Source organism: Flavobacterium ponti (assembly GCF_042652765.1).
Classification (GTDB): Bacteria; Bacteroidota; Bacteroidia; order Flavobacteriales; family Flavobacteriaceae; genus Flavobacterium; species Flavobacterium ponti.
In genome coordinates this window covers 519,043-576,713 of sequence record NZ_JBHSGW010000025.1, presented here as the reverse complement: position 1 = coordinate 576,713, position 57,671 = coordinate 519,043, and the positions used below count along the sequence as shown (strand labels likewise).

Annotated in this window: 48 protein-coding genes (2 of these 48 only partly in view); 15 read left to right on the top strand and 33 right to left on the bottom strand. The window is 30.1% G+C overall.

Annotation, left to right across the window (positions count from 1 at the left end; translation table 11 throughout):
• Both ACFO3U_RS11010 and ACFO3U_RS11005 read left to right on the top strand, forming a co-directional pair.
• Positions 1–587 carry the final stretch of a sensor histidine kinase gene (locus tag ACFO3U_RS11010; protein WP_379742050.1) on the top strand. Its footprint begins 997 nt before the window's first position, so the window shows 587 of its 1,584 coding nt (coding positions 998–1,584); its start codon lies off the left edge, out of view; its stop codon occupies positions 585–587.
• Between the two features lie 29 nt (positions 588–616).
• Positions 617–1,318, top strand: a complete 702-nt coding sequence (locus tag ACFO3U_RS11005) for a response regulator transcription factor (protein WP_379742047.1) — start codon at positions 617–619, stop codon at positions 1,316–1,318.
• Positions 1,319–1,361: 43 nt separating this feature from the next.
• Here the strand turns inward: ACFO3U_RS11005 and ACFO3U_RS11000 are convergent, their stop codons facing one another.
• The 8 genes from ACFO3U_RS11000 to ACFO3U_RS10965 form a co-directional block, all read right to left on the bottom strand.
• Positions 1,362–2,099 (bottom strand): acyl-[acyl-carrier-protein] thioesterase, encoded by a 738-nt coding sequence (locus ACFO3U_RS11000; protein WP_379742044.1) that lies wholly within the window; start codon positions 2,097–2,099, stop codon positions 1,362–1,364.
• A complete protein-coding gene (miaA, locus tag ACFO3U_RS10995; RefSeq protein ID WP_379742041.1) occupies positions 2,089–3,024 on the bottom strand; it encodes a tRNA (adenosine(37)-N6)-dimethylallyltransferase MiaA in 936 nt (311 codons plus the stop codon). Before miaA ends, ACFO3U_RS11000 begins: the two co-directional genes overlap by 11 nt.
• On the bottom strand, positions 3,017–3,847 hold the full coding sequence (locus tag ACFO3U_RS10990; RefSeq protein ID WP_379742037.1) for an ion transporter: 831 nt from the start codon (positions 3,845–3,847) through the stop codon (positions 3,017–3,019). Before ACFO3U_RS10990 ends, miaA begins: the two co-directional genes overlap by 8 nt.
• A gap of 19 nt (positions 3,848–3,866) precedes the next feature.
• On the bottom strand, positions 3,867–5,228 hold the full coding sequence (locus tag ACFO3U_RS10985) for an exonuclease domain-containing protein (protein WP_379742088.1): 1,362 nt from the start codon (positions 5,226–5,228) through the stop codon (positions 3,867–3,869).
• 73 nt (positions 5,229–5,301) lie between these two features.
• Positions 5,302–5,982: a YggS family pyridoxal phosphate-dependent enzyme gene (locus ACFO3U_RS10980; RefSeq protein WP_379742034.1), complete on the bottom strand. Its 681-nt coding sequence runs from the start codon at positions 5,980–5,982 to the stop codon at positions 5,302–5,304.
• 115 nt (positions 5,983–6,097) lie between these two features.
• On the bottom strand, positions 6,098–7,315 hold the full coding sequence (locus tag ACFO3U_RS10975; RefSeq protein WP_379742031.1) for a DUF1015 domain-containing protein: 1,218 nt from the start codon (positions 7,313–7,315) through the stop codon (positions 6,098–6,100).
• 65 nt (positions 7,316–7,380) lie between these two features.
• Positions 7,381–8,271 (bottom strand): 3-hydroxyacyl-CoA dehydrogenase family protein, encoded by an 891-nt coding sequence (locus tag ACFO3U_RS10970; protein WP_379742028.1) that lies wholly within the window; start codon positions 8,269–8,271, stop codon positions 7,381–7,383.
• A gap of 54 nt (positions 8,272–8,325) precedes the next feature.
• Positions 8,326–9,294, bottom strand: a complete 969-nt coding sequence (locus tag ACFO3U_RS10965; RefSeq protein WP_379742025.1) for a Gfo/Idh/MocA family protein — start codon at positions 9,292–9,294, stop codon at positions 8,326–8,328.
• Positions 9,295–9,438: 144 nt separating this feature from the next.
• Between ACFO3U_RS10965 and ACFO3U_RS10960 the strand changes: the two genes are divergently transcribed.
• On the top strand, positions 9,439–10,080 hold the full coding sequence (locus ACFO3U_RS10960) for a protein-L-isoaspartate(D-aspartate) O-methyltransferase (RefSeq protein WP_379742022.1): 642 nt from the start codon (positions 9,439–9,441) through the stop codon (positions 10,078–10,080).
• A 33-nt stretch (positions 10,081–10,113) separates the two neighbouring features.
• Here the strand turns inward: ACFO3U_RS10960 and ACFO3U_RS10955 are convergent, their stop codons facing one another.
• Entirely contained in the window at positions 10,114–11,163 is a 1,050-nt protein-coding gene (locus ACFO3U_RS10955) for a Fic family protein (protein WP_379742085.1), read from the bottom strand.
• A 56-nt stretch (positions 11,164–11,219) separates the two neighbouring features.
• Complete coding sequence (smpB, locus tag ACFO3U_RS10950; RefSeq protein ID WP_379742019.1) at positions 11,220–11,672, bottom strand: SsrA-binding protein SmpB; 453 nt, start codon at positions 11,670–11,672, stop codon at positions 11,220–11,222.
• A gap of 149 nt (positions 11,673–11,821) precedes the next feature.
• On the opposite strand from smpB, the gene ACFO3U_RS10945 reads away from it, so the two are divergent.
• Positions 11,822–12,418: an outer membrane beta-barrel protein gene (locus ACFO3U_RS10945; protein ID WP_379742016.1), complete on the top strand. Its 597-nt coding sequence runs from the start codon at positions 11,822–11,824 to the stop codon at positions 12,416–12,418.
• A 273-nt stretch (positions 12,419–12,691) separates the two neighbouring features.
• Positions 12,692–12,859 (top strand): hypothetical protein, encoded by a 168-nt coding sequence (locus ACFO3U_RS10940; RefSeq protein WP_379742013.1) that lies wholly within the window; start codon positions 12,692–12,694, stop codon positions 12,857–12,859.
• Between the two features lie 87 nt (positions 12,860–12,946).
• On the opposite strand, the gene ACFO3U_RS10935 is transcribed toward ACFO3U_RS10940, so the two are convergent.
• From ACFO3U_RS10935 to ACFO3U_RS10920, 4 genes are read right to left on the bottom strand one after another with little or no spacing between them, the layout of a single operon-like run.
• The gene (locus ACFO3U_RS10935; protein WP_379742010.1) at positions 12,947–13,795 is read right to left on the bottom strand and encodes an aldose 1-epimerase family protein; all 849 of its coding nucleotides are present in this window, start codon (positions 13,793–13,795) and stop codon (positions 12,947–12,949) included.
• Positions 13,796–15,277 carry a hypothetical protein gene (locus tag ACFO3U_RS10930; protein WP_379742007.1) on the bottom strand — a complete coding sequence of 494 codons (1,482 nt, stop codon included), beginning with the start codon at positions 15,275–15,277 and terminating at the stop codon, positions 13,796–13,798.
• 6 nt (positions 15,278–15,283) lie between these two features.
• A complete protein-coding gene (locus tag ACFO3U_RS10925) occupies positions 15,284–16,426 on the bottom strand; it encodes an ABC transporter ATP-binding protein (protein ID WP_379742004.1) in 1,143 nt (380 codons plus the stop codon).
• A gap of 3 nt (positions 16,427–16,429) precedes the next feature.
• Positions 16,430–16,987, bottom strand: coding sequence for a GNAT family N-acetyltransferase (locus ACFO3U_RS10920; protein WP_379742001.1), 558 nt, complete (start codon positions 16,985–16,987; stop codon positions 16,430–16,432).
• A gap of 107 nt (positions 16,988–17,094) precedes the next feature.
• Between ACFO3U_RS10920 and ACFO3U_RS10915 the strand changes: the two genes are divergently transcribed.
• Positions 17,095–19,299 carry a M1 family metallopeptidase gene (locus tag ACFO3U_RS10915; protein WP_379741998.1) on the top strand — a complete coding sequence of 735 codons (2,205 nt, stop codon included), beginning with the start codon at positions 17,095–17,097 and terminating at the stop codon, positions 19,297–19,299.
• 217 nt (positions 19,300–19,516) lie between these two features.
• Positions 19,517–19,915 carry a glycine zipper family protein gene (locus ACFO3U_RS10910; protein ID WP_379741995.1) on the top strand — a complete coding sequence of 133 codons (399 nt, stop codon included), beginning with the start codon at positions 19,517–19,519 and terminating at the stop codon, positions 19,913–19,915.
• An 88-nt stretch (positions 19,916–20,003) separates the two neighbouring features.
• Here the strand turns inward: ACFO3U_RS10910 and ACFO3U_RS10905 are convergent, their stop codons facing one another.
• From ACFO3U_RS10905 to ACFO3U_RS10895, 3 genes are all read right to left on the bottom strand, one after another.
• Positions 20,004–20,852: a hypothetical protein gene (locus tag ACFO3U_RS10905; protein ID WP_379741992.1), complete on the bottom strand. Its 849-nt coding sequence runs from the start codon at positions 20,850–20,852 to the stop codon at positions 20,004–20,006.
• Between the two features lie 295 nt (positions 20,853–21,147).
• The gene (locus tag ACFO3U_RS10900; RefSeq protein WP_379741989.1) at positions 21,148–21,537 is read right to left on the bottom strand and encodes a VOC family protein; all 390 of its coding nucleotides are present in this window, start codon (positions 21,535–21,537) and stop codon (positions 21,148–21,150) included.
• A 68-nt stretch (positions 21,538–21,605) separates the two neighbouring features.
• The gene (locus ACFO3U_RS10895) at positions 21,606–22,787 is read right to left on the bottom strand and encodes a carboxylesterase family protein (RefSeq protein WP_379741986.1); all 1,182 of its coding nucleotides are present in this window, start codon (positions 22,785–22,787) and stop codon (positions 21,606–21,608) included.
• Between the two features lie 147 nt (positions 22,788–22,934).
• Here ACFO3U_RS10895 and ACFO3U_RS10890 point away from each other — a divergent pair, with 147 nt between their 5' ends.
• Positions 22,935–23,243 (top strand): HPF/RaiA family ribosome-associated protein, encoded by a 309-nt coding sequence (locus tag ACFO3U_RS10890; protein WP_379741983.1) that lies wholly within the window; start codon positions 22,935–22,937, stop codon positions 23,241–23,243.
• An 81-nt stretch (positions 23,244–23,324) separates the two neighbouring features.
• Here ACFO3U_RS10890 and ACFO3U_RS10885 read toward each other — a convergent pair whose 3' ends face one another.
• From ACFO3U_RS10885 to clpB, 3 genes are all read right to left on the bottom strand, one after another.
• Positions 23,325–24,668 carry a hypothetical protein gene (locus tag ACFO3U_RS10885; protein WP_379741980.1) on the bottom strand — a complete coding sequence of 448 codons (1,344 nt, stop codon included), beginning with the start codon at positions 24,666–24,668 and terminating at the stop codon, positions 23,325–23,327.
• A 5-nt stretch (positions 24,669–24,673) separates the two neighbouring features.
• Positions 24,674–25,165, bottom strand: a complete 492-nt coding sequence (locus ACFO3U_RS10880; RefSeq protein WP_379741976.1) for a T9SS type A sorting domain-containing protein — start codon at positions 25,163–25,165, stop codon at positions 24,674–24,676.
• A 229-nt stretch (positions 25,166–25,394) separates the two neighbouring features.
• Positions 25,395–27,983, bottom strand: coding sequence for an ATP-dependent chaperone ClpB (gene clpB / locus ACFO3U_RS10875; protein WP_379741973.1), 2,589 nt, complete (start codon positions 27,981–27,983; stop codon positions 25,395–25,397).
• Positions 27,984–28,141: 158 nt separating this feature from the next.
• Here clpB and ytxJ point away from each other — a divergent pair, with 158 nt between their 5' ends.
• The 3 genes from ytxJ (at position 28,142) to ACFO3U_RS10860 (ending at position 33,488) form a co-directional block, all read left to right on the top strand.
• Positions 28,142–28,531 carry a bacillithiol system redox-active protein YtxJ gene (gene ytxJ, locus ACFO3U_RS10870; protein ID WP_379741970.1) on the top strand — a complete coding sequence of 130 codons (390 nt, stop codon included), beginning with the start codon at positions 28,142–28,144 and terminating at the stop codon, positions 28,529–28,531.
• 117 nt (positions 28,532–28,648) lie between these two features.
• Positions 28,649–30,643, top strand: coding sequence for a BspA family leucine-rich repeat surface protein (locus ACFO3U_RS10865; protein WP_379741966.1), 1,995 nt, complete (start codon positions 28,649–28,651; stop codon positions 30,641–30,643).
• A gap of 199 nt (positions 30,644–30,842) precedes the next feature.
• Positions 30,843–33,488, top strand: coding sequence for a BspA family leucine-rich repeat surface protein (locus ACFO3U_RS10860; RefSeq protein WP_379741963.1), 2,646 nt, complete (start codon positions 30,843–30,845; stop codon positions 33,486–33,488).
• 55 nt (positions 33,489–33,543) lie between these two features.
• Here ACFO3U_RS10860 and ACFO3U_RS10855 read toward each other — a convergent pair whose 3' ends face one another.
• Both ACFO3U_RS10855 and fahA read right to left on the bottom strand, forming a co-directional pair.
• Positions 33,544–34,725 (bottom strand): hypothetical protein, encoded by a 1,182-nt coding sequence (locus ACFO3U_RS10855; RefSeq protein WP_379741960.1) that lies wholly within the window; start codon positions 34,723–34,725, stop codon positions 33,544–33,546.
• Between the two features lie 107 nt (positions 34,726–34,832).
• Positions 34,833–36,116 carry a fumarylacetoacetase gene (fahA, locus tag ACFO3U_RS10850; RefSeq protein ID WP_379741958.1) on the bottom strand — a complete coding sequence of 428 codons (1,284 nt, stop codon included), beginning with the start codon at positions 36,114–36,116 and terminating at the stop codon, positions 34,833–34,835.
• A gap of 113 nt (positions 36,117–36,229) precedes the next feature.
• Here fahA and glyA point away from each other — a divergent pair, with 113 nt between their 5' ends.
• From glyA to ACFO3U_RS10835, 3 genes are all read left to right on the top strand, one after another.
• Complete coding sequence (glyA, locus tag ACFO3U_RS10845; RefSeq protein WP_379741955.1) at positions 36,230–37,504, top strand: serine hydroxymethyltransferase; 1,275 nt, start codon at positions 36,230–36,232, stop codon at positions 37,502–37,504.
• 175 nt (positions 37,505–37,679) lie between these two features.
• The gene (locus ACFO3U_RS10840; RefSeq protein ID WP_379741951.1) at positions 37,680–40,841 is read left to right on the top strand and encodes a cytochrome c biogenesis protein CcsA; all 3,162 of its coding nucleotides are present in this window, start codon (positions 37,680–37,682) and stop codon (positions 40,839–40,841) included.
• Positions 40,842–40,977: 136 nt separating this feature from the next.
• Positions 40,978–41,985: a DNA topoisomerase IB gene (locus ACFO3U_RS10835; RefSeq protein ID WP_379741948.1), complete on the top strand. Its 1,008-nt coding sequence runs from the start codon at positions 40,978–40,980 to the stop codon at positions 41,983–41,985.
• Between the two features lie 7 nt (positions 41,986–41,992).
• Here ACFO3U_RS10835 and ACFO3U_RS10830 read toward each other — a convergent pair whose 3' ends face one another.
• Positions 41,993–42,340 (bottom strand): potassium channel family protein, encoded by a 348-nt coding sequence (locus ACFO3U_RS10830; protein WP_379741945.1) that lies wholly within the window; start codon positions 42,338–42,340, stop codon positions 41,993–41,995.
• A 156-nt stretch (positions 42,341–42,496) separates the two neighbouring features.
• Here ACFO3U_RS10830 and ACFO3U_RS10825 point away from each other — a divergent pair, with 156 nt between their 5' ends.
• Positions 42,497–43,729, top strand: a complete 1,233-nt coding sequence (locus ACFO3U_RS10825) for a cation:proton antiporter (protein ID WP_379741942.1) — start codon at positions 42,497–42,499, stop codon at positions 43,727–43,729.
• Positions 43,730–43,802: 73 nt separating this feature from the next.
• On the opposite strand, the gene ACFO3U_RS10820 is transcribed toward ACFO3U_RS10825, so the two are convergent.
• From ACFO3U_RS10820 to ACFO3U_RS10775, 10 genes are all read right to left on the bottom strand, one after another.
• Positions 43,803–45,593 (bottom strand): acyl-CoA dehydrogenase family protein, encoded by a 1,791-nt coding sequence (locus tag ACFO3U_RS10820; RefSeq protein ID WP_379741939.1) that lies wholly within the window; start codon positions 45,591–45,593, stop codon positions 43,803–43,805.
• Between the two features lie 45 nt (positions 45,594–45,638).
• Positions 45,639–45,989 (bottom strand): four helix bundle protein, encoded by a 351-nt coding sequence (locus ACFO3U_RS10815; protein WP_379741936.1) that lies wholly within the window; start codon positions 45,987–45,989, stop codon positions 45,639–45,641.
• Between the two features lie 49 nt (positions 45,990–46,038).
• Positions 46,039–47,226 carry an acetyl-CoA C-acyltransferase gene (locus tag ACFO3U_RS10810; RefSeq protein ID WP_379741933.1) on the bottom strand — a complete coding sequence of 396 codons (1,188 nt, stop codon included), beginning with the start codon at positions 47,224–47,226 and terminating at the stop codon, positions 46,039–46,041.
• Between the two features lie 100 nt (positions 47,227–47,326).
• On the bottom strand, positions 47,327–49,717 hold the full coding sequence (locus ACFO3U_RS10805) for a 3-hydroxyacyl-CoA dehydrogenase/enoyl-CoA hydratase family protein (protein ID WP_379741930.1): 2,391 nt from the start codon (positions 49,715–49,717) through the stop codon (positions 47,327–47,329).
• Positions 49,718–49,722: 5 nt separating this feature from the next.
• Positions 49,723–50,178, bottom strand: coding sequence for a MarR family winged helix-turn-helix transcriptional regulator (locus tag ACFO3U_RS10800; protein ID WP_379741927.1), 456 nt, complete (start codon positions 50,176–50,178; stop codon positions 49,723–49,725).
• A gap of 98 nt (positions 50,179–50,276) precedes the next feature.
• Entirely contained in the window at positions 50,277–51,050 is a 774-nt protein-coding gene (locus tag ACFO3U_RS10795) for a DUF4382 domain-containing protein (RefSeq protein ID WP_379741924.1), read from the bottom strand.
• A gap of 96 nt (positions 51,051–51,146) precedes the next feature.
• On the bottom strand, positions 51,147–52,922 hold the full coding sequence (locus tag ACFO3U_RS10790) for an AMP-dependent synthetase/ligase (RefSeq protein ID WP_379741922.1): 1,776 nt from the start codon (positions 52,920–52,922) through the stop codon (positions 51,147–51,149).
• A gap of 168 nt (positions 52,923–53,090) precedes the next feature.
• On the bottom strand, positions 53,091–56,729 hold the full coding sequence (purL, locus tag ACFO3U_RS10785) for a phosphoribosylformylglycinamidine synthase (RefSeq protein WP_379741919.1): 3,639 nt from the start codon (positions 56,727–56,729) through the stop codon (positions 53,091–53,093).
• A 152-nt stretch (positions 56,730–56,881) separates the two neighbouring features.
• Positions 56,882–57,529 carry a DUF1579 domain-containing protein gene (locus ACFO3U_RS10780; protein WP_379741916.1) on the bottom strand — a complete coding sequence of 216 codons (648 nt, stop codon included), beginning with the start codon at positions 57,527–57,529 and terminating at the stop codon, positions 56,882–56,884.
• 22 nt (positions 57,530–57,551) lie between these two features.
• Positions 57,552–57,671: the 3' portion of a hypothetical protein gene (locus tag ACFO3U_RS10775; protein WP_379741913.1), read on the bottom strand. 1,440 nt of this gene lie beyond the right edge of the window; 120 of the gene's 1,560 nt are visible here — the last part of the coding sequence; its start codon lies beyond the right edge, outside the window; its stop codon occupies positions 57,552–57,554.

Below are 57,671 nucleotides of genomic sequence, written 5' to 3'. Positions count from 1 at the left end.
TTGATGATAAAGAAAAAGTACAGCGATATCTTCAAATGATAAAGGATGAAAATAAAAGAATGCACGCTCAAGTTGAAAATGTGCTTCGAATTTCAAAATTAGAGAAGAAAGAACTAGATATTAATAAAGAACCACACAATGTTCATGAAATTATTGAAGATGCAGTGGAACACATTGGTTTAATTGTTGAAGATAGAGAAGGAGAAGTTACAACTAACTTTGAAGCAACTAGAACAACTGCTTTATTAAACGATTCACACTTTACAAATGTGATAGTAAATATATTAGACAATGCTATAAAGTATTCTGTTGAACGTCCAATTATAAATATTCATACAGAAAATGTAAGAGATTTTATCTTGATAAAAATAAAAGATAACGGAATAGGAATGAGTAAAGTAGCTCAGAAAAAAGCTTTTGATAAGTTTTTTAGAGAACATACTGGAGACGTTCATAACGTAAAAGGACATGGTTTAGGCTTGTCTTACGTAAAGCAAATTATAGATGACCATAACGGTTATATTTCGGTTGAAAGTGAAAAAGGAAAAGGAAGTACTTTTACCATTAAAATGCCAATTATTAATTAAAAGAAGAATAAGAAAATAAAAAAAATACTATGGAAAATTTAAAGAAAATATTACTAGTAGAAGATGATCCAAATTTTGGAGCAATACTAAAAGATTATTTAATGCTAAATGATTTTGAAGTAACTCATGCTAAAAACGGAATGGAAGGTTTTGAAAAATTCAAAAAAGATACTTTCGATTTGTGTATTTTAGATGTGATGATGCCCTATAAAGATGGATATACTTTAGCAAGAGAAATTCGCGAAAAAAACCAAGATGTGCCAATTGTATTTTTAACAGCTAAATCTATGAAAGAAGATGTGTTAAAAGGCTACAAAGTTGGTGCTGATGATTATTTGAATAAACCTTTTGATAGTGAAGTTCTATTAATGAAAATCAAAGCAATTATTCAAAGAAAAAGTGCTGAAACAAAACCAGATTCTACAGTTTTTGAATTCAATATCGGTAAATTCCACTTAAATTCTAAATTAAGACAATTGTCTTTTGATGGTGGAGAACCAACAAAATTGTCTCCAAAAGAATGCGAATTACTTAAGATGTTAGCGTTACATGAAGATGATGTCATGCCAAGAGAATTAGCACTTACAAAAATATGGAGAGATGATAACTATTTTACTTCAAGAAGTATGGATGTGTATATTGCCAAACTTAGAAAATACTTAAAACCAGATGAAAATGTAGAAATACTTAATATTCATGGTGAAGGATTTAGATTAGTTGTTAAGAAATAAATGATCCTGCAATATCAAAAGCTCTAAGAAATTAGGGCTTTTTTTATGTCCACTCAATTTTCAAAGCATAAGCCACTTTGTCTTTTTTTGAAAGTGTAAAAATACTTTCATTTTCATGTGAATTGCATTTAATTTCAGCTTCATCATTTAAGTTTAATTCTCGCATAAAATTCATATCAAAAGCTTTGACTTTGCTCATTAAAAGATTTTTAGGATTTTCATAATCCAAACACCATTCTAGGTATTTAACATTATTAGCATGATTGACTATATCTAAATCAGAAAAAGCAACAGTTCTATTTCCAATTTTTTCAATAACATCATCAGTATTTATTTTTTCAGTTGGTTTGATGGTTGCATTGGTGTCAAATCTTTCAAAATGTTCATGACTCAACGCTAAGGTATCAGGTCTTCTTGTTTTGGTATTTATGGTAACCCAATACGTTTCACAGCCTACAATTTTTTCATTATTCAAATACATTTCCAAACAACGAGTCGAACGTGAATTTTCTAGTGATTTTATCCAAGTTTTCATTACAATTTTATCTCGCCATTTGGGTAATTTGCTAATTTCAACTCGCATTCTACTCAAAACCCAAGCTTGGTCATGTCTTTGCAAATCCGAATAACTAATTCCTCCTAAATCAGCGTGATTTCCAGCTGTTATTTGAATAAAATTGCATAAATCAGTATATTTTAATAAACCGTTTGAATAACAATTTAAAAAAGTAAGTTCGAATTCTTGTTCGTATATTGAGGTAAAATTGGGATTAATCTGCATGCTGTATTTTTTCTGAAATTGTATTTATAATTGTTGAAGTTTCTGTTTGAAAATCAAACCAAATAGTATCTTCATTTCGTTTGAACCAAGTCAATTGACGCTTGGCAAATCTTCTAGTATTCATTTTTATTTGTTCAATGGCAAAATCTAAAGTTGTTTTCCCATCGAAATAATCAAACAATTCTCTATAACCAACCGTTTGTAAAGCATTCAATTCTTTATTTGGATATACATTTTTTGCTTCTTCAAGTAAACCTTCGCTCATCATGATGTCAACTCTTTGATTGATTCTGTTGTACATGATTTCTCTTTCAGCTTCTAACCCAACAATAATTGGAGTAAAATTTCTTTGATTTTTCTTTTGATTCAAAAACGAAGAATATGGCAAATTAGAAGCCAAACAAACTTCTACAAAGCGCATCATTCGTTGCGGATTTTGTAACGTTTGGGGATTTTCTTTTAAAAGAGTAGAGTAGTAGTTGTTATCTAATGCTTGTAATTTTTCCTGAAGAAATTCAAGACCTTTTTCTTCATATTGATTTCTTACTTTTTCACGAATTTCATTAGGAACTTCAGGAAAATCATCAAAACCTTGTAAAATAGCATTCACATATAATCCAGAACCACCAACTACAATTTGTATGTGATTTTTCTGGAATAATTCGTCTAATTTGGCAATCGCTTCTTTTTCAAAATCTCCAACAGAATAATTCTCAAAAATTGATTTATTTTGTATAAAATGATGTTTTGCAGCAGCTAATTCTTCATCATTGGGAACAGCTGTGCCAATTTTCATTTCTTTAAAAAACTGACGACTATCGCACGAAAGTATCTCACAACCAAAATGTTGAGCTAATTTTATACTCAAAGCTGTTTTTCCAATAGCTGTTGGACCAACGATAAAAATCAAATAGTTTTTAGACATCAGTTAATGTATTTCCGCAATGATAACAAAATTTTGCATTGTCTCTATGATCTTCCGTTCCACAACTCGAACATGGATTTTTAGGATTTGAATTTCTAGCTTTATTGGCAAACTCTGCAGAAACAATTCCGGTTGGAACTGCAATAATTCCATAACCTAAAATCATTACTAAAGTGGCAATAATTTGACCAATAGTAGTTACTGGAGCAATATCTCCATAACCAACAGTTGTAAGGGTTACAATACACCAATAGATACTTCTTGGAATACTGGTGAAGCCACTTTTTGGACCTTCTATAACAAACATCAAAGCTCCAAGTAAAATTGAAATGACAAGTACAAAATAAATAAAAACAATGATTTTTGACTGACTTGCTTTCAAAGCTAATTTTAAATTGGAAGCTTGACCAGTAAAATGAGCTAAATTCAATATTCTGAATAAACGGAGCAATCTTAATGCTCTAACTATTGATAAGATTTTTGTTCGTGGAAAAAAGAACGACAAATACATAGGTAAAATCGAAATTAAATCGATAATTCCATAAAAGCTAAAAATATATTTTAAAGGTTTTTTGATTGAAATGATACGAAGTATGTATTCAATAGTGAAGAAAACCGTAATAATCCATTCAGAATAATAAAGTAAATCGTGGTATTTGTTGTCTAATTCTTTTACAGATTCTAGCATGACTAAAACCACACTCAAAAGAATTAAACCTAATAAAATTAAATCAAAAAGTTTTCCTGCAAATGTGTTAGTACCATAAATGATAACATGAACTTTCTTTTGAAATTTTTCCCAATTTGAGTTAGTTTCTTCCATAAAAGCAAATATACAATAATTAAAATTTTACAATTTTAAGATTTTTGTTTTTTCGCAAATAAGATTGAATAATAGAAATTGTATCTCTATTACTTTGCATAGGAATTATTAAGTTTCGAAGAATTTCGATGTTGTTGATTTGGTAATTTAAATCATAAAAACAATAGCCTTTGTAGATGCCATTTTCAATGAGAACGGCACTTCTTTCAGAATTAGTTCTTCCTTTGTCAATGATGACCATGCTGTTGTTTTCAAACGAATTATTTTGAATAAATTCTTGTACTCTTTTATTGTAGTCTTCAGGATTTTCTTTGCCAATACAAGCACCAAAACATTGTTTGATGTCATATTGAAAACAACTTTTTTTGGTATCATAAATGCCATTTATTTTCTGACATAAATTATACTTTTCAGTGATTTTGAACAAAGCATTTTTTCCTTCTTGAAGTGAAGTAAAGGAAGTTATTTCTTTTTTACGACCATCTGTTTTTTCTACTTTAAGGGCAATATAACCTTCTTTCGTCTTTTCTGAATAAAGTGCCCAATTGAATAACGTTTTTCGTTGAGCTCTATTGAAAATAGGCTTATTGATTTTAATTTCTTCACTTTCTTTTAAAAGAGCAATCAATTCAGAACCTGTTTCTTCATAAGTAACAGCATAAACTTGAGCCTGAATTTTTATAGATTTAGAAACTTTAGACGTAAAATGTTGGCTAATCCTATTCTTGATATTTTTACTTTTTCCAATGTAAATTAAATCACCTTTTTCATTGTGAATGTAATAAATTCCAGTTTTAGAAGGTAAGCTCTCAACAATATCTAGAAGTTTTGGAGCCATTCCTGGTTTTACTTCTGTTTTAATGTATTCTTTTACGATTTCTTTGGTAGTATCTTTTGAAAGCAAAAGTTTGAAAAGTTTCACAGTTGCCAAAGCATCACCACTTGCTCTATGTCTATCAGTAACTGGAATTCCTAACGAACGAACCAATTTTCCTAAACTATACGAAGCTTGTTCTGGAAGTAATTTTTTAGATAATTCAACCGTACAAATTGTTGGACGAATGTATTTATAACCCAAACGGTCAAATTCGGTTCTTAAAATTCTATAATCAAATGAGGAATTGTGAGCTACAACAATGCAACCTTCAGTAATTTCTATGATTCGTTTGGCAACTTCATAAAATTTAGGAGCAGAACGCAACATTGCATTGTTAATTCCAGTCAATTTTACCACAAAAGGCTGAATTGGTTTTTCGGGATTAACAAGACTAATGAATTGATCAATTACTTCGTGTCCATTGTATTTGTAAATAGCAATTTCTGTAATTCCTTCTTCATTAAATTGACCACCAGTAGTTTCTATGTCTATGATTGCGTAAATCTTTCTTTTTCTTTAAAGTTGCAAAGAAACAAAGTTACAAAGTTGGAAGGTATTTTTGCTATCTTTTTACTATTTATTTTGTATAATTTCTATTCCCAAAAATACTACTTCCAATTCTAACCATAGTACTTCCACATTCAACGGCTAGTTTATAGTCACCTGACATTCCCATTGAAATAGTTGTTGGTTGGTAGTTGTTGGTTGTTTGTAAAGTTTGTAATCTATCAAAAATAGATTTTAAATGTAAAAATTCTTTTTTGATTTGAGTTTGATTTTCGGTGAAAGTTGCCATTCCCATTAAACCTGTAATTCTTATATTTTCTAATGATTTTTTGTCATTCTGAACTTGATTCAGAATCTCATCTAATTCATCATTATCCAAACCAAATTTTGTTTCTTCTTCAGCAATATGCATTTGTAATAAAACATCAATGATTCTATTGTGTTTTTTAGCTTGTTTGTTGATTTCTTTTAGCAATTTTAAACTATCAACACCATGAACCAAACTCACATATTCAGCCATATATTTAACCTTATTCGTTTGAACATGACCAATCATGTGCCATTGAATATCTTTGGGCATTTGCTCCCATTTTTCAGTCATTTCTTGGATTTTGTTTTCTCCAAAAATACGTTGGCCAGCTTCATAAGCTTCCATCAAATCACTAACAGGTTTTGTTTTGGAAACAGCAACGAGTGTTACATGATTAGGAAGTTGGGATTTTATGGTTTGTAGGTTGTTAGCTATTGACATTTTTTTGTTTTTTTGGAACACAGATTTAAGAAATTATAAAAATTTTTGAAATTTCTTAAATCTGTGTTCCTTTTTTGGTTTTTCTAAGTCTTAATTCTTCAATCTTAATACTTTATTACAATTCATACACAATCAAACCATTTCTAAACTTTGGTTCAATGTAAGTACTTTTAGGAGGCATAATTAAATTGTTATCAGCAAAGTCTTTAATTTCATTAATGTTCGATGGAAATAGCATAAATCCTACTTCATATTCACCTTCATCAACGACTTGTTTTATAGCTGTAATAGATTGTTTTCCTGAAATATAATCAATTCTTTCGTCATTTCTTAAATCTTCGATTCCTAATATAGGATTTAATACTTTATCATATAGAATTTGGGCATCAAGATTTTCTAAAATACTCGTTTCATCATTACTTTTCTTATAAAATAATGCATAGAAATTCCCGTCTAAATACATTCCAAATTCAAATTTATCTTGAGGCTTCCAAAGTTCTTGGTCCTTGCTTTTGATAATGAAATTCTCTTCTAACTTTTCTAAAAAATCTAATTTTGAATAACCATTTAAATCACGAATAATTCGATTGTATTCATAGATTTTGACATTGCTTTCTGGAATCAAAAAACTCATGAAGTAACTCAAGTTTTTGTTATTCAAATGTTTATCTTGTTCGAATAGTAATTCAGCCGAAGCTGAACGATGATGTCCATCAGCAATATATAAATTAGGAATAGCTTCAAAATGTTCTTGTAACCAATTGATATCATGTTCTGTTTCAATTTTCCAAAGTGTATGTTTTTCTTTAGTGGTTGTGGAAAACTGATACAAAGGTTCGCTTTGTTTTTTTAGTAAAATCCAAGTATTCAACTCAACACTATCAGGATAAGTGATTAAAACAGGTTCAGTATTAAATTGGGTTTGATGCAAATAATCTTTGAACATTTCTACACGATATTGCAAGGTGTCTTCGTGTTTTTTAATCACATCATTTTGATAATCTTCTACTGAAGTTCCTGCAATTATTCCTGTGAATTTTTGCGTTTTCGATTCAATTTCGTACACATAAAAAACAGGTTTTTCTTCTTGTTCAAAAATATGTTCGTTTTTAAAATCTTGATACTTTAGAGCAACACCTTTAAAACGTTTGTCCAAACTAATCTTTTGCACATGAGCAAACGCAGGATTTATAACATGTAAGAAAGAATAAGGATTAAAGTTTAACCAAGCAGCAAGTTCAGCAGCACTATAATCATCATAATTTCTACAAGATACTAGCGCAACTTTATCAGATGCAGGACGAACAGCTTTAAATGGGATTATTTTGCTCATTTTTGAGTGATTAGTAATTAGTGATTAGTAACTAGCTATTCACTAATTACTAATCACTATTCACTTTATTTAGAAAATTGTTTTGAAACTTTCTCTGCTTTTCTACTTTCTGCATAATCATAGAAACCTTCACCAGATTTTGCACCTAATTTTCCAGCCATTACCATATTTACTAATAATGGGCAAGGAGCGTATTTTGGATTTTTGAAACCATCATACATTACGTTTAAGATTGAAAGACATACATCTAATCCAATAAAATCTGCTAATTGTAATGGTCCCATTGGGTGAGCCATTCCTAATTTCATAACTGTATCAATTTCTTCAACACCAGCAACACCATTGTATAGAGTTTCGATTGCTTCGTTTATCATTGGCATTAAGATTCTGTTGGCTACAAAACCAGGATAATCGTTAACTTCTGTTGGAGTTTTTCCTAATTTAACTGATAAATCCATGATAATTTTAGTCACTTCATCCGAAGTATTGTAACCACGAATGATTTCAACTAATTTCATGATTGGCACAGGATTCATAAAATGCATTCCAATTACACGTTCTGGATGAACTACTTGTGCAGCAATTTGCGTAATAGAAATTGAAGAGGTGTTTGAAGCTAAAATTACATTATGATCACAAGTATCACTCAATTGCTTGAAGATATTCATTTTTAAACCCACATTTTCAGTAGCAGCTTCTACAACTAAATCACAACCTACAACACCGTCTTTGATGTCTGTGTAAGTTATGATGTTTCCAATAGTTTTGTGTTTATCTTCTTCTGATATTGTTCCTTTTGAAACCATTCTGTCCAAGTTATTAGCAATGGTTGCCATTCCTTTTTCTAATGATTTTTCAGAAATATCGATTAATTTTACAGTAAATCCTGATTGAGCAAAGGTGTGAGCAATTCCGTTACCCATTGTTCCAGCTCCAATTACAGCTATTTGTTTCATTATTTATTTTTGTTTTTTTAGTTTTATTTGTTTCAGATAGTTTTCTGAAACTTATTATTTTTCATTCATCGAATCAATAATCATGTATGCTACTCTCAAAGCTTCAGTTCCATCTTCTAATGTTACAATTGGTGTTGAGTTATTATTGATTGCATCAGCGAAAGATTCCAATTCATCTAAAATCGCATTGTTTGGAGAAACTTCTGGATTATCAAAATAGATTTGTTTTTTCTCACCTTCAGCATTTTGTAATATCATATCAAAATCACCAGGAACTTCTGGAGCTTCTTTCATTTTTACGACTTCGCAAATTTTATCTAAATAATCAACTGATATGTAAGCATCTTTTTGAAAGAAACGGGATTTCCTCATATTTTTCATCGAGATTCTACTGGAAGTAATGTTGGCAACACAACCGTTTTCAAATTCAACACGAGCATTGGCAATATCTGGAGATTGACTCAAAACTGAAACACCACTTGCATGAACTGCTTTTACTTTTGATTTTACCACACTCAAAATAGCATCAATATCGTGAATCATTAAATCTAAAACCACAGGAACATCTGTACCTCTTGGGTTAAATTCAGCCAAACGATGCGTTTCAATAAACATTGGACTTTCAATTTGATTTTTCACAGCAATAAATGCAGGATTGAATCGTTCCACATGCCCAACTTGACCTTTAACGTTATATTCTTTAGCTAAAGAAATGATTTCTTCTGCTTCTTCAACTGTAGTTGAGATAGGTTTTTCAATAAAAACATGTTTACCAGATTTAATGGCAACTTTAGCACATTTATAGTGAGAAAGAGTAGGAGTTACAATATCAACAACATCAACTGCGTGAATTAATCTTGCGATTGTGTCAAATTGTTTGTAGCCAAATTCAGCAGCTACTTTTTTTCCGTTTTCCAAGTTGTCATCATAGAAACCAACTAATTCATATTTTTCTGATTGTTGTAATAATCGTAAATGTATTTTTCCAAGATGACCAGCACCTAAAACTCCGACTTTTATCATAAAATTAAAATTTCTCAAAAATACTAAATATAAAGGAAAATCCAATAGTTAAAATTCCAAATTCTATATTAAAAACATTTGAAAATTGGTATTTGCTTTTTGGAATTTTTAGATATATTTTTACCAAACAAATTTTAGCCAAAATTGAAAAATACTGCCAAACATCAAGGACTTCGAAATCAATTAGCCAAACTACTTGAAGAAAAAGGAATTACAGATAAAAATGTTTTAGAAGCTATAAAAACTATTCCAAGACATTTGTTTTTGAATTCGAGTTTTGAAGATTTTGCTTACCAAGATAAAGCTTTTCCAATAGCAGCTGATCAAACTATTTCGCAACCTTACACAGTAGCTTTTCAAAGTCAACTTTTAGAAGTAAAAAAAGAAGATAAAATTCTTGAAATTGGTACAGGAAGTGGTTATCAAACAGCTGTTTTATGTGCAATGGGTGCAACTGTTTACACCATTGAAAGACAAAATGAATTGTTTAAAAAAACGTCACTTTTATTACCAAAATTAGGAATAAGACCTAAGAAAGTGATTTTTGGAGATGGCTACAAAGGTTTACCAGAATTTGCACCATTTGACGGAATTATTGTAACTGCTGGAGCACCATTTATTCCGCAACCTTTAATGGCTCAGTTAAAAGTAGGAGGAAAACTAGTTATCCCTTTGGGTGAAGAGCATCAAATTATGACGATGTTAATTCGAAAAAATGAAACCCAATTTGAGAAGCATGAATTTGGAGAGTTTCGATTTGTACCACTTTTAGAGAATAAAAATTAAAAAGCGAACTCGTTTAATTGAATTCGCTTTTACTTATTGCTTAATTATAGAAATATATCTTTCTAAACTTTCTTTTTCGGTTTGAGCTATAAAAACCAAAAAATCTTCTTTATTATTTGAAGTTTGAGCTATTTCTAATGCTTTGTAATATTGCATCCTTGTATTGTAATCTCCTTTTATATTTGCAATTACATAACCATGTTGAAGAAGAATCAAATTCATAACCAAACGAGAAGTTCTTCCATTTCCATCAATGAAAGGATGAATTGTAACCAACCTTTCATGCATTTCTGCTGCTAGAATTATAGGATGTATTTTGTTTTTGTTTTCTAAAAACCAAATAAAATAATCTTCCATGGCTTTTGCAACCAAATAAGGTTGTGGTGGCATATGAGAACTGCCTTTTATCATCACTTGAACTTTTCTATATTTTCCAGCATCTTCTGGAATAATTCCTCTAAGAATAAGATTATGAATAGATAGCAATTCTCTTTCGTTTAATGAAAAATTACGTTCAAGTAATTGTTTAATATAACCAATTGCTTCTTGATGATTTATGGCTTCAAGATGTTCACGCATACTTTTTCCTGAAACAGTTAAACCTTCATTAACTACTAAATCTGTTTCTCTTAAAGTTAATGTATTTCCTTCAATTCTATTACTTTCAAAAGTGTACTCTAATTCTAATGCCTGAGCAATTCTAAAACTATCAAATTGACGAAAGTTATCTAATTCTTTTTTTAATAAATCTATATCGACTAAAATAGCTTGTAAATTTTTTGAAAGAGGTTTTCTTTTAAATGATGCATTGTAAATGGCTTCTGCTTCTGCTAATTGTAAAGCTTTAATTCCAAATTCTTCATCTTTTATTTCATATAGAATTCTTGCTTTAATCCATTCAGTTATTAATGTTTCATAATCAATATCTAAAACTTCGGATAATTTTTTTATTTGTTCTTTGGTTGGTTTTCTTGTTCCTTTTTCAAATTTACTTATCAAAGCTTGATCTATCCCAATAAGTTGTGCTAACTCACGAGTTTTTAGATTTTTTTGTTCTCTTGCAATTTTTAATAAAGTATTCATGGTATATGACAAGTAAATTCTTGACAAATTTAGTCATATTTTTTGATAAAAAAAACCTAAAACGATTTTTTTATTCTATCAATATCTCTTTTTGAGTCTTGTTCTTTTAAGGATTCACGTTTGTCATAGTTTTTCTTTCCTTTTGCTAAAGCAATTTCAAGTTTAGCTAAACCTTTTTCGTTAGTATATAATTTTAGAGGAACAATAGTTAAACCTTTATTTTGACTATCTTTTTCTAATTTTTTTAATTCTTTTCTGTTCAATAAAAGTTTACGCTCACTTTTTGATTTATGATTATAGTGAGTTCCATATTGGTATTCTTCAATATGAGAATTAATAATGAAGAGTTCATTGTTGTGAAACTCACAAAAACTTTCTGCAATTGAAGCTTTTCCTAATCTTATAGATTTAATTTCAGTACCAGTCAATACAATACCAGCATTGTATTTGTCTAATATCTCATAGTCAAATTTGGCTCTTTTATTTAATATGTTAATGGTTTTTTGCATAGGAATGCAAATGTAAGGCAAAACTTTAAAATAGCAATTATTTCCTTTCCCAATTTAGATTTAAAATTATTTTTTGAACAATGATTTATATCAGTTTTTAAATATTTTGTTGTTACTAATTTTGACTTATAATTTTAAAAACAATAATAATGAAAAAATTAATTTTAATTGCAGTTGTATCTCTATTTAGTATTTCATCATTTGCACAAGAAGGTTTGCAAGGAACTTGGTGGGCAGCTGGTCAAGTGTCTTTTGGTTCTGAAAAAACAGGAGACCTTAAATCAACATCAAACATGATTTTACCTATTGTAGGGTATTTTGCCGCACCAACAGTAACTGTAGGTTTAGGTGTTGGAAATATTTCAAATAAAACTGAAACAGGTTCATTAACTACTGCTGAAAGCAACACTTTTGTGGTTAAACCATTAGTTAGAAAATACTGGAATGTTACAGGTAATCTTTATTTTTATGGACAAGCTGCATTACCGGTGATGTTTGGTAAAGACAAAATTACAGATGATAAGATGTCTTCTTTTGGATTAGAAGTATCTCCAGGATTTGATTACATTATCAATAAATGGTTAACAGTTGAGACTTCATTTACTATTTTAAATGTAAATTCAACCACAACAACTCCAAATGTTGGAGATAAAACTACTGAATTTAATTTTAACGCAAATCCAATGAATTCAGTTGCAGATAGAACTTTTGGAAATTTACAAGTTGGTGTTAAATTTCTATTCTAAATTTTTTTAGTTTTTATGATAAAACATCCTAAGTAAATTAGTTTTATTTAGGGTGTTTTTTTGTGTATAAAAAATTATAAAATAATATTCAAAAAATAGTAATTATCTTTTTTTTAAATATGAATTTGCTTATCACAAAACACTATTTTGTCGGATATATTTAACTTTAATCGATTTTATATTGATTTTGCTAAAGAACAAAATTTCAAATGAGTTTCTAAAGCTAATTCGTATTATTTTTAAATAATTTATTTAAAAAAATAGAAGTTATTAATGAAAAATATTTTTGCATTATTATTTATTGTAATATCATTTGAGTCATGTGTAGATAAAAAAGTAGATAAAAAAGAGGAAGAAATAAAACAAGATACAATTTCTCCCAAAATTCAAATGATTGAAAGAGGTGGAATAATTATGCCAGATAGGAGAGATGAATTATAGGACTTTTAAAATAGGTGTTATTTGATAAAAGTCATTTTATATATTTTTGTTTTGGTTGAACGATTTTTTAGAAAAATAACACCTTATTTATGTAATTTCAATACTAAAACTAGATTGAAAAGTTGCGTCAGGGTTTAATAGTTGTATTGATTTCTTATTATAAATATTCCTATTTGAAATCACTTCGTCAGCATGTCCATACCAGGGTTCAATACAAATAAATGGAGCTTCTTGTTTTGTCCAAATTCCTAAAAAAGGAAATCCATTGAAGTTCACTTTTAAATAGGGATTATTATTTTTTAAAATACAAATTTCATCAGATTTTAAATGTTTAAAAACTAAAGCATCATTTTCAAATAGAGAATATTTTAGCGGAATATTTCCTTTTTCACTTTCAATTACACTCGTTTCCCCTTTAAATAATTCATTTTCTAAATAATGTGTTTCAAAAATTTCATCTTCATTAAATTGTAAACTATAATCCTCAAAATTTGATGGAATTGAAAATGCTGGATGTGCACCAATATTGAAAGGCATAAGTTCGTTAGAATTATTAATAACCAAATAGCTAATAGTAAGTTTATTATTTTCTAAAACATATTTCAATTGCAATTCAAATTCAAAAGGATACACTTTTAAAGTTTCATCATTTTGTTTTAAAGAAAAAACAACTGAGTTTTCAGATTTTTCAATGATTTTAAATTCATAATTTCTTGCAAAACCATGTCTTGGTAAAAAATATTCTTTTCCATTTAATGCATAGAAATCATTTTTTAATCTTCCAACAATCGGAAACAAAATAGGTGAGGTTTTATTCCAATATTGTTCATCAACTGTCCAAATATAATTGGTATTGTCTTTTTTGAAAGATTCTAATTCAGCACCAAAATGATTAATCGATGCTGAATAATTTTTGCTTTTTAGTATTGTTTTCATTTATTCTTCTGCAATTCCTTTCCAATTTCTAATAATTCTACTCATAAAAAACAATATGACAACACAGAAAATAAAATTAATGGTTAGCATATTTACAAAATTTTCTTGTAACCAATCATATTCTGGAGAATTGTAACCATATTCAATTGAATATTCAAATGATTTATAATAATCCATAATCAATCCATAAACAATTGGAATCATAAAAGGAAAACTCCATAATAAAATATTTAAAACTATTCTTGATAAGCCTATTCCTTTTCTTTGCAAATAAATAGATGCAAAATAGATTTTCATTATTCCAAAAGTAATTAAAACAAGATAAAAATAGGTTGTACTCGATGAAACAAACAAGGTGAATATTCCAAACAATATATTTAATACACCAACGCAAACCACAGCAATTAACCAACTCTTTCCTGTTGTTACTTTGAATGAAAAGAGTAATAATGAAAGTCCCAAAGCACCACATAAATAAGCCAAGAAAGCTTCAAATTCTAAAAACACATTCGTGTGAGCTTTACTAATAGTATCATAACTTGATTTTAAGATATCTTGTTGTACAAAATAATTTGAATACTTGTTTTGATTTCCATATTGTGGTACAGCTGTTACAACTTCATAACTGCTGTATGACTTTTCGGCTTCATATTCTTCAAAATAAGGTTTTATATATGAAAAATTTGAGAAGTTTGGATAATTATAAACTTCTTTAAACCATTTATTCGTTTTTAAATTGGTCTTTAGTTTATGTTCATTAACAATTTTCAAGTAATCATCCATCAACTCTTTTACTTTTTCTTGTTGGTTATTGATTAACCAATTTTTTACTTCTAACACATTAAGTGAATCTTCTTCTCTTGATATTAAACTAAAATCATAAGTTCTTCTATTAATTAATGAATATTGAGCATATTTTTTACCTTGAAAAAGCATTGAATCTTTGTAAGATAATTTGGTATACTGATATTCACCATCAATAACTGTATCTTTTAAAATAGATTTTGTAGAATCAACTTCTGTTTGAGCAAAATAACCATCAATAAATAAATCAGCTAAAGCAATAGTTTTACATCTTTGAGTAGCTTCAGTTTTAGAAAAATAACTTCTTTCATGCAGTTGTTTTCCAATACTATATGGAATAAAAAAAGAAACTAATAGAAAGCAAATTACAAATATTTGAAACCATTCATAAAACAACGCATTTTTACTTTTCTTATAAAATGATTTTAAAGAATTGTTTTTAAAATAGTTAACTAGCCAAATAATTACAATTAATACTGCGATAAGAATACCAAGCATCACAGCACTTATTTCACTTTCATTGTAATATTTTCCGGTAAAATTGATGCTTCCATTTAAATAACCTATTCCAAAATATAAAACATGAAATAGTATTCCAACTACCAACATGGGAACAAATTTAGTATTCCAAATCAAAGGATACTTTAATAATAATTTCTTTTGAATATCTTTAAGCATATTGATTTAGTTTACAAAAAAACGTCTTGTTGAATTAGAAATATTTCGCATATAACTAATGGTAACGTTTTGGTTAATAACAGTTTTCATAAAATCGGTTACGGTAACATTTTCTGGAAAAGTAGCAATTAATGTACCTCCATTTTGTTCCATATTTTGCAATTGTAAATTTTCAAAAGCTGTTTTTAATTCGCTTAAAGATTGAGTGCTTTCAAATTCAATTACCAAATGCTTTTCTTCATTTTCTATACCTAGATTAAGGTTTTTTTGCGAACCATTTTTCAAGAAAACAACTTGATTAGATGTTTTTTCTACTTCATATAATTGTTGTGAACTTAGAACAATAGCAATTGGTCTAAACGGTGAATTTGCTATATTTCTAAAATCATCTAAAATGGTTTGTTGTGCTAAAATATCAAGATTAGCTAGAGGTTCATCAATCAATAGAATTTTTGGTTTACGAAGTAACATTCGAGCTAACTCAAAACGCATTTTATAACCAGAAGACAAACTATTCCAACCATGATTTCTGAATTTTCTCAATCCTAAACGAGTAATAATTAAATCAACTACCAAATTATTTTCTTCAGGAGAATAACCATAACAACTAGCTGTAAACTCTAAGTTTTCATACATTGAACCTCTCCAAGTTTCTGTTCTTTGCGGAATATAAACTAGTTTGGTTCTCAAATCAAAGGCATCCTCATATTCAAAATTATAAGTAATTGTGCCAGCTGAAGGATGCAATTCTCCACATAAACTTCTTAATAAAGTAGTTTTTCCATTTCCATTTTCACCAACTAAACCAATTATTTCACCTGTTTTAATTTCTAAATCAATTGGACCAAGTGCAAAAGAACTATATTGTTTTACAAGCTTTTTAACTGAAATAATATTCTGGTGATCATTCAAACTTTTTGATTTTAAAAAAACATGAAGTTCCTCTAATAAAACATTTAGTTTATTCTTTATTTCTGATTCATTCGATTCATTTTTGTCTAACCAATTTAAAAATACATTGGTTTTCTCATAGAAAAGAATATTTTCTGTGTCCAAGGTAAAATCAATTATCCTTTTAATGACTTTATTAAAATCATCAAAATGCAAAAGCTCTTTTACTTGTTGGAATTGTTTTTCAAATTCTATCATATCTTATTTAAAATTTCTTTTTAAAAGTGAATAAATTACTGTATCCATAAACTTACCATTATAAAATCCATTTTCTATAAAATGAGCTTCTTTTACAAATCCGTTTTTTTGTAAAACTCGCTCAGAAGCAATATTTTCAGGGTCAATAACAGCTTCAATAGAATGAAAGTTTAATTCATTAAATGCATAATTTAGTAAGGTTTTAACAGCTTCTGTAACATAACCTTTATTATGGTGTTCTGGTGAAATCATGTAGCCAAGTTCTGTTCTAAAATTTTCAGGTTGAGTTCTATAAAAGCCCATTATTCCAATACACTTATTATTCCCTTTTTCGGTTACAGCCCAATTGATATCAGTGTTAGCATCAATATTATCATTTATTAATTTAATATGAGCCAGTGCTTCATCATTTGACTTTGCTAATGGTCTGGGAATATATTTCATAATCTCAGGATTACTTCGTAATTCAAAAACTTCATGCACATCTTCTTCGTTTAATCTTCTAAATTGTAAACGTTCTGATGTTAATATTGGAAAAGGAGAAAAATTTAGTGTAAGCATTGATAAATATTTTAGATGTGAATATAGTAATTATTACAATTGCTAACCAAAAATTTCGTTAATTTGCTTATCATTAATCAAGATAATATTAACAAAAAACCATTTCAATGAAAAACTTTTTCTCAAAAGCTATAACAGTAGTAGCTTTATGTATTGGATTTTCTAGTATTCAAGCACAAGAAACAAAAGAAAACAAGTACAGTTATGTTGATGCATTTGCACCTAATTTTTATACTAAAAACGGTAACGAATTTCGTTCTGCAAGTGGAAAACCAGGACCTAAATATTGGCAAAATAAAGCTGACTATAAATTAACAGCTAATTTAAATGAGGCTGCAAAGACAATAAATGGTTCTGTAGAGCTTACTTATACAAACAATAGTCCGGATGATATGGAATTTATTTGGATGTATTTAGATCAAAATTTATTTGCAAAAGATTCTCGTGGTAATGCAGTTGTTCCAGTGAGTGGTTCAAGAAATGGAGCAAAAGGAGAAGAATTTGATGGTGGACATAAAATAAGTAATTTAAATGTAGATGGAAAGTCTGCTAAATATGAGATTACAGACACTAGAATGAAAATTATGCTTGATAAACCATTAAAAGCTAATGGTGGAAAAGTTAAAGTAGAGATGAATTTCTCATTTATTTCACCAGAATATGGATCAGATAGAATGGGATATTTACCAACTAAGAATGGAACTATTTATACAATTGCACAATGGTATCCAAAAATGGCAGTTTATGATGATGTAAGAGGATGGAACATTCAGCCTTATTTAGGAGCTGGTGAGTTTTATTGTGAATATGGAGATTTTGAATTAGCAATTACAGTTCCGTCAAACCATTTTGTGGTTTGTTCGGGTGAGATTACTAATGCTTCTCAAGTGATGAGTTCATCAGAACAATCAAATTGGGCTAAAGCGAAAGAAAGTGAAAAAACTGTTATGGTTCGTTCTTCTGAAGATTTAGGAAAATTGTCTGCAAATGGTACAAAAACATGGAAGTTTAAAATGACTAATAGTCGTGATGTCGCTTGGGCTTCTTCTGCAGCTTTTATTATTGATGCTGCAAGAATTAATTTACCAAGTGGTAAAAAAGCAATGGCTGTATCAGCTTATCCAGTAGAAAGTGAAGGTCAAAAAGCATGGAGTCGTTCTACAGAATATACTAAAGCTAGTATTGAAGGTTATTCTAAAAGATGGTTTGAATATCCTTATCCAGCTGCTATCAATGTAGCAGGAAATGAAGGTGGAATGGAATATCCAGGAATCGTATTTTGTAAGTATACTTCAAAAGGTTCAAGTTTATGGGGTGTTACAGACCATGAGTTTGGACATGCTTGGTTTCCAATGATTGTAGGTTCAAACGAAAGACAATTTGCTTGGATGGATGAAGGGTTTAATACTTTCATCAATGGTGTAAGTGCAGAAGACTTTAATGCAGGTGAGTACAAAGACAGAAAATTTAATATGCATAGAATGGCAGAAATGATGACTAGCCCTTCATTAGAACCTGTTTATACTGCTCCTGATGGTTTAAAAGAACGTAATTTAGGAACTTTAGCATATATGAAGCCAGGAACAGCTTTAGACTTACTTCGTAATGAAGTTTTAGGTAAAGAACGTTTTGATAATGCTTTTAGAACATATGTAGAAAGATGGGCTTTTAAACACCCAACACCAGATGATTTCTTTAGAACAATGGAAAACGTATCTGGAGAAGATTTAGGATGGTTCTGGAGAGGTTGGATCATTAACAACTGGAGATTAGACCAAGCAGTAACAGGAGTTAAATATAATAAAAACAACCCTAAAAATGGAGCTATAATTTCAATTGAGAATTTAGAGAAAATGGCAATGCCAGTAACCCTAGAAATTGAAACAGTTTCAGGAAAAAAAGAAATTGTAAAATTACCAGTTGAGGTATGGCAACGTAATACAAGTTGGTCATTCAATTATAATTCAACAGAAGAAATTAAGAAAATAACTATTGATCCAGAAAACTTATTACCAGATTCAAATGATGATAATAATGTTTGGAAAACAGAAGGATATGAAGCACCAAAACCTGGTAAATATGCTGCTTATGTTGGAGATTATTCTAGTAAACAAGTTCCTGTTAAAGTTAGTGTTTATGAAGAAGGTGATCAATTAATTATGGCTGCTAATGGTGATGAGTTAGCTGTTGAAGATAAAGGTAATGGAACTTTTACCGAAGCTTCTCAAGGAATGGAAATTAAATTTTCTGATGATAAAAAGAGCTTTAAATTGAATGTAGCTGGTCAAAGTTTTGACTTTACAAGAGAATAATTTTAAAAATCATATTTTAATATAATTTAAAAAGGGCTTCATATTTGAAGTCCTTTTTTTTGGAATAAATAGAATTTATTTAGGTTAATGAAGATTTTCTAATTTTAGAAACAAATTACCTCTCAAAATTCTATAACAAATTAATAAAATCCTGTAAAATAAATTGGACTAAGTGATTGTAAGTTTGTGATGTTATTAATCATTAAAATATAACATTATGAAAAAGATAAGCATATTATTAGTAGCGTTAAGCATTATATCTTGTAAAAACACAGATAAGTCTGATGCAGATTTAGCCAAAGAAGCAACAGTTGATTCATTAAAAATTGAATATGCAAAACAAAGAGTAATTGACTCTATGAATGATGCAATGGTTAGACAACAACAAGCGCAACAAAAAGAAGTGATAGTAGTAAATCAAGCTGCCTCAACTCCACAAAAGAAAAAATGGAGTGGTGCTGCAAAAGGAGCTGTTATTGGAGCTGGAGTTGGTGCCGTTACTGGAGCCATTGTCAGTGACAAAAAAGGAGAAGGTGCTGTAATTGGTGGTTTAGCAGGTGCAGGTGTTGGAGCCGGGACAGGAGCCATTATTGATGGTAAGAAAAAGAAAGACTAGTAATATAAATTTGGTTAGTTAAGATTACTTTTTTACCATTAAGTAATTTTGCTAGAAACCCTTTCAGCAAACTGAAAGGGTTTCATTATTATCTATTTTTCTTAATTTGGTATCTAAAGAAATTCATGGATTTTAAATGGGTTTGGTCTTTACTATCATGTGAGTTTTCTAGCTGGCAGATAAACCAATAACCATCTTCTTCAAAAACCCAAGCATATCCATTTGTGGCTGTTATTCCATTTTTTAAAGTATATTCAAAATCGTCATTATTTAGATTTTTAGTAAACAGTTCTGTGTCAATCGTTGTATTAGCAATACCAGAACGCATTTTTTTCCACAATTGAGAGGGTCTTATATTTGGTTCTTTTTTTATTTTATAGATAGCAATGTTAGAATTTTGCGTGTCTCTTCCTAAAAAAACTATATCAGAATTTGTAAGATTTTCAAAGATATAATAGCCTTTTGGTAATAATAATTTTCTAGTATTTGTAATTTGTATTAAACTATCTGAGGTCATTTGATTAATGCCTAATTCTTGCCTAGTTTCAAAATCTAAAGCTGGCATTTGATCTTGATATTTTGCATTTTCTTGTAATTTTTGAATCATGTTTTCCATTTCACGTTTGTAATTTGAATTGGAAGAGTTATTCTCAGAGACTCTATTACAAGTCACTGCTAATCTGATTACCGCAATTACCGCAATTATAAAAGATAGAGCTACTTTCCAACCAAGCCCAGATTCTTGTGAATTATTTGAAGAACTGTAACTCTGCTTTGAATCGTTTTTTATTTTAGCATTTTCATCTAAATCAAAAGTAGGACAGTTTTTTTCAAATGTTGGAGAGGCATCAGTTAGTTTGCATTGGATTCCTTTATCAAAATCTAATTTTCTATGATTGCATATTTGGCAATACTTTAGTTGTTCGGGTGTTATCATTGTGAAAAATTAATTAGCCAAATATATAAAAAGAAACTATTCCTTTCTGCTTTATTATTTCTTCTCAACATAAAGGGATATTTCATCCTTTTCTAAATGAAATATAACTGTGTCATTTTTTGAAGTTACAAGTATTTCTCTATAATTTAAAAAAAGGAGTGTTTTCAAGACTTATAAATGCTTCGATTCTAAAAAGATTTATTGTTTTAAATCCATGGAAAATAACTGGTTTTAATGCTTTGGTCATTAGACCTTTATTTTTTAAAACCTTAAAAGAATTTTATAGTTTATTTGGTTATGCCATTGAATATAATCCAAACATATTTCCTTCTGTGTCATAGGCTAATGAAATAAAGCCATATTCACCAATAGAGAATTTATTTTTAAAAATTTTTCCACCAGCAGCTTCAATTCTACTTTCTTCAATGGCACAATCTTCGGCACCAAAATAAATAATTGTACTATTTCCACCAGCTTTAAAACCTTTCATATATACTAAAGCACCACTTGAACCAGGACCATTTTGATTGCTAGGAAAAGCCATCATGGATAAAGAATCTTCAATAGTTTCTGGAGTAGGTAATGAAGTAAGGTTTACATCTAAAACGGTTTCATAAAACTTTTGAGCTCTGTTCATATCTTCTACATAGATTTCAAACCAATATACTGGGTTTTGAGGCTCCATAGATTTATATTTTTAAGAATTGTTTAATCAAATTTATAAAAAATGTTTGAATGAAAGAATAAATATTTCTAATTTAATTTAAAGGAAAACAACCATTTAGGAATCGCTTCACCTAAAAATGAAGCACCTATAATATCTTCATGTCCAATTCCATCCAATTCCCAAAAAAGAATTTTAGAATTGTATTTCAGTTCTTCAAAGAATAGTAAATCACTTTCAATAGTATTATCAGTGTCTTTATTTCCGTGAATAATCCAAATAGGTTTGTTTTTTAAAACATCCATTTTATCAAATTGAGGAATTCCTGCAAAACTAACAGCAGCTGCAAATAAATCTGGTCGTAAAGAAAGTGCATTGATAGTCGTAGAAGCTCCCATGGAATAACCAACAATGTAAATTCTTTTTAAATCAATTGGTAGTGTTGTTTTAAGAGAATCAATCAATTGAAAAACAGTTTCTAAACAAGGTTCAGATTTTGAAGTTAATACATTTCTTGAAGCATCTAAAGTATAATTAGAAGAACGAGTAGGGAATTGTGGTGCCAAAACAAATGCTGGGTATTTTGATTGAATAGTAGGTTCAGCCCAAAGTTTAGCCATTGTCCAAAGTTGTTTTTCATTATCGGTACCAATAGCTCCTGAACCATGAAATACAATTACTAATGGATATTTTTTGTTAGTTACTATTGTTTTGGGTTGCAAAAATCGATAGTTAATTGTTGTGTTTTTTGTATATCTTTTAGCTTCAAATAGGTTTTTATCAATGCCTCTTATTTTAGTCAAAAGGTTTTTGGTTGCAGATGTGTCAGTTTCTTTTGGGATGAGTTGTTTGTTCAATTGTTTTTCAACAAATAAATACATCGCTGTTTCATCTAAATAAAATACAATTTTTCCTTCTTTTGAACCTACTTGGATACCCATTTTGGTATAGGAATCCTTTGTAGTACCTATTTTGATTAAGTTTTTTTCTGAATCTACTTTCCATTTTGATTTGGCAGTCATTCCAGTTATCATTTTAAAAACCTTTGAAGATTTTGTGGTTGAAATTTGGAAATTTCCATTTTCACTAAATAGGAATGTACTGTTTTTAAAGCCATCAATTAATTCTTTAATATCTTGATTGCCTCTTGAATCAAAAGGAAGCATGCCAGTAACTTTCCAAGTACCAGTAACGAATTCTTTAGTTATGTTTTGTCCAAAAAAAGTGGATGTTACTGATAAAAAGATTGCGAAAAATATCGTTTTTTTCATGGATATATTTTGAAAAGTAAATATAGAAAAAATCCTTCAAGTTGATTTATGCCTTTTATAATTATAATGCTAAACTTCTCCTAAAACTTTTGATAAGGATAATTTTTATTGTAAATTTAAGGTATAAATTATAAAAACAGAAAAACTATGCAAATACAGATTAACACCGATAATCATATTGAAAACAGTGAACGATTGACTAACTTTTTTTCAAATGAAGTTTCAAATGAATTAGGAAGATTTGATAAATTAATAACAAGAGTAGAAGTTCATTTTGGAGACGAAAACAGTGAAAAATTTGGTAATGATGATAAACGTTGTTTAATTGAAGTTAGAGTTGCAAAAAAGGAACCAATTGCAGTTACTGATTATGCAGAAACTATAGAAAAAGCATTTCAAAATTCATTAAAAAAAGTTAAGCGAATTTTAGACTCACTTATTGAAAGACAGAGATAAGTTAAAAATAGCTTTAAAAATTTAAAAAACTCCTAACGTTTAGATTAGGAGTTTTTTTTGGTTCTGAAATAATAAACTTATTTATTGACCATCAATGCTAATGTTTTCTTGTTGACTTATTTTCAACAATTGCTTATTTTTAGCAAAAGTTTCTGATTTTTCATTGCTTTCACCATATAATTCAGGATGTAGATAAGTTCCTTTAAATTCTTTTTCTTTTTCAGGCATAATTCTGTTTTCATTTGCATATTTATCAGATCTTACTGCTGTTATTTGCCAACTTACTTCAACATTTGGAGTATTTGTCTGAATGACAAATTTATTTCCATTTACTTTTTCTTTAATAATAGCTTGGGCAAAACTACCTATAGACGTTAATTGATATCGAAAATCTTTATTGGCTGCTTCAAAATAATTTGGTAAAATTACAGTTGCATATCCATTTGCATCAGTTTTAATATTACCAGAATAGATATTTATCATTTCTGGAGATTCAACAAAACTGTGAATTAAGTATTTGTTTTGTGGATCAAGAGGATGATCAATTTTAAATGTTCCACCACCTTTTGCTATATTTCCAGTAACATTTAAGTTTCCAGTGATAGTTACATCTCCAGTAAAATCTGAATTTCCATCAACAGATAATTGATTGTTAGTGTTAGAATTATAGTTTGTACTTAAACGTAATCTTCTCATATTTGAAAAACCACTTCTATTAAATCTGGCAATAGTATCTGGTGTAGGACATCCTCCAATTAAATATAAATTATTTAAATTACCATTATGGCTGAATTTAATTCCACATTCTGATGCTGCATAATTAGTGTCTTCTGCAAAATGCAATTCACCTGAATTAGCATTGTTGAAACCTCCAGTATTTCCTATTCCCATTTTAGGAGAAGCATTGTTAGTAACATAAAAGTTTAAGTTAGAATTGTTAACATTAGATCCAACAACTACACTTCCAGTATTAGAGTTATTAATATTGTTTCCGTTTGTAGTCCATTCTGAACCAGCTACACCTCCAGATGATTTTGAGAATAATGCATATGGCACACTTAGTAATTGGCTTGAACCTGAAATAGAGTATGCAGTACCTCCTGCTGGATCAATTTCTGATTTAATATAATATGATCCTGTTGACCAGTCAATAGTGTTAAATGTTCCAGATAGTACTGTGCCATTTCCTACTTCAATACTTACTAATCCATTTGCATTAGTTGTTGCAGTTTGAGTTTCTTCATAAACAGCAGTACCTGTTGCGGAACCTTGTAAAATACTAATTTTCATCCCTATAGGGCTAGAGGTAATTAATGCGTCAGAAGAGTTTCTAACTACAGCTTGATAACTCATTTTTTCTGGGGCTTGAGCAAATAAATTTATTGAAAATAAAGCTACTGCTAGTATAATGTAAAGTTTTTTCATGATATTTAGTTTTTAACAATTTTAAAAGTTTTAACTTCTTGATTTAGGGTAATTATTTTTAAAAAATATATAGATGCTGCTAAATTAGCAACTGGAATAGTAGTTTGATTTGCAATGTTTTTTTCAGAAACCAAAACTTTTCCATTAATATCTATAATTTGATAATCAATAGGAGCATTGTCAAGATTTTTTAAAGAAATAAATAATTCATTGGTTGTAGGGTTTGGAAAAACAACCAAATCCTGAACTAATTGAGGGAAATTTTCAGAAGACAAAACTTCAGAAATTTCAAAAGGCTGCTGTACTCCTTGCAACTCCGAACCAGTTGTTCCACTGTTAACTTTGTAAATAGTTTGACCGACTGAATAAGAAATAGAACCATTAGCACCAGAGACAATATCTCCTCCAGCTGCATTAATTGAATTTTGAGCAACCATTTCATGGGTGTACAGACACAGCACAATGGGCAGTAGTAAGATTAAATTTTTTGTTTTCATTTTTTTGTAGGTTTTATGTTAAAAAAATATTAATATAGGCTAATATAATAAAAATTAATAGTATTATGTTTTGTTTTGTTGCTTTTTTAGCATAAATATTAATTTTTATCATTTTAAAATTTATGAAGGCTTATTCTACAATGGTTTTAATAATATATATAAACTATAAAAAAAAACACTCAACCTATTTTTAAGATTAAGTGTTTTTCAAACTAACTAAACCAAATTATCAATTATTTCTAAAAACTAATTTTCCATCAAAACTATCTAGAAGAATGATGCTATCAGTTGTAATTTTTCCAGATAAAATATCTTTAGACAATTCGTTTAAAACTTCTCTTTGAATAATTCTTTTTACTGGTCTTGCCCCAAATTGAGCGTCAAATCCTTTTTCAGCTAAATAATCAATTGCTTCTGGAGTTGCATCTAATGTTATTTGTTGTTGCGCTAACATTTTGGTTACTCCTTTCAACTGAATGCTTACAATATTTCTAATATCTGCATTTGTTAGAGGTGTGAACAATACAATTTCATCAATACGGTTTATAAATTCAGGACGAACCGTTTGTTTCAATAAACCTAAAACTTCTACTTTTGCAGCTTCTGTTGCTACTTCAATGCTTCCTTTAAGGTTATCAAATTTTTCTTGAATAATATCACTTCCCATATTAGAAGTCATAATGATTATAGTGTTTTTGAAATCAGCTGTTCTTCCTTTGTTATCGGTTAAACGACCTTCATCTAAAACTTGTAACAAGATATTAAACGTATCAGGATAAGCTTTCTCAATTTCGTCTAACAAAATCACCGAATACGGTTTTCTTCGAACAGCTTCTGTTAATTGTCCTCCTTCATCATACCCAACATATCCAGGAGGAGCACCAACTAATCTACTCACACTATGTCTCTCTTGGTATTCACTCATGTCGATACGTGTTAAAGCACTTTCATCATCGAATAAATATTCGGCTAAGGCTTTAGCTAATTCCGTTTTTCCAACACCAGTTGTACCTAAGAATAAGAATGAACCAATAGGTTTTTTAATGTCATGTAAACCTGCACGACTTCTACGAACGGCATCACTCACAGCCACAATAGCTTCTTGTTGGCCAACGACACGTTTGTGTAATTCGTTTTCTAAATTCAATAGTTTTTCTCGTTCACCTTGAAGCATTTTCATGACTGGAATTCCTGTCCATTTGGCCACCACTTCAGCAATATCTTCGCGAGTGACTTCTTCTTTAATCAAAGAATCACCAGCTTGATTTTCAGCTAATTGAATTTGTAGTGCGTCCAAATTTGTTTGTGCATCTTTAATTTTACCATAACGAATTTCTGCTACTTTTCCATAATCACCATTTCGTTCGGCTTGTTCGGCTTCCAATTTTAAATCTTCAATTTCTTGTTTGATATTTTGAATGTTATCAACCACTTCTTTTTCGGATTTCCATTTACTGAAAATTTCGTTTCTCTCTTCTTTTAAATTGGCTAAATCTAAGCCTAGACTTTTTAATTTAGTTTCGTCATTCTCACGTTTGATAGCTTCAATTTCAATTTCCAATTGCATGATTTTTCGATCCAAAACATCCAATTCTTCTGGTTTTGAATTGATTTCCATACGTAACTTAGAAGCCGCTTCGTCCATTAAGTCGATTGCTTTATCTGGAAGAAAACGATTCGTGATATATCTTTGAGATAATTCTACAGCTCCAATAATAGCATCATCTTGAATTCTAACTTTGTGATGGGTTTCGTATTTTTCTTTAATTCCACGTAAAATAGAAATGGCACTTTCAGTATCAGGTTCATCCACCATTACTTTTTGAAAACGTCTTTCAAGAGCTTTATCTTTTTCAAAATATTTTTGGTATTCATCTAAAGTGGTTGCTCCAATGGCACGAAGTTCTCCACGAGCTAGAGCAGGTTTTAAAATATTAGCTGCATCCATAGCACCTTCACCACCACCAGCACCAACTAGTGTGTGAATTTCATCAATAAATAATACAATATCACCTTCGGCTGAAGTTACTTCTTTTACCACAGCTTTTAAGCGTTCTTCAAATTCTCCTTTAAACTTTGCACCAGCAATTAAAGCTCCCATGTCTAAAGAAAAAACAATTTTGTCTTTTAGATTTTCAGGAACATCACCATCTACAATTCGGTGTGCTAAACCTTCTGCAATAGCTGTTTTACCGACTCCAGGTTCACCTACTAACATAGGGTTGTTTTTAGTTCTACGCGTTAATATTTGTAATACTCTGCGAATTTCTTCATCTCGACCAATTACTGGGTCTAGTTTGCCACTTTTGGCTAAATCGTTGAGGTTTTTAGCATATTTATTTAAAGCATTATAAGTTTCTTCTGCTGATGCAGAGGTTACTCGTTCTCCTTTTCGTAATTCGGCAATAGCACTTTCTAACCCTTTTTCGGTTACACCTTGATCTTTTAAAATTTGGGCAACTTTACTTTTTGACTTGAAAATGGCAAGAATCAAATGCTCAATAGAAACGTATTCATCATTCATTTTTTTAGCAATAGCAATGGCTTCGTTTAACATATAGGATGCATCACGAGACAATTGTATTTCGCCACCAGTTACTTTTGGAAAACTTTGTAAGGTGCTATCCAATACTTTTTTGAAAAGGTCGATATTTACATTTAGTTTTTTAAGAATAAATGGTGTAACATTTTCATCAACATCAAACAATCCTTTAAAAATGTGTTCGTTTTCAATTTGTTGATGTCCTAAACTTTGAGCAATTTGCTGTGCTTGTTGCAAAGCTTCTTGCGATTTTATGGTTAAATTATTTAAGTTCATATATTTTTTCTCCTTTTATTATTTTTAGCATTTAAGTTTTGAAAACTTCATCTTGTAGTATTCAATTGTTATTCCAATGTTAAAAACAAGTCAAAATGACCGATTTTTAGTATTTTTGTATCATAAAACAAGTCAAAATGACTTAAAACAAGACAATTATGGGATTTTTAGATAGTTTGTTTGGGAATAGTTCTGATGATAATAATGAAAAAGAAGTAAAGTTTTATAGTTTAGAATTGATTTCTCAATTAGACGAAATTGATGCTATTTCTGAAGGTAAACCAGTCGTTATTTTTAAACACAGTACAAGATGTAGTATCAGTCGTTTTGCTTTGAAACAATTTGATGCTGCATTTAATTATCCAGAAGACAAAATAGATTGGTATTTATTGGACTTGTTAAATCACAGAGATATTTCAAATGAAATCGCTCATCGCTATAATGTGCAACATCAATCACCACAAATTCTTGTAATTAAAAGCGGAAAAGCTGTTTATCATGATTCCCATGATGGAATTGACGCTAATGATTTGAAGCAGTTTGTTTAATTTTATATATTTAGGTTTAGTTCATTCATAATCAGTATAAGAAAAAGATTATTTTGGCTAAAAAATAACAAGTTATAAGTATTCTTATTACATTTGCTCTCCCTAAATCTTATAAATATGAATACAAAATTACTTTTAGTTTTTATTTTAACTACTCATGCTTCTTTTGCTCAAAATTTTATTACCGTTTGGAAGACTGATAATGTAGGTGTTTCTGCTTCAAATCAAATTACTATACCAACAACTGGAACAGGTTACAACTATAATGTTGATTGGGAAAATGATGGTGTTTTTGACGACTTATCTGTTACAGGAAACATTACGCATACTTACCCAACTCCAGGAACTTATACTATTGCTATTTCGGGTAACTTTCCTAGAATATATTTCAATAATACTGGTGATAGGCAAAAGATATTATCAGTTGAACAATGGGGATCAATTTCATGGACTAGTATGCTTAATGCGTTTTATGGTTGCTCTAATTTAGAGATAAACGCTACCGATTCTCCAAATTTAAGCTTGGTTACAAATATGTCAAGTATGTTTAGAGGTGCTTCATCTTTAAATCAAAATATTGGTATGTGGAATACTAGTAATGTTACTAATATGAGCAATTTATTTCAGTCTGCGTTATTATTTGATCAAGATATTAGTTCATGGAACACATCAAACGTTACTTTAATGAATAGTATGTTTCAATCAGCGACATCATTTAATCAAAATATTGGTACATGGAATACTAGTAATGTGACTAATATGTCATCAATGTTTAATTTGGCTAGCTCTTTTGACCAAAATATAGGATCATGGAACACTTCAAATGTTACATTGATGAATAATATGTTCCAATCCGCAACATTGTTTAATAAGGATATATCTTCTTGGGATACTTCAAAAGTAACAGCAATGAATAGTATGTTTCAACTTGCTACATTATTCAATCAGAATATAGGTAACTGGAATACAGCTAATGTCTTGAATATGTCTTCAATGTTTAATGCTGCAATATCATTTAATCAAAATATAGGTTCGTGGAATACATTTAAAGTAACAAATATGTCTTCTATGTTCCGTTCTGCTAGTGCATTTAATCAAAATATAGGTTCGTGGAATACAACCAATGTAACTAATATGTCTTCAATGTTCAATTCAGCTAGTTCATTTAATCAAAACATAGGAAATTGGAATGTTGGAAACGTTACAAATATGTCATCCATGTTTGCTTCTGCGACTAATTTTAACCAAAACATTGGTTCATGGAATACAGGAAATGTTGTATTAATGAGTAATATGTTTCAATCATCTCCATTTAATCAAGACATTAGTTCGTGGAATACATCGAATGTAACCGCAATGAATAGCATGTTTCAATCATGTCCATTTAATCAAGATATTAGTTCATGGAATACATCTAATGTAACTGCTATGAATAGTATGTTTCAATTAGCAACATCATTTAATCAAAATATTGGAAATTGGAATGTTGGAAATGTTTTAAATATGTCTTCTATGTTTAGGTCTGCAAGTTCTTTTAATCAGAATATTAGTTCATGGAATACATCAAATGTAACTGCTATGAATAGTATGTTTCAGTCAGCAACATCATTTGATCAAAATATTGGAAATTGGGATGTTAGTAACGTACTAAATATGACTTCAATGTTTAGTGGTGTTACACTTTCAACAGCAAATTATGATTCGTTATTAATAGGATGGAATTCTCTTAATTTAAAACCAGATGTGGCTTTTAACGCTGGATCAAGCACTTACTGTAATGGTAGCAATGCTAGACAGAACATAATAAATAGTTTTGGATGGGTTATTTCGGATAATGGAATTAATTCTTCTTGTATTTTATCTAATGAAGAATCTATACAAAATGATTTTTTCGTATTTTTAACAAATAATAAAACAATTGAATTTGTAAGTTCAAATACTGAAATTGATAGTATTGAAATTTATGATTTATCAGGTAAATCATTGTTTCAAAAAAAATTGATTAATGATAAAAAAGCTACTGTTCATAATATATCTAATTCAACAATTTTGCTAATAAAAGTAACGATGATTGATGGAAGTTTTGAATTTAAAAAACTATTTAATAATTAATTTATTTGTATTAATAATTTTTTGATTAATATTAAAAACACTTGTAATTCTTTTTTATGAGTGTTTTTTTATTAGAAAACAGGTGACTTTTATCGTAATTTTTTGTAGTTCATAGTATTTTATTTAAAAAAGGGTGAAAACCCTCACTAAATTTACATTATATCGAGTATATTTGTGAGACACATAAAATAAAAAGATTATGAAAAAAAGAATTACTTTCTTATTTCTGTTCTTTGTAGGGACAATGCTATCGCAAAGTTTCATAACTACATGGAAAACAGATAATGCAGGTATATCAAACTCTAACCAAATTACGATTCCAACTAATGGAAATGGATACAACTACAGTATCGATTGGGAGAATGATGGTATAATTGATAACACTAATGTTACTGGAACAATTACACATACCTATGCAACTGCTGGTACCTATACAGTTGCAATTACAGGAAATTTTCCTAGAATATATTTTAATAACACGGGTGATCAATTAAAAATATTGAGCGTTGAACAATGGGGTTCAATTTCATGGAGAAGCTTTCAAAATAGTTTTTATGGTTGTTCTAATCTAGTAATTAATGCAGCTGATACACCAAATTTAACTTTGGTAAGTAATATGGCAAATGCATTTAGAGATGCTACATCGTTAAATCAAAATTTAGATACATGGGACGTTAGTAATGTTACAAATATGAGTAATATGTTTAACGGAGCAACTAATTTTAATGTTAATATTAGTAATTGGGATGTTAGTAATGTAGTAAATATGTCAAATATGTTTAATGGAGCCACTAGCTTTAATAGAAATATTAATGGCTGGAATGTTAGTAACGTTATTAATATGGCAGGAATGTTTAGAGATGCAACTTCATTTGACCGTAATTTGGGAGGTTGGAATGTTGCTAATGTAACCAACATGGCAAGTATGTTTTATGGAGCAACCGTTTTTAATAGAAATATTGGAGGTTGGGATGTAAGTTCTGTAACATTAATGAATTCTATGTTACGAAATGCTCCAGCATTTGACCAAAATCTTGGAAATTGGAATGTTAGTAATGTAACAAACATGAATAACATGTTAAGAGGATCAAAATTATCAGATGCAAATTATGATAGTTTATTAGCAGGGTGGAGTGCTTTAAGTTTGCAGCCAAATATAAGTTTCCATGCAGGAAATAGTGAGTATTGTGCAAGTGCAGTTCAAAGACAAAGTATTATTACTGATTTTAATTGGACAATAAATGATGCAATTAGTGCTACATGTGCTTCTTGTGCAACTTTTACAACTTGGGATGGTTCAGCTTGGTCAAATGGAACACCTAATATTACTACTTCGGCAATTTTTACTGGAAACTATAACTCGTTTAGTAACTTGACATTCTGTTCTATAACTGTTCAAAACAATGCTAATGTTACTATTACTGCAGGAAATACTTTTACTGTTGAAAAAGCTATTTCAGTTACTTCGGGTTCATTAATAGTAGAAAATTATGCAGCGATTGTTCAAAACGATGTGTTTCCAAATTCAGGAAATATTATTGTCAAAAGAAATTCTACACCTATGATTCGTTTAGATTATACAGCTTGGTCTTCACCAGTTGTTGGTCAACAATTATTAGCTTTTTCTCCTAATACAGTATTGACTCGTTTTTATGAGTATCTATATACTGGAACAACTACAGCAACTTCATATCAAACAGTAGATGCAAATACAAATTTTGTTCCTGGTAAAGGATATTTAATTAGAGTTGATAATACGTGGCCAACTTCAAGTCCAGCAGTTTACAATGGAGTATTTACAGGAGTACCAAACAATGGTGATTATACCGCTCCTATTGGAATTGGATTTAACTTAATTGGAAATCCCTATCCTTCACCAATAAATTCAGATACTTTTTTAGTAAATAATCCTGGAATATCTACTTTATACTTTTGGACACATACTGTTGCTGCAAATGCGAGTGGAATTTATCCACAAAGTAATTATGCATCTTATACCACACTTGGAGGAACTGCTGCTGCAGCTGGAGGAAATCCACCTGTAGGTTTTGTTCAAACGGGTCAAGGTTTTTATGTTAATTCATCAGTATCTGGAAGTGCAGTGTTTAATAATGCTCAAAGAGTTCCTAACACAGCAAGTAACCAATTCTTTAAAAATGCATCAAACACAGTTGTTGATAAACACAGAATTTGGTTGAGTTTAAAAGATGCTTCTAACAACTATAATCAAATTTTAGTAGGTTATATGGATGGAGCTACAAATGCAGTAGATACAGCAATTGATGGTAAAGTTTTAGAAACAAACAATACAATTTTATATAATTTACTTGATAGTGAAGCTTATGTAATTCAAGGTAGACAAATGCCTTTTAGTGATAATGATGAGGTTTTATTAGGTTTCAAAGCATTAACTGCTGGAACTTATACAATTGATATCGATGATTTTGATGGTTTATTTTTGAATCAAGATGTTTTTATTAATGATAAATTCAATAATACAATTCACAATTTAAAAGTATCACCTTATACATTTACTACTGCTCAAGGAGACTTTACATCACGTTTTTCAGTTGTTTATAAAAATACAGCGTTAAGCAATCAAGTATTTGAAAGCAATTCTTTTACTGTATTATTAAGTGCTAATAATGAAATTCAATTTTTAAGTACACAAACAGCCATTGATAATGTTAGAATATATGACTTATCAGGAAGATTGTTAATTGAAAAAAACAATGTTAATGACACGAACTTAACAATAATGAATAATTTTAATACTTCGGTATTACTTGTTAAGACAACTTTGAATGATGGAAAAGTTGAAGTGAAAAAACTAATAAATAATTAGTTTTCTGTAAATAGAACAAAAAACGCTTTCATCACTGAAAGCGTTTTTTTTTAGTTTAATTTCTAAATCTATTTCTAGAAATAATATTTTTAAGTTGGCTTTTTAAATCTTCTCCGGTATCAAAAACCATTTGCTCATTACTTGGAAAAGCAACGGCACGTTTGTTAAAATAAGGATAATAATCTTCTTCACAAGCACGTTTGTCTCCATTAAAAGTAGAATAAATGTTTTCAAAAACAAATTCACTTACTAACGGAAAAGTTTCAATAGTTTGATTATTTCTATAATCTAAATAATCAACTTTTGCAATTACTTGACACGATTTGAACTGTTTAAATTCATAAATATTTACACGAATAGTTTTAAAATTATCTACTTTAATTGGGTTACCTAAACTGTCTTTAACTACATGTCCATTATTGTCTACCAAATTTTTGGTTCCATCTTTAATTTGTTTTTCTTTGATAAATTCTTTCTCTTTAATTTGTTCTGGAGAAATATTTATTTGACGAAAATTAACTAACATACCAAAATCATAAGTAATATTTTTTTGTTTATTGTTGTGATAAACAGTCCATTTATCATTTAATCCATAAGTTCCAAAATTTAGTAAATCATCTTGCAATCGAACAGGAATAACCATGTTCGTTTCATTTTTTGTAAAAACGTGAACAAAATCAGTTCCTCTAAGTTGTGCTTCATCAATTTTTTTGCGAACATCTTTAAAGTTGGGATTCAGTTTATCTAAATATACTAAGTCATCATAAGCCTGACGAATATCAAATTTGTTTTTTGATTCTAATAATTTAATAGAATTTGCATATAAATAATCTGATAAACCATTTTTACTAGATATAATTTCATCTGAATAATCATCCATTATAAATGTAGCATTTGTACCCTTATTCAAAAGTTTTAAAGGTAAAATAGGTTTAATTTTTTCTTGACGATTTGCTAATTGATTATATAGGTTGAAAACCTTTTCAAAATTAGCAGGATTAGCTTCTTTGACAAGTAAATTAATATTATTTAAATCACGAGCAGTTGCTTTTGCATAAGCATCTTGCAAAATATAAACATAATCTTGATTGCCTTTTGAATCTTTGTTAGAAGCAAGTTTTTTTATAGACTTGTTGATGGCTTCATCATAATTTCCATTGCTCAAAAGAGATTGAGTGTGTTTTGAGCCACAAGCAATAAAAAATGAAATAGCAATAAATAGAGTAATTTTCTTCATAAGGTATAATTTTAACAAATATATTTAATTTTTAGACTGTAAATAAGAGTAACCAAAAAAAATGCCATTCTTTTTAGGAATGGCATTTTTTATAATTTAGTATGCTTTTATTTAATTTCTAAAGCGGGCAATAGTTTACCAGAACACTCTCCAAAACCTATTCTAACTTTTTCATTTTGGCAATATCCTCTCATGATAACAGTATCATTATCATTAATGAATTTGCGTTCTGTTCCATCATTTAATTTCAAAGGATTTTTTCCACCCCAAGAAAGTTCTAACATAGAACCAAAACTATCAGGAGTTGGACCAGAAATAGTTCCAGAACCCATCATGTCTCCCGAATTAACTCTACAACCATTTATTGTATGATGAGCCAACTGTTGAGCCATCGTCCAATACATATATTTGAAGTTTGATTTACTAATTACAGTTTCAGCAGCATCTTCTGGTTGAAGCGAAACCTCAAGATTAATATCAAAAGTATGTTTATCTTTTTGTTGTAAATATTTTAATGGAGTAGGAGATTGCTCTGGGCTTTTTGTTTTAAAAGGTGCTAAAGCATCCATAGTTACTATCCAAGGAGAAATTGTTGAGGCAAAGTTTTTAGCTAAAAATGGACCTAATGGTACATATTCCCATTTTTGAATATCTCTTGCACTCCAATCATTAAACAAAACCATTCCGAAGATATAATCCTCTGCTTCATCAACTGGAATAGCTTCTCCCATTAAGTTAGAATCTGTAGTAATGAAAGCCATTTCTAATTCAAAGTCAACTAATTTAGAGGGACCAAAAACAGGTTCAGTAGCATCTGCTGGCATTGTTTGTCCGTTTGGTCTTCTAATACTTTTTCCACTTGGTACAATTGTAGAACTTCTTCCATGATATCCTACAGGAATGTGTAACCAGTTTGGCAATAAAGCATTTTCTGGATCACGAAACATTTTTCCAACATTTGTAGCGTGTTCTTTTGAACTATAAAAATCTGTATAATCACCAATTTGAACTGGTAATTGCATTTCAATGTCTTTGATATCAAAAATAACAATATCTCTTTGCTTTTTGTTGTCTCTTAAAGTAGGATTGTTTTCATCGAAAATTTCAGATAAACGATTTCGAACTAATCTCCATGTTTTTTTTCCGTCAGAAATAAAGTCGTTCAGTGTATCTTGCATGAACATATCGTCTGTTAAATCGATACCATCAAAATAACCTAATTGTTGAAGAGCACCCATATCTATAGCAGAATCTCCAATTCGAGTTCCAATAGTTATAACGTCTTCTTTTGTGATAAAAACTCCAAAAGGAATGTTTTGAATTGGAAAGTCGCTATTTTCAGGGACTTTTATCCAAGATTTTCTTTTTGGGTCGTTTGCAATATTTGGCATATTTGTATTTGTTGAATTGTTGTTGAAAAATTAATAACCAAATATAAAGTTTACTATCAATTTAACAAACCATTTTTGTAATTTTGAAGAAATTTTAACGAAAATTCATCTCAATGCAACGCGACGAACAAATCTTTGACCTAATTCTTGATGAACAAGACAGACAAATTCACGGAATTGAATTAATAGCTTCAGAAAACTTTGTAAGTGACCAAGTAATGGAAGCTGCAGGTTCAGTGTTAACCAACAAATATGCAGAAGGGTATCCTGGAAAACGTTATTATGGTGGTTGTGAAGTTGTTGATATAGTGGAACAAATTGCTATCGATAGAGCTAAAGCTTTATTTGGTGCTGAATATGTAAACGTGCAACCTCACAGTGGTTCACAAGCTAATACAGCAGTATTTTTTGCATGTTTAAAACCAGGTGATAAAATTTTAGGTTTTGATTTATCACATGGAGGACATTTAACACATGGTTCACCAGTGAATTTTTCAGGAAGATTATACAATCCAGTTTTTTATGGTGTTGATAAAGAAACAGGAATGTTAGATTATGATAAAATTCAGGAAATAGCTACAAAAGAACAACCAAAAATGATTATTGCTGGTGCTTCTGCTTATTCTAGAGATATGGATTTTGCAAAATTTAGAACTATTGCTGATTCAGTTGGAGCTATTTTATTAGCAGATATTTCTCATCCAGCAGGATTAATTGCTAAAGGATTGATGAATGATCCAATTCCTCATTGTCATATTGTAACAACAACAACTCATAAAACTTTACGTGGACCAAGAGGTGGAATGATTATGATGGGTAAAGATTTTGAAAATCCTTGGGGTTTAAAAACACTAAAAGGAGAAACTAGAATGATGTCTCATGTTTTAGATATGGCTGTTTTTCCTGGAAATCAAGGTGGTCCATTAATGCATATTATTGCAGCTAAAGCCGTTGCATTTGGTGAAGCATTAACGGACGAATTTTTTAGATATACAGTACAAGTACAAAAAAATGCTAAAGCAATGGCAGAGGCATTTGTAAAAAGAGGATATGATATCATTTCTGGAGGAACAGATAATCATATGATGTTGATTGACTTAAGAAATAAAAATATTACAGGTAAAGAAGCAGAAAACGCATTAGTAAAAGCCGAAATTACAGTAAATAAAAATATGGTTCCATTTGATGACAAATCACCATTTGTAACTTCTGGGATTCGTGTAGGAACACCAGCAATTACTACTCGTGGAATGATAGAAGAAGATATGGAAACTATTGTAGCTTTGATAGATAAAGTTTTAATGAATCACACAGATGAAGATGTTTTAGAACAAGTTGCTGAAGAAGTAAATCAATTGATGGGAGAAAGAGCAATGTTTGTTTTTTAAACCTCAAAAAATAAATAAAAATCAAATCACTTTAGTTTCTAATAAATTAAAGTGATTTTTTTATGTCCAATTCTTAAATGTGTATTAATAATGCAGTTTTAACAGTTAATTCTTTTTTCAATTAATTATCTTTGCAAACGATTAAAAAATCTTTATTACCGAACTAACTTTAGTTATGAATAAATCTATATTTTCTGTTCTTTTTTCTACACGTTTAATGGCTTTTTTGTTTATTCTTTTTGCAGCAGCAATGGCAGCTGGAACATTTATTGAGGATGAATATAACACAGACGTTGCTCGAAAAATAGTTTACAATTCTTGGTGGTTTTCTACAATCATGGTGTTTTTTGTAATTAACTTTTTTGGAAATATCAAAAGATACCAATTATATAAAAAAGAAAAATGGGCTACTTTATTATTGCATTTATCTTTTATTTTCATCTTAATTGGAGCTTTTGTTACAAGATATATCAGTTATGAAGGAATAATGCCTATTCGTGAAGGAGAATCATCTTCAGTATTTTATTCTGATAAAACGTATCTAACCGCTTTTGTTGATGGTGATTATAAAGGAGAGATGAAACGTAAAACATTTTCTAAAGATGTATTATTAACACCAATTAATTCATTTTTAGGAAATAATGATTTTTCAATTAAGAATGAATTTAATGGAATTCCTTTTGAAATTGAATACAAGGATTTCGTAATGAATACAACGGAAACTTTTGAAGCAAATGAAAGTGGACAATTTTATATAAAATTAGTTGAATCTGGAGACGGAACAAGACATGAACATTATTTAAGAGAAGGAGAAGTTCAAAATATTCACAATGTTCTTTTTGCCTTTAATAAATTCACACAGGGAGCCATTAATATTTCTAAATTAGATGATGCTTATACTATTCAAGCACCTTTTGAAGGAGATTTTATGCGAATGGCTGACCAATTTAAAGGATCAGTTGCTAAAGATTCTTTGCAACCTTTAATGCTTCGTTCGTTATATAATCTTGGAGGAAGTCAGTTTGTTTTACCAGAACCAGCTATAAAAGGAAACTTAATTAGTAAATCAAATGGAGATTATAAAGATAAATCTTCTGATGATGCTGTAACAGTAACCATAAAATCTCAAGGAAAAGAAGAAAACTTAACACTTGTTGGTTCAAAAGGAAAACAAGGAGTTCCACAAAATGTAAAAGTTGGTGATTTAGATTTTACTTTATTTTATGGAAGTAAAGTATATGAATTACCTTTTTCCATAAAGTTAGAAGACTTTATTGCGGATAAAAACCCTGGAACAGAGAAGAGTTATGCAGCCTTTAAAAGTAGATTAGAAATTACAGAACCAAGAGAAAATAAAGTTTTTAAAGACAGTGTTTTTATGAACAACATATTAGATTATGATGGTTATAGATTCTTCCAAGCAGGTTTTGATCCAGATGAAAAAGGAACTATTTTGTCTGTAAACCATGATTTTTGGGGAACTTGGATTACCTACATTGGTTATTTCTTATTATATATTGGATTAATGGCTATTCTATTTGACAAAAACACTCGTTTTGCAGACTTAAAAAGAAAACTTGAAAAAGTGAAAGCTAAAAGATCTAAATTGGTAATGATTGGATTCTTATTGTTTTCTTCATTTGGTTTTTCTCAACACAATCATAGTGAACATGAAACTTCAGCTCCAATGCCAGATGTTTCAAAGGCTTTAGAATTCATTAAAAAATATAATGTATCTCAAGAACAAGCAGATAATTTTGGAAAACTAGTAATTCAAGATGCAGGAAGATTAATTCCTGTAAATACTTTTTCGTCTAAATTATTGAGAAAAGTTTCTAAAGATGATACTTATGAAGGAATGGATTCAGATCAGGTTTTACTTTCAATGACCCAATTTCCTGAATATTGGTATCAAATTCCAATCATTTATTTGAAAAGAGGAAATGATAGCATTAGAAAAATTGCTGGAATTGATAAAGATTTAAAATATGCTAAGTTAATTGATTTCTTTGATGAAAAAGGAAACTATAAATTAGAGCCTTATTTGGAAGATGCTTATTCTAATTTAATGCCAAATCAATTTCAAAAAGATTTTATTGAAACAGATAAGAAGGTAAACTTATTATATTCTGCCATAAGTGGACAAATTTTAAAAGTATTTCCTATTCCTAATGATGCCAACAATAAATGGGTTTCTTATTTGGAAGTAAATGAAAAAACAGGAACTTCTTTAGACACAATTAAAAATGTTATTCCATATTATCTAAATGCAATAAATAAGTCTACTCAGACTAAAGATTATACCTTGCCAAATAGTTTGTTAGCTGGTTTAACAAAATACCAAAAGCTATATGGTGCTAAAGTAATGCCTTCTGATCAAAAGATTGAATATGAGATAATGTACAACAAATACGATATCTTTAAAAAATTGCATTATTGGTATATGTTAGCTGGAATATTAATGTTGATTTTCAGTATTGTCCAAATGTTTAGTACTAAAAAATGGCTAAATTATACCGTAAATGCATTTCATATTTTAATAGGTTTGTTTTTTGCCCTTCACACATCTGGATTAATTGTACGTTGGTATATATCTGGTCATGCACCTTGGAGTGATGCCTATGAAAGTATGATTTATGTGGCTTGGGCAACAATGTTTTTTGGATTAGCATTTGATAGAAAGTCTAAATTAACAGTAGCTTCAGCAGCATTTGTAGTTTCAATGATTTTGATGGTTGCGCATTGGAATTGGATGGATCCAGCTATTGGAAATCTTCAACCAGTTTTAAACTCATATTGGTTGATGATTCACGTTGCGGTTATTGTGGCTAGTTATGGACCTTTTACTTTAGCAATGATGCTTGGTTTGGTAGCTTTATTTTTGATGATTTTCACCACAGAAAACAACAGAGAACGCATGAAATTAAGCATTCAAGAACTTACTTATATCAATGAATTAGCACTGACTGTTGGATTAGTAATGTTAACTATTGGAAATTTCTTAGGAGGACAATGGGCTAATGAAAGTTGGGGAAGATATTGGGGTTGGGATCCAAAAGAAACTTGGGCTTTAATCAGTATTATGATTTATGCTTTTGTAATTCATGCACGATTTGTACCAGCTTTAAGAGGTTTATGGATTTATAATTTCATGAGCGTTTTAGCTTTTGCATCTATCTTAATGACCTATTTTGGTGTAAATTTCCATTTAAGTGGATTACATTCTTACGCTTCAGGTGAAAAACAAAATGTGACATATTATTTTTATATTTTAGTAATAGTTCTAGTAATTTCATTTTTTGCTCTAGCTAAATACAGAAAGTATTACAAGAAGTAAATCGCTTTTTAATTTTTTAATTTTTATGGCTTTATATAATTTTTTTAAGAAATTATGTAAAGCTTTTTTTATTTACTATTTCTAATTTTGTTATACTCAGGTGAAGTTTTGATTACCTATTTGACAAAAAAATATTATGAAATCAAAAAAAAATAATTCAGAAATTAAACATGTTGATGACACTGCAATGTCAATTCACAAAAGAAAATATGGAAAAGGATTTCAATATTTTGATGAAGATGGGAATAAGATTAAAGACCCAAAATTTTTAAGAAGATTTCGAAAATTAATTATTCCTCCAATGTGGAATGATGTGTATATCTGCAAATGGGATGATGGTCACATTCAAGCTATTGGAAGAGATGCTAAAGGAAGAAAGCAATACATTTACCATTCAGCATTTGAAAAAGCAAGACAAGAAGAAAAGTTTGCTAAAATGAAAGATTTTGGAAAATCGTTGGAGAAATTTAGAAAAAAAGTGCTGAATGATGTTGCTTCTAAAGTTTGGACTAAAAATAAAGTTGTTGCACTTTTGATTTTATTACTTGATGAAACTGGAATTCGAATTGGAAATAAACAATATTCCACTCAAAATGGAACTTATGGTTTAACAACTTTAAGAAGAAAACACATGACTTTAGAAAGCAATCAAATTATTTTTGAATATAAAGGTAAGAGTAATAAAACTAGACATGTTGAAATTGATGATGCTTATCTTACTAAAATGATTAAAAAATCAGCTCAATTACCTGGTTATGAAATTTTTAGATTTAAAGATGAATCAGGTAATTTTCATGCCATTGACAGTGAAGATGTTAACGAATATATTCACAAATTCATGGGTGATGACTTTAGCAGTAAAGATTTTAGAACTTGGGTGGCTAGTCGTTTAGCTGTTGAAATGTATCCTTTTGCACTTGAAGCAATTGCTGATTCTCCAAAAAGGAAATTTAGTAATACTTTAATTCGAATGGTGGCTGATGAACTAGGAAACACACCAACAGTTTGTAAATCATATTATGTTCATCCTAATATTCTTCAAAAAGTTGAAGCTAAAAGTCTGCCAAATAAAGCATACGAAGATAGTGGTTCTTTAGGATGGAAGTTAACTGCATCTGAAAAAGAAGTTATGAAACATATATAATTTACTATTATTTTTTCTTAGTTAAACCTTTATTTTTTAGAATTTCTCGTCTTTCCTTATGCTTCATATAAGTGTAATGATGTTGGATAGTATTAATAAAACTCAAAATCATTCCAATTCCTGCAATTATGTAGAGAATAGTAAATAATTTTCCAATATCAGTTTTTGGAGCAAAATCACCAAAACCAATTGTGGTTAATGTTACTACAGAAAAATAAAGAGAATCAATATAAGACCAACCTTCTACAAAATGATATACTAATGTTCCAGCCACAATTATAAGAATGGTTGTGAAAAGTAAATCTCGGTATTCATCATCTTTTATAAATGAAATTAGCGTACGTATAAAAAACATATGTAAAGTATTATAGTAAGTGTTCATTGTAAATTTAAGAAATTTTTAACAAAACCAAACTAAATTATTCTTTGTTAAAATTATTATATAAAAAATGCTACTTAGTATGGTTTATATTTCCAAAACAATTTTTATATTGCTTAAAACATTTGATTTATGAATTACGTAGTTATTATTACTATTTGTACCTTGTTGCTATTAGCTTATGCTTTTACAGTTTCATCAAACAAAACGCAGATTCCTTCTGTTATCTTGTTGATTTTGATGGGATGGTTAGTAAAGCAAGGAACAGTTTTCTTAAATATTGAAATTCCAGATTTAAATCCTTTGTTACCTTTTTTTGGTACAGTTGGTTTAATATTAATTGTTTTAGAAGGATCTCTAGAACTACAATTCAATAAACGAAAACTTCCTTTTATAGGAAAAACATTAGTGACAGCAATAGTTCCTTTGTTTATAACAGCTTTTGTTATAGGTCACTTTTTTTATTATTTCTTAGATGCAGATTATAAGCAAGGATTAATTAATGCTATACCATTATGTATTATTAGTAGTGCAATAGCGATTTCTAGTGTTGGGAATTTAAGTTCATTTAACAAAGAATTTGCCATTTACGAGAGTAGTTTATCTGACATATTAGGAGTTTTATTTTTTAATTTCTTAGTTTTAAATGAAGTTATCAATGTTGAAACTATAGGTAATTTTGGATTACAAATTTTAATAATGTTAGTAATTTCTTTTATTGCTACTGCATTTTTGGCTTTTTTGTTAAGTAGAATTGACCATCATGTTAAATTTGCACCGATTGTACTTTTAATCATATTAATTTATGCAGTTTCTGAAATTTATCATCTTCCTGCATTAATATTTATCATGTTATTTGGTTTAATCATGGGTAACTTTGATGAGTTGGAACGTTTTAGTTGGATAAAAATCTTAAAACCAAGAGCTTTAGATAAAGAAGTACAAAAATTTAAAGAATTGACTATAGAAGCTGCTTTTTTGGTGCGTTCGTTATTTTTTATCCTTTTTGGATATTTAATAAAAACTGAAGATGTAATAAATCCTCAAACATTTGAATTAGCATTGGGTATAGTTGTACTAATCTATTTGGTGAGAGCTATTCAATTGAAGATTTATAAAGTAAAATTGATGCCTTTATTATTTGTTGCTCCAAGAGGATTAATTACTATATTATTATTTATAGGAATTCCAACAGCATTAAAAATTGATATAGTAAATAGAGCCTTAATTATTCAAATAATTGTGTTGTCTGCTTTGATTATGATGTTTGGTTTAATGTTCAATAAAAATACTTCAGAAAAAGAAGATTCTAAAGTGAACAAAGAAGAATCAAATCTTAAAATAGATATTGATGTTCCGCTATAGTTAAAAATAAAACCGTCAAGAAACCAAACTTGACGGTTTAAACAAACTAAATTAAATCAAACTTTACTGTTTTTTAGAAAGCATACTTGTTTTCAGCAATCAATTTAGCAGCAATTTTTTCACGAAGACCAATCACATTTGGCATATTCGTATATTTTGTAAATCGTTTTAGACCCATTAACATCATACGTTGTTCATCACCTTCAGCAAAAGAAACAATTCCTTCTTTTCCTTTTTGGTTGATGATATCCACAGCTTTGTATAAATACAATTGAGCCATTGCAATTTGTTCTTGTACTTTATCAGCACCTTGTTTTTTAGCAGCTTTTTCGACTCTTAAAACGGTACTTTCTGCCATATAAATTTCAATTAAAATGTCAGCAGCAGCCATTAGTAATTGTTGGTGTGATTCTAATTCTGGTCCAAATTTTTGAACAGCAGCACCAGCAACCATTAAGAATACTTTTTTCAATTTGGCAATCATTTCTTTTTCTTCAGCAAATAATTCTGAATAATCTGGAGTATCAAACGATGGAATTCCCATTAATTCTTCACCAACAGCCATAGCTGGTCCTAATAAATCAACGTGACCTTTCATAGCTTTTTTAACCAACATTCCTACAGAAAGCATTCTATTGATTTCATTAGTTCCTTCATAAATTCTAGAAATACGAGCATCTCTCCAAGCACTTTCCATAGGAGCATCTTCAGAGAATCCCATTCCACCAAAAATTTGAATACCTTCATCTGTACAAGTTTGTACATCTTCAGAAACAGCAACTTTTAAGATAGAACATTCGATTGCAAATTCTTCAACACCTTTTAATTCGGCTTCTTGATGCGAATTTCCTTCTTCAACTCTAATGTTAATTCTAGTTTCAATATCGTGAGCAGCTCTATAAGTTGCACTTTCTCCAGCATAAGCATTGGTTGCCATTTCAGCAATTTTTGACTGAATAGCTCCAAAACTTGAAATAGGTACATTAAATTGCATTCTTTCATTAGCATATTGAACACCAGTTGTTATAGTTCTACGTTGAGCTTCCAAACAAGCAGCAGCTAATTTAATTCGACCAACATTAAGAGCATTCATGGCAATTTTAAAACCTTCACCACGACCAGCTAACATATTTTCAACAGGAACTTTTGTTTCATTAAAGAAAACTTGTCGAGTAGAAGAGGAGCGAATTCCTAATTTATGTTCTTCATCACCTAAAGAAATTCCGTTTGAAGGAACATTTTCTACGATGAAACCTGTAATGTTTTTATCATCACCAATTCTAGCAAACACAATAAATACTTGACAGAAGCCAGCGTTTGAAATCCACATTTTTCCACCTGTGATGCTATAATATTTACCGTCTTCAGACAAAACTGCTTTCGTTTTTCCTGAATTAGCATCTGAACCTGCTCCTGGTTCAGTTAAGCAATAAGCTCCAAACCATTCTCCAGATGCTAATTTTGGTACGTATTTTTGTTTTTGTTCTTCTGTACCATATAATGTAATTGGCATAGTTCCAATTCCTGTATGAGCTCCAAAAGCTGTTGAAAATGAACCTGTTGCACCTGAAATATAATCACATACTAAAACAGTGTTTGTAAAACCCATTCCCATTCCACCATAAGCTTCAGGTACAGCAATGCTTAGGTAACCTAAATCACCTGCTTTTTTCATTACTTCTTCAGTAAGAGCATAATCTTTTTTTTCAAAACGCTCTTTGTTTGGCCAAAGTTCTTTATCTACGAATTCGATCACCGAATCACGCATCATAATTTGTTCTTCCGAAAAATCTTCTGGTGTGAATACATCTTCACATTGTGTTTCTTTTACAAGGAATTGTCCTCCTCTGATGATATCGCTCATTTTTTTATTTTTTTAGAGAAAAGAAGAAAGAAGCAAGAATAAAGATTATCCCAGTTTACTGATAAAACCAGTTGTCATTTTTTGGAATTCAATAATCTTATTTTCTATTTCAATCGTTTTTTCTTGAGTTATATATTTATTTTGTAATGCAATTAATAATTGTGTTTGTAATTCAAAAGAAGAACCTAAACTAATATTCAAATAATGTTTGAAATGTGTGTTTTCTCTATTAGAGCCTTCTGCAATATTTGAAGGCATCGAAACTGCTGCTCTATTCATTTGACTAACTAATCCATAAACTTCATTTTTTGGAAAATCTAAACATAAATTATGAACATCCGAAGCAATTTCCATTGCTAAAGTCCAAATTTTAAGATTTTTAAAGTTATGCTTCATCAGTTTTTTATCTTTCTTCTTGCTTCTTTCTTCTAATTTCTTCTAATTTCTACTTTAAAAACTCATAAATTCCTGCAGTACCTTGTCCAGTTCCTACACACATGGTTACCATTCCGTATTTTGCATTGCCACGTTTACGCATTTCGTCAAATAGTTGAACTGAAAGTTTTGCTCCTGTACAACCAAGTGGGTGACCTAAGGCAATTGCTCCACCATTAACGTTTACAATATCAGGATTTAAACCTAATTCGCGAATAACTGCTAAAGATTGAGATGCAAAAGCTTCGTTAAGTTCAATTAAGTCAATATCCGATTGTTTTAAACCAGCTTGTTTTAGGGCTTTTGGAATCGCTTTAACTGGTCCAATACCCATAATTCTTGGTTCAACTCCAGCTGATGCAAAGTTTACTAAACGAGCTATTGGTTCTAGGTTTAATACTTTTACCATTTCTTCACTCATTACTAAAACGAATGCTGCACCATCACTCATTTGAGAAGAGTTTCCAGCCGTTACACTTCCATCAGCAGCAAATACTGGACGTAATTTAGCTAAAGCTTCGATTGAAGTTCCAGCTCTTGGTCCTTCGTCTTTATTGACGACATAGGAACGTGTTTCTTTTTTACCATTTTCATTTACGAAAGTTTCTTCTACAGTGATTGGAACAATTTGGTCATCAAATCTTCCTTCTGCTTGAGCCTTAAGTGCTTTCATATGAGAATGATAAGCAAACTCGTCTTGATCTTCTCGAGAAACTTTAAATTGATTGGCAACAGCTTCTGCCGTTAAACCCATTCCCCAATAGTAATCTTCGTGACCTTCTTTTGAAACTTTATAGTCTGGAGTTGGTTTATAACCACCCATTGGAATATAACTCATGCTTTCTGCACCACCAGCAATGATACAATCTGCCATTCCAGCTTGAATTTTAGCTGTAGCCATTCCAATAGTTTCAATTCCTGAAGCACAATATCTGTTTACTGTTACACCAGGAACGTCTTCAATTTTTAATCCCATCAAGGAAATTAAACGACCCATATTTAGACCTTGTTCGGCTTCTGGCATTGCATTTCCAACCATGACATCATCGATTCGTGTTTTGTCGAAATTTGGTAATTCTTTCATGATGTAGTCTATGGTTTCAGCAGCCAATTCATCTGGTCTTTTGAAACGAAAAACTCCTTTTGGGGCTTTACCTACAGCTGTTCTGTATGCTTTTACTATGTATGCTGTTTTCATATTTTTTATTTTTATTTTGGAACACAGATTTAAGAAATAATTAAAATTTTTAAAATTTATCTAATTTCTTAAATCTGTGTTCCTTTGAAATAGTTTACTATTAATTTCTCAACGGTTTCCCTTTAGTTAACATATGTTGAATTCTTTCTAATGTTTTTCTTTCACCTGTTAATGATAAGAAGGCTTCTCTTTCTAGATCTAATAAGTATTGTTCTGTTACCATTGTAGGCTCAGATAAATCTCCACCAGCCATAACATAAGCTAATTTGTTAGCAATTTTCTTATCGTGTTCTGAAATGTATTTTCCAGCTTCCATACTGTCAGTTCCAACTAAGAACATTCCTAAAGCTTGTTTTCCTAAAACTTTGATATCTTTTCTTCTTGGAGCTTGTGTATAGCCTTGTTCTGCCATTTGCATAGCTACTTGTTTTGCTGTTGCAATTTGACGGTCTTTGTTTACTACTACAATATCTCTTCCTTTGATTAAAACTCCATTATCAAAACCTTCATAAGCAGAAGTTGCAACTTTAGCCATTCCAACAGTTAAGAAATATTCTTGTAAAACATTTAATTCCACATCATTTTTACGGAAAAGGTCAGAAGCTCTCAAAGCCATTTCTTTAGAACCACCCCCACCAGGAATTACACCAACTCCAAATTCTACCAAACCTATATACGTTTCAGCAGCAGCAATAGCTCTGTCAGCGTGCATGGTTAATTCACAACCACCACCTAGAGTCATTCCGTGAGGAGCAGCGATTACTGGAATTGCAGAATAACGACAACGCATCATAGTGTCTTGGAACATTTTGATTGCCATATTCAACTCGTCATATTCTTGCTCCACAGCCATCATGAAAATCATTCCAATATTTGCTCCTACAGAGAAATTGGCACCTTGATTTCCAATTACTAATCCGTTGTATTCTTTTTCAGCAATGTCAATAGCTTTGTTTATTCCTTGTAAAACACCAGCACCAATAGAATTCATTTTTGATGTAAATTCTAAATTAATAATTCCATCACCTAAATCTGTGATAATAGAATCGCTGTTGTTCCATATTTTTTTGCTTTCGCGAATGTTATTTAAGATGATAAAGGCATCTTGACCTGAAATTTTTTCTACTTTTTTATTGATAGTAGAGTAGTAGTAAGTTGCACCATCTTTCACAGTGTAAAAAGAAGTAACTCCTGAAGCTAGCATTTCGTTAACCCAATCAGCTGGTTCATAACCTTCAGCTTTCATTAATTCGATTCCTTTTTCAACACCGATAGCATCCCAAATTTCGAAAGGTCCATTTTCCCAACCGAAACCTGCTTTCATCGCATCGTCAATTTTATATAAATCTTCTGTGATTTCAGGAATTCTATTGGATACATATTGGAACATTGAAGTGAAATTCTTTCTGTAGAAATCACCTGCTTTGTCTTTTCCTTTTACTAATACTTTAAATCTATCAATTGGTTTGTCGATAGTTTTTGTTAATTCTAACGTAGCGAATGAAGCTTTTTTATTGGCTCTATATTCTAAAGTATCTAAGTCTAATGTTAGAATTTCTTTTCCTTCTTTTTTGTAGAAACCTTGACCTGTTTTGCTTCCAAGCCAATTGTTTTCCATCATTTTATTGACGAATTCAGGTAATTTAAATAATTCATGAGCTTCGTCATTAGGACAATTTTCATAAATTCCGTTGGCTACGTGAACTAAAGTATCTAAACCAACAACATCAACAGTTCTAAAAGTTGCTGATTTTGGACGACCGATTACTGGTCCTGTTAATTTGTCGACTTCTTCAACCGTTAATCCCATTTCTTTTACTTGGTGGAATAAACTTTGGATTCCGAAGATTCCTATTCTATTTCCAATAAAAGCTGGTGTATCTTTAGCTACAACTGAAGTTTTTCCTAGAAATTTTTCACCATAACCGTTTAAGAAGTCTAATACTTCTTGAGAAGTTTGTGGTCCAGGAATGATTTCAAATAATTTCAAATAGCGTGCAGGATTGAAAAAGTGTGTTCCACAGAAGTGTTTTTGGAAATCCTCGCTTCTTCCTTCACTCATAAAGTGAATTGGAATTCCTGAGGTGTTTGAAGTAATTAATGTACCAGGTTTTCTAAATTTTTCGACTTGTTCAAAAACTAATTTTTTAATGTCTAATCTTTCTACTACAACTTCAATAATCCAATCTGCAGTTGCAATTTTTTCCATATCATCTGTCGTGTTGCCCGTTGTAATTCGGTTGGCAAAACTTGGATGATAAATAGGTGAGGGCTTCGATTTTAAAGCTGTAGTTAAATGGTCATTAACCAAACGATTTCTAACAACTTTACTTTCCAGAGTTAATCCTTTTTTTTGTTCAGCATCTGTTAATTCTCTGGGAACGATGTCTAATAATAAGACTTCAACACCAATATTGGCAAAATGACAAGCGATTCCACTTCCCATAATTCCTGAACCAATAACAGCTACTTTTTTAATATTACGTTTCATAAATATTATTTTTTTTGTAATTCTTCTTCTAAAAATATTTTCTTGTCAGAAATTAAATCATTTATTATTTCTGAGACTTCCATAAAATGTTGTAATTTTTCAGGTGAAACAGCTTCTTTTATAGTTTCATTAAATTTAACAACCGTTGATTTTGATAATTCTCTTTTTTGCTGACCTAAATCAGTTAAGTGAATTATAATTCCTCTTCCATCTTCAGGATTTTTCTTTCGAACTATTAAACCTTTTTCTTCCATTGATTTTAAAGTTCTTGTAAGACTTGTGGCTTCCATTCCCATTTTTGGACCTAAAGCAGTTGATGGAGTACCATTTTCTTTGTCAATACTTAATAAAGCAAATCCAGTAGCCATTGTTGCTCCATATTTTGAAGCTTCTTCATTGTACATTCTTGCAACAGCTTGCCAAGTTGCTCTAAGTACATAATCTATTGTTTTATCTTTCATAAAAATTAGTATTGAAACTCAAAGATAAAAAAAAATACTATGCATGCATAGTATTTTTTAATTTTTTTAAGATAAATGTTTAAAAATAATTCAATTGACTATTGAATTATAATTTCACCAATGTTGGTTGTTGCTCCAGTTTCAACTGTAACATTACTTTTAATAGCTGGTAAAAATGGTAAAACAGGTGTAATTGTAACAGTGTAAGTTCCTGGTGCTAATCCTAAAACTTTAAAAGTACCATCTGCTTTAACATTTGTGTACACTTCATTACCTGTTGAAGATACAACCTGCACTGAGGCCAAAGTTCCTGGTATTGAAATACTTCCTTCGATAGTTCCTGTTGTGCTTAAGTCAATTGTTCTTAAAACTGGTTTCAAAGTATAAGTTCCGTTTCCATTTACAACAATAGATTTATTGGCATCAAAATCGATAAGAATACTATTTTGAGTATTTGCATCTAGTGTTTGGTTAACCTGTAATTTTAAGCCAGATTGTTGTGCGCTAGGTGTGTCTAAAGGGTAAGAAACTCCATCAACTACTACTGAATTTTCTGTTCCTAATATTAATCTAACTTGATTTACTTTAGAAGCAGTAATTACATCATTAGATAATGTTGTTTCTACACCACTTGATAATTCTAATAAATCATAAATACCTGTTTGAGTTGCTAAATTTACAGCAACTCCATTGTTCCCTATAACTTCTACACCTTGAACATCAATATAAACGGCATCATATGGTCCAGGAGCATCAGTTAATCTAACACTATAAGCGTAGCTTTCTGCATTTGAATTATCATCGTCACTACATGAAACCATGATTACAAGCGAACTAAATAATAATGTAAGTAATAAAAATGTCTTTTTCATAATAATATGTTTTTTTTGTTAATGATACAAATTTCAAACACATTAGTTAATTATTCCTTACATCATTTTGAGTAAAATTTATACTATTCCAATTTTTTAATTCTGGTAAATTTTATCGTATAAATCTTTATAAATTTCTTTAATAATTTTACGTTTTAATTTCATAGTAGGAGTTAAATGTCCTCCTTCAATACTCCAAACATCTGGTGTAAGTTCAAATCGCTTGATTTTTTCCCAATTACCAAAATGTTCGTTTGCCGTATCAATTTCTTCTTGAACCCTAGCAATCACATCTTTGTTTGAAGCAATTTCTTCATGAGTTGTGCCAATATTTATTTTTTTTCTATCTGCCCATTCTTTTATAAAATCAAAATTAGGTTGAATAAAAGCTGCTGGCATTTTTTCACCTTCACCAATAACCATAATTTGTTCAATAAATCTTGATTGTTTAAAAGCATTTTCAAGAATTTGTGGAGCTACATATTTTCCACCAGAAGTTTTAAACATTTCTTTTTTACGATCAGTAATTTTTAAGAAACCGTCAACATCTATTTCACCAATATCTCCAGTATGGAAATACCCACCTTGAAGTACTTCATTGGTTTTATCATCTTCTTTGAAATATCCAATCATAACATTTGGTCCTTTGCATAGAATTTCACCATCTTCAGCAATTTTAACTTCAACACCTTCTAATACTTTTCCAACTGTTCCTACTCTAAAGCCACCATTTCTCATGTCATTAACAGAAATGACAGGTGAAGTTTCAGTTAATCCATAACCTTCCATCACAGGAATATCAGCTGCACAAAATACTTTTGATAATCTGGTTTGTAAAGCAGCACTTCCACAAACTAATAATTCTAATTCTCCTCCAAGTCCTTCTTGCCATTTAGAGAAAATTAATTTTCGTGCTATTTTTAATTTGAATTCATACCAAGCACCATTTTCTCCATAAGGTTTGTAATCCATACCTAAATCTAAAGCCCAGAAGAATAATTTTTTCTTGATTCCAGTTAGAGCATCACCTTTTGCATATATTTTGTCATATACTTTTTCCAACAAACGAGGAACTACCGACATTACATGAGGATGAACCTCTTTTAAATTGTCGCTAATTTTTTCAATGCTTTCTGCAAAGTATATTGAAATACCATAATATTGGTATAAATACGTAAGCATTCTTTCAAAAATATGACAAATAGGTAAAAAACTTAAAGCTCTAGTGTCACCTGGTCTTAAAGGTACTCTTGGAGCACTCATTAAAACATCAGAAACAATATTTTGATGCGTCAACATTACACCTTTAGGTCTTCCTGTGGTTCCTGATGTGTATATGATTGTTGCTAAATCTGTTGTTACAATAGAATCTTTTCTAGCTTCAACTTCATTTTGATTGTCTTTGTTTTCACCTAAAGCTAAAATTTCTTTCCAGTTTTTACAACCTTGAATTTCATTAAATGAATATACTTCTTTTAATTTTGGAACATTCTTTTGAATGGCTTTAACTTTTTGAAACACTTCATCATCAGAAACAAAGCAATAAATTGATTCAGAATGATTTAAAATGTATTCATAATCTTCTTCTGATATAGTTGGATATATGGGAACATTTTGAGCACCAGTTTGAAGTATACCAACATCACACATGTGCCATTCAGTTCTATTTGAAGAAGAAATAACTGCAATTTTATCATTGACATTAACTCCTAAACGCAATAAAGCTCTTGAAACAGCATTTGCTTTGTCTAAGTATTCTTGAGTCGAAGTTTTTATCCATTCAGTACCATATTTAGTAACTAATGAATCCGATAAATTATATTTTTCTAATTGATGATAAGGAAAGTCAAACAATCTAGTAATTGTACTCATATTTTTGCATGATTAAGTTAATGCAAATTATGAAAATTAAATTAATTAACCAATTTTTTAAGAATATGATAACTAGTTTGTTATATCTAATTGAATATAAGAATATTATGCGTGCATAATAAATTAAAAACACCCTTTAAAAATTAATTTAGAGGGTGTTTTTTGATATTATTTTGATTCAATCCATTCTTTCGCATTGACAAAAGCTTCTAACCAAGGAGAAACTTTATCCTCTCTATCTTTTGGATAGTTAGCCCAATTCCATGGAAAAGTAGAACGCTCAATGTGAGGCATCATTACTAAATGTCTTCCGGTTGTATCACACATCATAGCTGTGTTGAAATCTGAACCATTTGGATTTGCAGGATATCCTTCGTAAGCATATTTGGCAACGATATTGTATTTATCTTCCGAATAAGGTAAATTGAATTTTCCTTCACCATGAGAAATCCAAACTCCTAAAGTACTTCCTGCTAAAGTTTTTAGCATTATAGAATTATTTTCTTGAATGGTAACAGAAGTAAAACCACTTTCATGTTTATGAGAATCATTGTGTTTCATTTTTCCATGCACTTCATGTTCTGGATTGATGACCTCTAATTCCATAAACAATTGGCAACCGTTACAAATTCCAACAGAAAGTGTATCTTCTCTTTTAAAGAAGTTTTTCAGTGCAGTATTAGCTTTTTCGTTGTATAAAAATGCTCCAGCCCAACCTTTAGCACTTCCTAAAACATCTGAATTTGAAAATCCTCCAACAGCACCAATAAACTGAATATCTTCTAAATTTTCTCTACCTGAAATCAAATCAGTCATATGAATATCTTTCACGTCAAATCCGGCTAAATACATAGCATTTGCCATTTCTCGTTCAGAATTACTTCCTTTTTCACGAATAATAGCTGCTTTTGGTCTTGGTTTTGAAGCATCAATGTCTGGTTTATTACCTGTAAATTGAGTTGGGAATTTATATTTTAATTCTTGTTTGTCAAAATTATCAAAACGCTCTTGAGCTTTATTGTTAGCTGTTTGTTTTTGGTCTAATAAGAATGAAGTTTCAAACCAATATCTTCTGTAATTTTCAATATTTAAATTCCAATTTCCAATTTCTAAAGAAGCTGAAGTTGAAGCATTTCCTAATTTAAAAATCTCTAAACCTTCAAATGCTTTTTCAAATGTTGCATCATCTTTAGCTTGAAGAACTAAACCAATGTTTTCTGAAAATAATACTTTAATTAAATCTTTTTCAGTAAAAGCATCAAATGAAATTTTTGCTCCTAAATTAGTATCAGCAAAACACATTTCCAATAAAGTAGTAATTAAACCACCACTTCCAATATCATGTCCGGCAAGTATTTGATTGTCTTTTATTAATTCTTGAACCGTATTAAATGCTTTTTTGAAGAAGCTTGAATCTTTAATAGTTGGTACTTCATTTCCAATTTTATTAAACGTTTGAGCAAAAGAACTTCCACCTAATTTAAATACATCTTGCGATAAATTGATATAATAAATTGATCCACCATCTTTTTGAAGGACAGGTTCAACTACTTTAGTAATATCATTACAATTCCCAGCAGCAGAAATGATTACTGTTCCTGGAGCAATCACTTCTTCGTTAGGATATTTTTGTTTCATAGAAAGTGAATCTTTTCCTGTTGGAATATTGATTCCCAATTCAATAGCAAAATCAGAACAAGCTTGAACAGCTTCATATAAACGAGCATCTTCTCCTTCATTTTTACAAGCCCACATCCAATTGGCAGAAAGCGAAACCGATTTTAAATTGTCTTTCAGAGGAGCAAAAACAATATTTGATAAAGCTTCTGCAATTGCAGTTCTACTTCCTGCTGCAGCATCTACTAATGAAGCAATAGGAGAGTGCCCAATGGATGTTGCAATTCCTTCTTTTCCGTTGTAATCTAAGGCCATTACACCTACATTATTTAGAGGTAACTGTAAGGGTCCAACACATTGTTGCTTAGCTACTTTTCCACCAACACAACGGTCAACTTTATTGGTTAACCAATCTTTACAAGCAACAGCTTCTAATTGGATAACTTCTTTTATGTATTTTTCTAAATTTTCTTGAGAATACTCTAAATCTGAATATTTTCTTTCAATTTTTGAATCATTCATGATTGTTTTTGGAGAACTTCCAAAGAAATCTTCCAAAGCATAATCCATTGGTTTTAAACCAGTAGATTTTGATTCAAATGTAAAACGATGATCGTTTGTAACATCACCAACTTCATACATTGGAGAACGTTCTCTGTCTGCAATTCGTTGTAAAATATCCATGTCTTTTTGACCGATAACCAATCCCATTCTTTCTTGCGATTCGTTACCAATTATTTCTTTGGCAGAAAGCGTTGGATCACCAACAGGTAATTTATCTAAATTGATTAATCCACCAGTATCTTCTACTAATTCTGACAAACAATTTAAATGTCCACCAGCACCATGATCGTGAATAGAAACGATAGGATTTTCATCACTTTCCACTAGACCACGAATAGCGTTTGCGGCACGTTTTTGCATTTCTGGATTAGAACGTTGAATAGCATTTAATTCAATTCCTGAACTGAATTCTCCAGTATCAGCTGAAGAAACTGCAGCTCCACCCATTCCAATTCTGTAGTTTTCACCACCTAGAATTACAATTTTATCACCTTCACTTGGTTTTTTCTTGATAGCTTGGTCTAATTTTCCATAACCAATTCCACCAGCTTGCATAATTACTTTGTCGTAACCTAATTTTCTACCTTCTTCTTCGTGTTCGAAAGTTAATAATGAACCTGTAATTAAAGGTTGACCGAATTTGTTTCCAAAATCAGAAGCTCCATTTGAAGCTTTAATTAAAATATCAATTGGTGTTTGGTATAACCATTTTCTTTCTTGAAAACCTAAGTTATTTTCTTTTAAACGAGAATATGATGTCATGTAAACAGCCGTTCCAGCTAAAGGCAAAGAACCTTGTCCACCTGCTAATCTATCACGAATTTCACCACCAGAACCAGTTGCTGCACCGTTGAAAGGTTCAACCGTTGTTGGGAAATTGTGGGTTTCTGCTTTCAATGAAATTACAGAATCGAATTCTTTTTCAGCATAAAAATCAGCTTTATCAGCACTTTTTGGTGCAAACTGAGTAACTTTTGGTCCTTTTAGAAAAGCCACATTATCTTTATAGGCTGAAACAATATCGTTTGGATTTTCAGCAGATGTTTTCTTGATTAATTTGAATAATGAAGTTTCTTTTTCTTCACCATCAATAACAAATGTTCCATTGAAAATTTTATGACGACAATGTTCTGAATTGGCTTGTGAGAAAGCAAATATTTCAGAATCGGTTAATTTTCGATTTATCTTGTTAGAAACTTGGTGTAAGTACTCAACTTCTTCATCACTTAAAGCTAAACCTTCTTTTTTGTTGTAAGAAGCAATATCTTCAATTTCTAAAATAGGTTCAGGTTGAATATTTATGGTAAAAATTTCTTGATTTAATTCAGAATATTTTTGCGAAAGCATTGGATCAAAATCTTTGAAACCTTCTGTTACTTTTTGAAATTCTTCAATTCTGATAATACCTGAAATTCCCATGTTTTGAGTAATTTCTACAGCATTTGTACTCCATGGAGTTATCATAGTTGCACGAGGTCCAACAAAAAAATCCGCAAGTACGGATTTGTCAATTTTAAGTGCATTACCAAATAACCAATTTAATTTTGAGATAGTTTCTGTCGAAAGTTCGTTTTGCACTTGTACAGCAAAAACAGTAGCGGTTTCGTTTCCGAAAAAGTGAATCATTGCGTTGTGTTGTTGTTAGGGATAAGGATCAATTTATCCATACGTTGTAAGTGCAAATTTAGTTTAAAAAGTTAGAAGTTCAAAGCAAAAAATCCAATCTAAAAAAAAGCTGTTCACTAATGAACAGCTTTATAAAATTGTATTTAAAAATATTATTTTCTTCTCTTAGAATTAATTTCCATGTTTTTAAATTCTTTGCCATTAGCATCTATGTCAAACATTTCCATTTTTTGCGTATTATCATCAATATAAGTGATAACTTCTTTAACTTTCTTTTCTTTTCCAGTTACAGGGTCTACCATAGCTCCGTTAAAAGTTAGGGTTTTACTAGCTTCATCATATTGCCCACGAGAAACCATCATACCAGTTCCCATATTATCAATCCATGTTGCAATAAATTCTTTTGAAGCATTGTCATAAGCTGTTGTGCCGCGACCTTCAAAAGCCATTCCCCACATGTCACCTTTAAAAACACCTTCTTGATATTTACCATCAAGAATCATTTTGTAGGTTGCTACTGATGTTGCTTTTTGTGGTTCTGGACTTTCAGGCATCCAAAAAGTCATTTCTGCATCCCATGTTCCAGTATCTTTGGCTAACATTTCGTGAGCTTTTGATGGAGTTGCATAATCAGCCCAAGCTTTTGCAACAGTTGCAGAATCCGGAGTTGCTTCAACGGCTACTTCTTCAGTAGTTATTTCTTCAGTTATTGGAGGTGTTTCAGTTTCTTCTACTTCTACTTTTTTACATGAAGAAACACTTAATGTAAGTGCTAATAAGGTTAAAATAATTTTTTTCATGATTTTATATTTTTTTGATTAGTTATTCAAAGATAATAAAATTATAAGCACCAATGTCAGTAGTTGTTAAACCTAATTCGGGTCTATCTTTATCTAAAATATCTGGAAATGTTGAAAAACTTATTTTTGCTGTTCCTTTAGC

Excerpts from the sequence above, each read along its gene's own strand:
- ACFO3U_RS11005 (WP_379742047.1), top strand. The coding sequence starts at position 617 with ATGGAAAATTTAAAGAAAATATTACTAGTAGAAGATGATCCAAATTTT.
- ACFO3U_RS11000 (WP_379742044.1), bottom strand. The coding sequence starts at position 2,099 with ATGCAGATTAATCCCAATTTTACCTCAATATACGAACAAGAATTCGAA.
- miaA (WP_379742041.1), bottom strand. The coding sequence starts at position 3,024 with ATGTCTAAAAACTATTTGATTTTTATCGTTGGTCCAACAGCTATTGGA.
- ACFO3U_RS10990 (WP_379742037.1), bottom strand. The coding sequence starts at position 3,847 with ATGGAAGAAACTAACTCAAATTGGGAAAAATTTCAAAAGAAAGTTCAT.
- ACFO3U_RS10980 (WP_379742034.1), bottom strand. The coding sequence starts at position 5,982 with ATGTCAATAGCTAACAACCTACAAACCATAAAATCCCAACTTCCTAAT.
- ACFO3U_RS10975 (WP_379742031.1), bottom strand. The coding sequence starts at position 7,315 with ATGAGCAAAATAATCCCATTTAAAGCTGTTCGTCCTGCATCTGATAAA.
- ACFO3U_RS10970 (WP_379742028.1), bottom strand. The coding sequence starts at position 8,271 with ATGAAACAAATAGCTGTAATTGGAGCTGGAACAATGGGTAACGGAATT.
- ACFO3U_RS10965 (WP_379742025.1), bottom strand. The coding sequence starts at position 9,294 with ATGATAAAAGTCGGAGTTTTAGGTGCTGGTCATCTTGGAAAAATACAT.
- ACFO3U_RS10955 (WP_379742085.1), bottom strand. The coding sequence starts at position 11,163 with ATGAATACTTTATTAAAAATTGCAAGAGAACAAAAAAATCTAAAAACT.
- smpB (WP_379742019.1), bottom strand. The coding sequence starts at position 11,672 with ATGCAAAAAACCATTAACATATTAAATAAAAGAGCCAAATTTGACTAT.
- ACFO3U_RS10945 (WP_379742016.1), top strand. The coding sequence starts at position 11,822 with ATGAAAAAATTAATTTTAATTGCAGTTGTATCTCTATTTAGTATTTCA.
- ACFO3U_RS10940 (WP_379742013.1), top strand. The coding sequence starts at position 12,692 with ATGAAAAATATTTTTGCATTATTATTTATTGTAATATCATTTGAGTCA.
- ACFO3U_RS10935 (WP_379742010.1), bottom strand. The coding sequence starts at position 13,795 with ATGAAAACAATACTAAAAAGCAAAAATTATTCAGCATCGATTAATCAT.
- ACFO3U_RS10930 (WP_379742007.1), bottom strand. The coding sequence starts at position 15,277 with ATGCTTAAAGATATTCAAAAGAAATTATTATTAAAGTATCCTTTGATT.
- ACFO3U_RS10925 (WP_379742004.1), bottom strand. The coding sequence starts at position 16,426 with ATGATAGAATTTGAAAAACAATTCCAACAAGTAAAAGAGCTTTTGCAT.
- ACFO3U_RS10920 (WP_379742001.1), bottom strand. The coding sequence starts at position 16,987 with ATGCTTACACTAAATTTTTCTCCTTTTCCAATATTAACATCAGAACGT.
- ACFO3U_RS10915 (WP_379741998.1), top strand. The coding sequence starts at position 17,095 with ATGAAAAACTTTTTCTCAAAAGCTATAACAGTAGTAGCTTTATGTATT.
- ACFO3U_RS10910 (WP_379741995.1), top strand. The coding sequence starts at position 19,517 with ATGAAAAAGATAAGCATATTATTAGTAGCGTTAAGCATTATATCTTGT.
- ACFO3U_RS10905 (WP_379741992.1), bottom strand. The coding sequence starts at position 20,852 with ATGATAACACCCGAACAACTAAAGTATTGCCAAATATGCAATCATAGA.
- ACFO3U_RS10900 (WP_379741989.1), bottom strand. The coding sequence starts at position 21,537 with ATGGAGCCTCAAAACCCAGTATATTGGTTTGAAATCTATGTAGAAGAT.
- ACFO3U_RS10895 (WP_379741986.1), bottom strand. The coding sequence starts at position 22,787 with ATGAAAAAAACGATATTTTTCGCAATCTTTTTATCAGTAACATCCACT.
- ACFO3U_RS10890 (WP_379741983.1), top strand. The coding sequence starts at position 22,935 with ATGCAAATACAGATTAACACCGATAATCATATTGAAAACAGTGAACGA.
- ACFO3U_RS10885 (WP_379741980.1), bottom strand. The coding sequence starts at position 24,668 with ATGAAAAAACTTTACATTATACTAGCAGTAGCTTTATTTTCAATAAAT.
- ACFO3U_RS10880 (WP_379741976.1), bottom strand. The coding sequence starts at position 25,165 with ATGAAAACAAAAAATTTAATCTTACTACTGCCCATTGTGCTGTGTCTG.
- clpB (WP_379741973.1), bottom strand. The coding sequence starts at position 27,983 with ATGAACTTAAATAATTTAACCATAAAATCGCAAGAAGCTTTGCAACAA.
- ytxJ (WP_379741970.1), top strand. The coding sequence starts at position 28,142 with ATGGGATTTTTAGATAGTTTGTTTGGGAATAGTTCTGATGATAATAAT.
- ACFO3U_RS10865 (WP_379741966.1), top strand. The coding sequence starts at position 28,649 with ATGAATACAAAATTACTTTTAGTTTTTATTTTAACTACTCATGCTTCT.
- ACFO3U_RS10860 (WP_379741963.1), top strand. The coding sequence starts at position 30,843 with ATGAAAAAAAGAATTACTTTCTTATTTCTGTTCTTTGTAGGGACAATG.
- ACFO3U_RS10855 (WP_379741960.1), bottom strand. The coding sequence starts at position 34,725 with ATGAAGAAAATTACTCTATTTATTGCTATTTCATTTTTTATTGCTTGT.
- fahA (WP_379741958.1), bottom strand. The coding sequence starts at position 36,116 with ATGCCAAATATTGCAAACGACCCAAAAAGAAAATCTTGGATAAAAGTC.
- glyA (WP_379741955.1), top strand. The coding sequence starts at position 36,230 with ATGCAACGCGACGAACAAATCTTTGACCTAATTCTTGATGAACAAGAC.
- ACFO3U_RS10840 (WP_379741951.1), top strand. The coding sequence starts at position 37,680 with ATGAATAAATCTATATTTTCTGTTCTTTTTTCTACACGTTTAATGGCT.
- ACFO3U_RS10835 (WP_379741948.1), top strand. The coding sequence starts at position 40,978 with ATGAAATCAAAAAAAAATAATTCAGAAATTAAACATGTTGATGACACT.
- ACFO3U_RS10830 (WP_379741945.1), bottom strand. The coding sequence starts at position 42,340 with ATGTTTTTTATACGTACGCTAATTTCATTTATAAAAGATGATGAATAC.
- ACFO3U_RS10825 (WP_379741942.1), top strand. The coding sequence starts at position 42,497 with ATGAATTACGTAGTTATTATTACTATTTGTACCTTGTTGCTATTAGCT.
- ACFO3U_RS10820 (WP_379741939.1), bottom strand. The coding sequence starts at position 45,593 with ATGAGCGATATCATCAGAGGAGGACAATTCCTTGTAAAAGAAACACAA.
- ACFO3U_RS10815 (WP_379741936.1), bottom strand. The coding sequence starts at position 45,989 with ATGAAGCATAACTTTAAAAATCTTAAAATTTGGACTTTAGCAATGGAA.
- ACFO3U_RS10810 (WP_379741933.1), bottom strand. The coding sequence starts at position 47,226 with ATGAAAACAGCATACATAGTAAAAGCATACAGAACAGCTGTAGGTAAA.
- ACFO3U_RS10805 (WP_379741930.1), bottom strand. The coding sequence starts at position 49,717 with ATGAAACGTAATATTAAAAAAGTAGCTGTTATTGGTTCAGGAATTATG.
- ACFO3U_RS10800 (WP_379741927.1), bottom strand. The coding sequence starts at position 50,178 with ATGAAAGATAAAACAATAGATTATGTACTTAGAGCAACTTGGCAAGCT.
- ACFO3U_RS10795 (WP_379741924.1), bottom strand. The coding sequence starts at position 51,050 with ATGAAAAAGACATTTTTATTACTTACATTATTATTTAGTTCGCTTGTA.
- ACFO3U_RS10790 (WP_379741922.1), bottom strand. The coding sequence starts at position 52,922 with ATGAGTACAATTACTAGATTGTTTGACTTTCCTTATCATCAATTAGAA.
- purL (WP_379741919.1), bottom strand. The coding sequence starts at position 56,729 with ATGATTCACTTTTTCGGAAACGAAACCGCTACTGTTTTTGCTGTACAA.
- ACFO3U_RS10780 (WP_379741916.1), bottom strand. The coding sequence starts at position 57,529 with ATGAAAAAAATTATTTTAACCTTATTAGCACTTACATTAAGTGTTTCT.